General features: G+C 62.6%; 53 protein-coding genes (1 of these 53 running past the window's edge). 30 read left to right on the forward strand and 23 right to left on the reverse strand.

Annotated features, from left to right (window positions below; translation table 11 throughout):
* Both VNS12_RS02920 and gap read left to right on the forward strand, forming a co-directional pair.
* Positions 1–768: transketolase-like TK C-terminal-containing protein (locus VNS12_RS02920; protein ID WP_325486344.1), on the forward strand; the 768-nt coding region annotated here is incomplete at its 5' end.
* A gap of 76 nt (positions 769–844) precedes the next feature.
* Positions 845–1,852 (forward strand): type I glyceraldehyde-3-phosphate dehydrogenase, encoded by a 1,008-nt coding sequence (gap, locus tag VNS12_RS02925; RefSeq protein WP_325486345.1) that lies wholly within the window; start codon positions 845–847, stop codon positions 1,850–1,852.
* 49 nt (positions 1,853–1,901) lie between these two features.
* On the opposite strand, the gene VNS12_RS02930 is transcribed toward gap, so the two are convergent.
* Entirely contained in the window at positions 1,902–2,387 is a 486-nt protein-coding gene (locus tag VNS12_RS02930) for a hypothetical protein (RefSeq protein WP_325486346.1), read from the reverse strand.
* Between the two features lie 110 nt (positions 2,388–2,497).
* Here VNS12_RS02930 and VNS12_RS02935 point away from each other — a divergent pair, with 110 nt between their 5' ends.
* The 8 genes from VNS12_RS02935 to VNS12_RS02970 all read left to right on the forward strand — a co-directional run bounded on the left by VNS12_RS02935 (position 2,498) and on the right by VNS12_RS02970 (position 10,439).
* Complete coding sequence (locus VNS12_RS02935; protein WP_325486347.1) at positions 2,498–3,703, forward strand: phosphoglycerate kinase; 1,206 nt, start codon at positions 2,498–2,500, stop codon at positions 3,701–3,703.
* 130 nt (positions 3,704–3,833) lie between these two features.
* The gene (locus VNS12_RS02940; protein ID WP_325486348.1) at positions 3,834–4,856 is read left to right on the forward strand and encodes a class I fructose-bisphosphate aldolase; all 1,023 of its coding nucleotides are present in this window, start codon (positions 3,834–3,836) and stop codon (positions 4,854–4,856) included.
* A gap of 118 nt (positions 4,857–4,974) precedes the next feature.
* On the forward strand, positions 4,975–5,559 hold the full coding sequence (locus VNS12_RS02945) for a thiamine phosphate synthase (RefSeq protein ID WP_325486349.1): 585 nt from the start codon (positions 4,975–4,977) through the stop codon (positions 5,557–5,559).
* Positions 5,556–6,596, forward strand: coding sequence for a tetratricopeptide repeat protein (locus tag VNS12_RS02950; RefSeq protein WP_325486350.1), 1,041 nt, complete (start codon positions 5,556–5,558; stop codon positions 6,594–6,596). The genes VNS12_RS02945 and VNS12_RS02950 overlap by 4 nt, the downstream gene beginning before the upstream one ends.
* Positions 6,597–6,852: 256 nt before the next feature.
* Complete coding sequence (efp, locus tag VNS12_RS02955; RefSeq protein WP_325486351.1) at positions 6,853–7,416, forward strand: elongation factor P; 564 nt, start codon at positions 6,853–6,855, stop codon at positions 7,414–7,416.
* Between the two features lie 71 nt (positions 7,417–7,487).
* The gene (locus VNS12_RS02960) at positions 7,488–8,279 is read left to right on the forward strand and encodes an inositol monophosphatase family protein (RefSeq protein ID WP_325486352.1); all 792 of its coding nucleotides are present in this window, start codon (positions 7,488–7,490) and stop codon (positions 8,277–8,279) included.
* 117 nt (positions 8,280–8,396) lie between these two features.
* Positions 8,397–9,398, forward strand: a complete 1,002-nt coding sequence (locus tag VNS12_RS02965; protein ID WP_325486353.1) for a flagellar motor protein MotA — start codon at positions 8,397–8,399, stop codon at positions 9,396–9,398.
* Positions 9,399–9,413: 15 nt separating this feature from the next.
* Positions 9,414–10,439, forward strand: coding sequence for a peptidoglycan -binding protein (locus tag VNS12_RS02970; protein ID WP_325486354.1), 1,026 nt, complete (start codon positions 9,414–9,416; stop codon positions 10,437–10,439).
* Between the two features lie 82 nt (positions 10,440–10,521).
* Here VNS12_RS02970 and VNS12_RS02975 read toward each other — a convergent pair whose 3' ends face one another.
* Positions 10,522–12,357, reverse strand: coding sequence for an ABC transporter transmembrane domain-containing protein (locus VNS12_RS02975; protein WP_325486355.1), 1,836 nt, complete (start codon positions 12,355–12,357; stop codon positions 10,522–10,524).
* 187 nt (positions 12,358–12,544) lie between these two features.
* Between VNS12_RS02975 and rpmE the strand changes: the two genes are divergently transcribed.
* Positions 12,545–12,769 (forward strand): 50S ribosomal protein L31, encoded by a 225-nt coding sequence (gene rpmE / locus VNS12_RS02980; protein ID WP_325486356.1) that lies wholly within the window; start codon positions 12,545–12,547, stop codon positions 12,767–12,769.
* 81 nt (positions 12,770–12,850) lie between these two features.
* Here rpmE and rcdA read toward each other — a convergent pair whose 3' ends face one another.
* Together rcdA and VNS12_RS02990 are read right to left on the reverse strand one after the other, a co-directional pair.
* Entirely contained in the window at positions 12,851–13,366 is a 516-nt protein-coding gene (gene rcdA / locus VNS12_RS02985) for a protease adaptor protein RcdA (protein WP_325486357.1), read from the reverse strand.
* 322 nt (positions 13,367–13,688) lie between these two features.
* Complete coding sequence (locus VNS12_RS02990) at positions 13,689–13,871, reverse strand: DUF1192 domain-containing protein (RefSeq protein ID WP_325486358.1); 183 nt, start codon at positions 13,869–13,871, stop codon at positions 13,689–13,691.
* A 60-nt stretch (positions 13,872–13,931) separates the two neighbouring features.
* Between VNS12_RS02990 and VNS12_RS02995 the strand changes: the two genes are divergently transcribed.
* The 4 genes from VNS12_RS02995 (at position 13,932) to VNS12_RS03010 (ending at position 17,733) form a co-directional block, all read left to right on the forward strand.
* Complete coding sequence (locus VNS12_RS02995; RefSeq protein WP_325486359.1) at positions 13,932–14,930, forward strand: NAD(P)H-quinone oxidoreductase; 999 nt, start codon at positions 13,932–13,934, stop codon at positions 14,928–14,930.
* Between the two features lie 158 nt (positions 14,931–15,088).
* Positions 15,089–15,973 carry an alpha/beta hydrolase gene (locus VNS12_RS03000; RefSeq protein WP_325486360.1) on the forward strand — a complete coding sequence of 295 codons (885 nt, stop codon included), beginning with the start codon at positions 15,089–15,091 and terminating at the stop codon, positions 15,971–15,973.
* A 121-nt stretch (positions 15,974–16,094) separates the two neighbouring features.
* A complete protein-coding gene (locus VNS12_RS03005) occupies positions 16,095–16,826 on the forward strand; it encodes a DUF1013 domain-containing protein (RefSeq protein ID WP_325486361.1) in 732 nt (243 codons plus the stop codon).
* 142 nt (positions 16,827–16,968) lie between these two features.
* On the forward strand, positions 16,969–17,733 hold the full coding sequence (locus VNS12_RS03010; RefSeq protein WP_325486362.1) for a sulfite exporter TauE/SafE family protein: 765 nt from the start codon (positions 16,969–16,971) through the stop codon (positions 17,731–17,733).
* Positions 17,734–17,798: 65 nt separating this feature from the next.
* Here VNS12_RS03010 and VNS12_RS03015 read toward each other — a convergent pair whose 3' ends face one another.
* On the reverse strand, positions 17,799–17,975 hold the full coding sequence (locus tag VNS12_RS03015) for a YdcH family protein (protein ID WP_325486363.1): 177 nt from the start codon (positions 17,973–17,975) through the stop codon (positions 17,799–17,801).
* Positions 17,976–18,116: 141 nt separating this feature from the next.
* Here VNS12_RS03015 and VNS12_RS03020 point away from each other — a divergent pair, with 141 nt between their 5' ends.
* The 5 genes from VNS12_RS03020 to rpsU all read left to right on the forward strand — a co-directional run bounded on the left by VNS12_RS03020 (position 18,117) and on the right by rpsU (position 21,354).
* Positions 18,117–18,332, forward strand: coding sequence for a YdcH family protein (locus VNS12_RS03020; protein ID WP_325486364.1), 216 nt, complete (start codon positions 18,117–18,119; stop codon positions 18,330–18,332).
* A gap of 66 nt (positions 18,333–18,398) precedes the next feature.
* Positions 18,399–19,211 (forward strand): siderophore-interacting protein, encoded by an 813-nt coding sequence (locus VNS12_RS03025; protein ID WP_325486365.1) that lies wholly within the window; start codon positions 18,399–18,401, stop codon positions 19,209–19,211.
* Positions 19,212–19,390: 179 nt separating this feature from the next.
* Positions 19,391–19,885: a 5-(carboxyamino)imidazole ribonucleotide mutase gene (purE, locus tag VNS12_RS03030; protein WP_325486366.1), complete on the forward strand. Its 495-nt coding sequence runs from the start codon at positions 19,391–19,393 to the stop codon at positions 19,883–19,885.
* Entirely contained in the window at positions 19,878–20,975 is a 1,098-nt protein-coding gene (locus VNS12_RS03035; protein ID WP_325486367.1) for a 5-(carboxyamino)imidazole ribonucleotide synthase, read from the forward strand. Before purE ends, VNS12_RS03035 begins: the two co-directional genes overlap by 8 nt.
* 157 nt (positions 20,976–21,132) lie before the next feature.
* A complete protein-coding gene (gene rpsU, locus VNS12_RS03040; protein ID WP_325486403.1) occupies positions 21,133–21,354 on the forward strand; it encodes a 30S ribosomal protein S21 in 222 nt (73 codons plus the stop codon).
* A gap of 95 nt (positions 21,355–21,449) precedes the next feature.
* On the opposite strand, the gene VNS12_RS03045 is transcribed toward rpsU, so the two are convergent.
* From VNS12_RS03045 to VNS12_RS03080, 8 genes are all read right to left on the reverse strand, one after another.
* Positions 21,450–21,788 carry a YciI family protein gene (locus VNS12_RS03045; RefSeq protein WP_325486368.1) on the reverse strand — a complete coding sequence of 113 codons (339 nt, stop codon included), beginning with the start codon at positions 21,786–21,788 and terminating at the stop codon, positions 21,450–21,452.
* Position 21,789: 1 nt separating this feature from the next.
* A complete protein-coding gene (locus VNS12_RS03050; RefSeq protein WP_325486369.1) occupies positions 21,790–22,593 on the reverse strand; it encodes an alpha/beta hydrolase in 804 nt (267 codons plus the stop codon).
* A gap of 41 nt (positions 22,594–22,634) precedes the next feature.
* The gene (locus VNS12_RS03055) at positions 22,635–23,285 is read right to left on the reverse strand and encodes a DsbA family oxidoreductase (RefSeq protein WP_325486370.1); all 651 of its coding nucleotides are present in this window, start codon (positions 23,283–23,285) and stop codon (positions 22,635–22,637) included.
* A gap of 128 nt (positions 23,286–23,413) precedes the next feature.
* The gene (locus VNS12_RS03060) at positions 23,414–24,817 is read right to left on the reverse strand and encodes an NAD(P)(+) transhydrogenase (Re/Si-specific) subunit beta (protein ID WP_325486404.1); all 1,404 of its coding nucleotides are present in this window, start codon (positions 24,815–24,817) and stop codon (positions 23,414–23,416) included.
* A 10-nt stretch (positions 24,818–24,827) separates the two neighbouring features.
* Complete coding sequence (locus VNS12_RS03065; RefSeq protein ID WP_325486371.1) at positions 24,828–25,124, reverse strand: proton-translocating transhydrogenase family protein; 297 nt, start codon at positions 25,122–25,124, stop codon at positions 24,828–24,830.
* Positions 25,124–26,485, reverse strand: coding sequence for a Re/Si-specific NAD(P)(+) transhydrogenase subunit alpha (locus VNS12_RS03070; protein ID WP_325486372.1), 1,362 nt, complete (start codon positions 26,483–26,485; stop codon positions 25,124–25,126). Before VNS12_RS03070 ends, VNS12_RS03065 begins: the two co-directional genes overlap by 1 nt.
* A 58-nt stretch (positions 26,486–26,543) precedes the next feature.
* Positions 26,544–26,717 (reverse strand): aa3-type cytochrome c oxidase subunit IV, encoded by a 174-nt coding sequence (locus VNS12_RS03075; protein ID WP_325486373.1) that lies wholly within the window; start codon positions 26,715–26,717, stop codon positions 26,544–26,546.
* 43 nt (positions 26,718–26,760) lie between these two features.
* Positions 26,761–28,566 (reverse strand): M3 family oligoendopeptidase, encoded by a 1,806-nt coding sequence (locus tag VNS12_RS03080; protein ID WP_325486374.1) that lies wholly within the window; start codon positions 28,564–28,566, stop codon positions 26,761–26,763.
* Between the two features lie 365 nt (positions 28,567–28,931).
* On the opposite strand from VNS12_RS03080, the gene VNS12_RS03085 reads away from it, so the two are divergent.
* The 4 genes from VNS12_RS03085 (at position 28,932) to dxs (ending at position 36,282) form a co-directional block, all read left to right on the forward strand.
* Positions 28,932–30,419, forward strand: a complete 1,488-nt coding sequence (locus tag VNS12_RS03085) for a sigma-54-dependent transcriptional regulator (protein WP_325486375.1) — start codon at positions 28,932–28,934, stop codon at positions 30,417–30,419.
* Positions 30,420–30,571: 152 nt separating this feature from the next.
* Positions 30,572–32,233, forward strand: coding sequence for a L,D-transpeptidase family protein (locus VNS12_RS03090; protein ID WP_325486376.1), 1,662 nt, complete (start codon positions 30,572–30,574; stop codon positions 32,231–32,233).
* 386 nt (positions 32,234–32,619) lie between these two features.
* On the forward strand, positions 32,620–34,242 hold the full coding sequence (locus VNS12_RS03095) for a peptidoglycan L,D-endopeptidase MepK (protein ID WP_325486405.1): 1,623 nt from the start codon (positions 32,620–32,622) through the stop codon (positions 34,240–34,242).
* A gap of 96 nt (positions 34,243–34,338) precedes the next feature.
* Positions 34,339–36,282 (forward strand): 1-deoxy-D-xylulose-5-phosphate synthase, encoded by a 1,944-nt coding sequence (gene dxs / locus VNS12_RS03100; RefSeq protein ID WP_325486377.1) that lies wholly within the window; start codon positions 34,339–34,341, stop codon positions 36,280–36,282.
* Between the two features lie 22 nt (positions 36,283–36,304).
* Here the strand turns inward: dxs and VNS12_RS03105 are convergent, their stop codons facing one another.
* Positions 36,305–36,583 (reverse strand): DUF2312 domain-containing protein, encoded by a 279-nt coding sequence (locus VNS12_RS03105; RefSeq protein WP_325486378.1) that lies wholly within the window; start codon positions 36,581–36,583, stop codon positions 36,305–36,307.
* Between the two features lie 366 nt (positions 36,584–36,949).
* On the opposite strand from VNS12_RS03105, the gene VNS12_RS03110 reads away from it, so the two are divergent.
* Positions 36,950–37,387, forward strand: a complete 438-nt coding sequence (locus tag VNS12_RS03110; protein WP_325486379.1) for a DUF1036 domain-containing protein — start codon at positions 36,950–36,952, stop codon at positions 37,385–37,387.
* Positions 37,384–38,820 carry a pyruvate kinase gene (gene pyk, locus VNS12_RS03115; protein WP_325486380.1) on the forward strand — a complete coding sequence of 479 codons (1,437 nt, stop codon included), beginning with the start codon at positions 37,384–37,386 and terminating at the stop codon, positions 38,818–38,820. Before VNS12_RS03110 ends, pyk begins: the two co-directional genes overlap by 4 nt.
* Positions 38,821–39,195: 375 nt before the next feature.
* Here the strand turns inward: pyk and ykgO are convergent, their stop codons facing one another.
* From ykgO to VNS12_RS03160, 9 genes are all read right to left on the reverse strand, one after another.
* Positions 39,196–39,321 (reverse strand): type B 50S ribosomal protein L36, encoded by a 126-nt coding sequence (gene ykgO, locus VNS12_RS03120; protein ID WP_325486381.1) that lies wholly within the window; start codon positions 39,319–39,321, stop codon positions 39,196–39,198.
* Between the two features lie 131 nt (positions 39,322–39,452).
* Positions 39,453–40,481, reverse strand: a complete 1,029-nt coding sequence (locus tag VNS12_RS03125; protein WP_325486382.1) for an ABC transporter ATP-binding protein — start codon at positions 40,479–40,481, stop codon at positions 39,453–39,455.
* Entirely contained in the window at positions 40,481–41,473 is a 993-nt protein-coding gene (locus VNS12_RS03130) for an ABC transporter ATP-binding protein (protein ID WP_325486383.1), read from the reverse strand. Before VNS12_RS03130 ends, VNS12_RS03125 begins: the two co-directional genes overlap by 1 nt.
* A gap of 1 nt (position 41,474) precedes the next feature.
* Positions 41,475–42,392 (reverse strand): ABC transporter permease, encoded by a 918-nt coding sequence (locus tag VNS12_RS03135; protein ID WP_325486384.1) that lies wholly within the window; start codon positions 42,390–42,392, stop codon positions 41,475–41,477.
* Positions 42,392–43,315: an ABC transporter permease gene (locus tag VNS12_RS03140; protein ID WP_325486385.1), complete on the reverse strand. Its 924-nt coding sequence runs from the start codon at positions 43,313–43,315 to the stop codon at positions 42,392–42,394. Before VNS12_RS03140 ends, VNS12_RS03135 begins: the two co-directional genes overlap by 1 nt.
* A gap of 124 nt (positions 43,316–43,439) precedes the next feature.
* Positions 43,440–45,053, reverse strand: coding sequence for a peptide ABC transporter substrate-binding protein (locus tag VNS12_RS03145; RefSeq protein ID WP_325486386.1), 1,614 nt, complete (start codon positions 45,051–45,053; stop codon positions 43,440–43,442).
* A 153-nt stretch (positions 45,054–45,206) separates the two neighbouring features.
* Positions 45,207–46,493 carry an acetyl-CoA C-acetyltransferase gene (locus VNS12_RS03150; protein WP_325486387.1) on the reverse strand — a complete coding sequence of 429 codons (1,287 nt, stop codon included), beginning with the start codon at positions 46,491–46,493 and terminating at the stop codon, positions 45,207–45,209.
* Position 46,494: 1 nt separating this feature from the next.
* Positions 46,495–48,462: a 3-hydroxyacyl-CoA dehydrogenase NAD-binding domain-containing protein gene (locus tag VNS12_RS03155; RefSeq protein WP_325486388.1), complete on the reverse strand. Its 1,968-nt coding sequence runs from the start codon at positions 48,460–48,462 to the stop codon at positions 46,495–46,497.
* A 51-nt stretch (positions 48,463–48,513) separates the two neighbouring features.
* Complete coding sequence (locus VNS12_RS03160; protein WP_325486389.1) at positions 48,514–50,994, reverse strand: acyl-CoA dehydrogenase; 2,481 nt, start codon at positions 50,992–50,994, stop codon at positions 48,514–48,516.
* 319 nt (positions 50,995–51,313) lie between these two features.
* Between VNS12_RS03160 and VNS12_RS03165 the strand changes: the two genes are divergently transcribed.
* The 4 genes from VNS12_RS03165 to VNS12_RS03180 all read left to right on the forward strand — a co-directional run.
* Positions 51,314–53,035: a long-chain-fatty-acid--CoA ligase gene (locus VNS12_RS03165; RefSeq protein ID WP_325486390.1), complete on the forward strand. Its 1,722-nt coding sequence runs from the start codon at positions 51,314–51,316 to the stop codon at positions 53,033–53,035.
* Entirely contained in the window at positions 53,032–53,448 is a 417-nt protein-coding gene (locus VNS12_RS03170; RefSeq protein WP_325486391.1) for a MerR family transcriptional regulator, read from the forward strand. Before VNS12_RS03165 ends, VNS12_RS03170 begins: the two co-directional genes overlap by 4 nt.
* A 104-nt stretch (positions 53,449–53,552) precedes the next feature.
* Complete coding sequence (locus tag VNS12_RS03175) at positions 53,553–53,939, forward strand: hypothetical protein (RefSeq protein WP_325486392.1); 387 nt, start codon at positions 53,553–53,555, stop codon at positions 53,937–53,939.
* Positions 53,940–54,210: 271 nt separating this feature from the next.
* A protein-coding gene (locus tag VNS12_RS03180) for a monovalent cation/H+ antiporter subunit A (protein WP_325486393.1) crosses the window boundary here: on the forward strand, positions 54,211–56,837 show its 5' portion. 340 nt of this gene lie beyond the right edge of the window; only the first 2,627 of its 2,967 coding nucleotides appear in the window; its start codon is at positions 54,211–54,213; its stop codon lies beyond the right edge, outside the window.

The raw sequence follows: 56,837 nt of genomic DNA on the forward strand, positions 1-56,837 counted from the left end.
TACGGCATCCGCGAACACGGCATGGCTGCAGCCATGAACGGCATCGCGCTGCACGGGGGCCTGATCCCTTATGGCGGCACGTTCATGACGTTCACCGATTATTGCCGCCCTTCGATCCGGCTGTCCGCCCTGATGGGCATCCGCGTCGGCTATGTGATGACCCACGATTCCATCGGCCTGGGCGAAGACGGTCCGACTCACCAGCCGGTCGAACATCTTGCCGCCCTGCGCGCCATTCCCAATCTGCTCGTCCTGCGTCCCGCCGATGCGATGGAAGCCGCCGAATGCTGGGAAATCACGCTGGAGCGCGAGAAGACCCCTTCGATCCTCGCACTTTCGCGTCAGGGCTTGCCCGCCTTGCGGGATGCGTATTCGGAAGACAATCTGTGCCTGCGCGGGGCCTATACCCTGTGGGGTGACGAAGACGCCGATGTGGTGATTTTCGGCACCGGTTCGGAAGTGCAACTGGCGCTCGAAGCGGCCAGGGAACTGTCCGCCGAAGGCATTTCCGCGCGCTGTGTGTCGGTGCCGTCCATGGAACTGTTCCACGCCCAGCCTGACGACTACAAGCGTTCGGTCTTCGGTAGCGCACGGGCGCGCGTCGCCGTCGAAGCCGGCATCGAAATGGGCTGGTCGAAGTTCCTCGGCGACAAGGGCCGGTTCATCGGCATGACCGGGTTCGGCGCCTCCGGCCCGATCGACGAGCTCTACAAGCACTTCGGTATTACGACCAAAGCCGTTGTTGAAGCGGCCAAGGCCCAGCTTTAAGTCACTTTTACCGGCAAGGAGCGCCCAGAGGCGCTCCACCCTGCCATCCGGCATGTCATATTCAAGGAGCAGCTCCATGACCGTCCGCGTCGCCATCAACGGATTTGGCCGCATCGGCCGCAACATCCTGCGCGCCATCGTCGAATCCGGTCGCACCGATATTGAAATCGTCGCCATCAATGATCTGGGTCCGGTCGAGACCAATGCCCACCTCATCCGCTACGATTCCGTACACGGCAAATTCCCCGGCACGGTGACGGTCGCGGGCGACACCATTGATGTGGGCCGCGGCCCCATCAAGGTCACGGCGGTTCGCAACCCCGCTGAGCTTCCTCACAAGGAACTCGGCGTCGATATCGTCATGGAATGCACCGGCATCTTTGCGTCCAAGGAAAAGGCCTCGGCCCACCTCGAAGCCGGCGCGAAAAAAGTGATCGTCTCGGCTCCCGCCGAAGGCGCCGACCTCACCGTGGTCTATGGCGTCAACCATCACCTGCTGTCGCGCGATCACGTGGTGATCTCCAACGCTTCGTGCACCACCAACTGCCTGGCACCGGTCGCCCACGTGCTCGATAAGGCCGTCGGCATCGAGCGTGGTTTCATGACCACGATTCACTCCTACACCGGCGACCAGCCCACCCTCGACACCATGCACAAGGACCTCTACCGCGCCCGTGCAGCGGCGCTGTCGATGATCCCGACCACCACCGGCGCCGCCAAGGCCGTTGGCCTCGTCCTGCCCGAGTTGAACGGCAAGCTCGACGGCACTTCCATCCGCGTTCCCACCCCGAACGTCTCGGTTGTGGACTTCAAGTTCATCGCCAAGAAGTCGACCTCGATCGAAGAGATCAACGCCGCGATTCAGGAAGCAGCCGAAGGTCAGCTCAAGGGCATCCTCGGCTACACCACCGAAAAGCTGGTCTCCATCGACTTCAACCATGATCCCCGGTCCTCGATCTTCCACATGGACCAGACCAAGGTCATGGACGGCACCTTCGTGCGCATCCTCACCTGGTACGATAACGAGTGGGGCTTCTCGAACCGCATGAGCGACACCGCCGTCGCCTTTGCCAAGACGCTCTAAGCGTCTCTGCTGGACCGGAGTTTCGGGAGCAATCCCGGACCTCCGGCAGTCACTGGTCGTTGCCAGCCACGCACGCCGCCACATATGTCAGCGCCTCGAACGATCCCCCGAGGGATATTTCGGCAATATCCAGCTCAGGCGCCGAAACGATGAGCATGTGCCCGCGCCGCAGCGCATCGATCAGGGCCAGCGTCCGCCCGTCGCCGGGTCCAGAGCGGTAAAAGAACACAGCGCCGTCTTCCGCCGTAACCGGCAATGCCATCTGCTGGCCGTCAATCAAAAATTCGAGCTGCGGTGGCGCATCCGCAAACGGTTCGATCCCTGCGGCGGGCGTCAATTGCAGCAGAAGGGCGCCCGCATCGTCGAGATGGTCCCCCGCACATTCCAGACTGATATGGCCATCTGTCTCGCTGCCGCCACCAGCTGCGAACGTCCCCATATTGTAATATCCGCCCCAGATCGGGGCCTGCTGGGCAGACGCTGGAACCATGGCTGCCATGGCGCAGAGCACGAAGGGCAAAAAGATGGGCTTCATGATACGATCCCCGTTGCATTCGTGTTGTCGAGCGGTCAATTGAGCCGCTCGGGACTTCCGCCCCGGGCCGCACTCTGCTACCCAATAACGTTAGGAAAAAGGTGCCTCGCATGAGCGTTGCGTTCAAAACCCTCGATGACCTGTCTCTGGACGGCAAGCGCGTCCTGGTGCGCGTCGATCTCAACGTGCCGACCAAGGACGGCAAGGTGACCGACGCAACCCGCATCGAACGCGTGGCCCTCACCATCGCCGAAATCGCCAACAAGGGCGGCCTGCCGATCCTGCTCGCCCATTTCGGACGTCCCAAGGGTAAGGTCGATCCCGCCATGAGCCTCGAAGTGGTGGTTGGCGATCTGCGGCGCATCGTCGGCAAGCCGGTCCATTTCGCCCGCACCGACTGGACCGATGTGAGCGAAGCCCGAAAGGTGATCGAAAGCGCCGAACCCGGCTCGGTGGTGCTGCTCGAAAACACCCGCTTTCATCCCGGCGAGGAAGCCAACGATCCGGAGCTGGTGGCGCGCATGGCGTCGCTGGGCGACCTGTACGTCAACGACGCGTTTTCAGCCGCGCACCGCGCTCACGCCTCCACCGAAGGGCTGGCGCACGCGCTGCCCTCTGCGGCAGGCCGGGCCATGGAAGCCGAGCTCAAGGCCCTCGAACAGGGACTGGGCAATCCGCAAAAGCCGGTGATCGCTGTCGTGGGCGGGGCCAAGGTCTCCACCAAGATCGATCTGCTGGAAAATCTCGTGACTCGCGTCGAAGGCCTCGTGATCGGTGGCGGCATGGCCAACACCTTCATCTACGCCCTTGGCTATGATGTCGGAAAATCCCTGTGCGAGCGCGACCTCAAGGACACGGCCCTGCGCATCATGGACAAGGCCGAAGAGGCGCGCTGCGCCATCATTCTGCCCATTGACGGCGTGGTGGCCTGGCACTTTGAGGCCAATACGCCCTCCCGCGTCTATGGCCTCGACGCCATCGACAAGGACGGCATGGTTCTCGATGCCGGACCCCAATCGGTTGAAAAGATCAAGACCGCCATCAATGAGGCAAAGACCGTGGTCTGGAACGGCCCCCTCGGCGCTTTCGAGATTGCCCCGTTCGATACGGCAACGGTGGACGTGGCCCGGCACGTCGCCGAACGCACCCGCAAGGGCCTGCTCACATCGGTGGCCGGCGGCGGCGATACGGTCGCGGCCCTCGCCCATGCCGGGGTGAAGGACGACTTCACCTACGTTTCCACCGCCGGCGGCGCTTTCCTTGAATGGATGGAAGGCAAGCCTCTCCCCGGCGTCGACGCGCTGCGGCAAGGCTGACGAACCGCCTGGTGAGAGAGTGGATATTACCTCTCTCATCAATTGGTCCCATACCCGAACGTCTAATCGATTTTGACGGGCATGTTGGGTATTTTCCGCGCACGATTCATAAAAATGGGGTTTGTTTTCGATGTCTCGGTTGAGCGACATTGCCCACCAGCTCGTTGCGCCCGGCAAGGGAATCCTTGCCGCCGACGAATCCACCGGCACCATCAAGAAGCGGCTCGACACCATCGGGGTCGAGTCCACCGAAACGACCCGGCGCGATTATCGCGAAATGCTGTTCGGTGCGACCGAAGCGATGACAAGCTACATTTCCGGCGTCATCCTGTTCGATGAAACCCTGCGCCAGTCGGCTTCGGACGGAACCTCCTTCGTCGACATGCTGCGCGCCATGAACTGCCTGCCGGGCATCAAGGTCGATATCGGTGCCAAGCCGATGCCGGGCTATGCCGATGAAACCGTCACCGAAGGCCTCGACGGCCTGCGCGAACGGCTCAACGAATACGCACGGATCGGCGCAGCCTTCGCCAAGTGGCGGGCCGTCATCGCCATCGGCGAGAACAAGCCCACCCGCGCCTCGATCCATGCCAATGCCCACGCGCTGGCCCGCTATGCTGCCCTGTGTCAGGAAGCGGGCATCGTGCCGATCGTCGAGCCGGAAGTCCTGGCCGATGGCAAGCCCGGCGATCACACCATTGAGGTGTGCGAACGGGTAACCACCGACACCTTGGGCGAAGTCTTCGAACAACTGCGCCTCGCGGGCGTCGAACTCGATGGCATGATCCTCAAGCCCAACATGGTCATCCCCGGCGTCAACGGCCCCAAGGTCTCGGTCGAGGACGTTGCCGAGCGCACGGTGCGCACCCTCAAGGCGACCGTCCCCCCCATCGTTCCCGGCATCGCCTTCCTTTCGGGCGGCCAGACCAGCGAACAGGCCAGCGCCAACCTTTCGGCAATGCAGCATGTGAGCAAGCTTCCCTGGGCCCTGACCTTCTCGTATGGCCGCGCGCTCCAGGCCGATGCTCTCGCCGCCTGGGCCGGCAAGCCGGAAAACGTCGAAGCCGCCCGCGCGGCCTTCACCCACCGCGCCCGCATGAATTCGCTGGCTTCGCGTGGGGAGTGGGCGCCGGAACTCGACCGCGCCGCATAATAGGAGCGGCGCAACCCGCGGTTGCACCTTCCAAATACGCAAGGGACGCTGTAAGCCACAGCGTCCCTTTTTCGTCATGGTTTGACGGCATGGGGAACACAAAGAATATTGGGGCACCATGGCCAGCGAAATTTTCCTCATCACCGATCCGAACGCAGAGACCGAAACCACGGCGACGCACCTCAAGGCGACGCTCGAACGGGTCGGCGCCGCCGTCGTGCTTGTCTCCGCCGGCGAGGCGGATGATTATGCCTATGTGGACAAGCTCAAGGCGCTGGTGCCGATCGCCCACGCCCATGATTGCGCCGTTCTGGTTGATGGGCGGCCCAGTCTCGTCAAATCGACCCGCGCCGACGGCGTTCATATGTCGGGCGGCATCAAGGCGCTGCGCGAGGCGATCGACACCCTCAAGCCTGACCACATCGTCGGGTCCGGCGATATCGGCTCGCGCCACGAAGCCATGCTGCGCGGCGAACTTGATATCGACTATCTGCTGTTCGGCGATCGCGCCGAACCCGGTACCGAGGAGCGCGCTGACGAGCGCGACATGGCCCAATGGTGGGCAGAAACCTTCGAAGTGCCCTCGGTCTATCGCGCGACAACCGGCGAGGCCGAAGTGTTCGATACCCTCGGCTCGGAATTCATTGCGTACGACGAGGCCGACTGGGACAAAATCGATGTAACAGCCGGAGCCACCGCATGAGGCTGGCCGCCACCATGTTGGCTGCCCTACTGGCCATCGCCCCGCTCTGCGCCACCGCGCAATCCGGACAGATGGACGAGGCCGTCGACATTTCCCGCCTGCTGCTTGATCCGCCGGAAGGTGTCGACCTCGCCTTTGGCGCCTTCCAGCGTGGCTATTATCTCACTGCCCTGCGCCTGGCCGAGCGCCGCGCGGCACAAGACGATGCGGTCGCACAGACCCTGATCGCTGAAATCCACGCCAATGGGCTGGGCGTCCCTCAGGATATCCCCAAGGCGATTGGCTGGTATGCCCAGGCCGATCAGAATGGCGACATCCAGGCGACCTTCCAGCTCGCCATGATCTACCAGAACGGCACCGGCGTGCCCCGCAATCGCCAGCGCGCCGCGACGCTGTTTGAAAAGGCCGCCGCCGAAGGCCATCCTGCCGCGATGTACAATCTGGGGCTTCTCCATGTCGAGGGGCTGCACGCCGAGCCCAATCTGGTGCGGGCCGCCGAACTGATCGGCAAGGCCGCTGAAACGGGTCTGCCAGAGGCCCAGTATGATTTCGCCATCATGCTGCTCGAAGGCGCGGGAGTGCCCCCCAATACCGAGCGGGCGCTCGATCTGCTCGAAGCCTCTGCCGAAGCTGGCCTGCCCGCCGCGCAGGTCGAATACGCGACCCTGCTTTATCTCGGCACGCGTACCGGCACCCGCGAAGCGGAAAGCGCCGCGCTCTGGTATGGCCGGGCGGCTGAAGCGGGCAATGCCGTAGGACAGGTCCGCTACGCCATGATGCTTGCCACCGGAGAAGGCGTGGCACAGGATTTCGAAACAGCCGCGATGTATCGCTCCCTCGCCCGGCGTCAGGGGCTCACCGACGACGCCCTCGACCAGATGCTCCGCGCCGCCGAACGTGAAACAGTTGCTCAGGGCGAGGAGCGAGCACGGTTCTGGCCTGCTTCGCCGCCCACAAATGGTTCGTCCGATATTCAGTCCGATACGCCCGAGCCCACCCCCCTGCCACAGACATTGACTGTACCACCCGACCCCTAGCGGCGCTGTTGCGGTATGGTTCAGGTTTCACCCTCTTTACGGCAGGGTTGAAAACCGCCGCATTCTAGGGCAAAAGCCAGCTTGAACACCATGGCTGGTCCAATCCTGACCGAACGGGCCATGTGTATTGTAACATCGTGTCAGATCGCGCTGTCGCAGTGGAAAAGCATTTTGGGCTTTTCGCTTCACGGCGCTCCGTTCCAACCGCGTGTCGCCAACGGTCCCAAGCGAACGCCGCAGCGAAAAGTCATTCACTATGAAGATCAACGGCAACGAAATCCGTCCCGGCAATGTGATCATGCATCAGGACAAGCTCTGGGTGGCGGTTAAGGTCGATCACGTCAAACCGGGTAAGGGCGGCGCATACGCCCAGGTCGAACTCAAGGCAATCATTGAAGGCACCAAGCTCAACGAACGATTCCGCTCCGCAGAGACCGTCGAGCGTGTCAGCCTTGAACAACGTGACTTCCAATATCTCTACGCGCAGGGCGATGCGCTGGTGTTCATGAATACCGACACCTATGAGCAGATCGAACTCGACACCGATTTTGTCGGCGAACGCGCCGCATTCCTGCAGGACGGCATGATGGTGACTGTCGAAATGCACGAAGACAAGCCGCTCGGCATTCAACTCCCCGCGCAGGTCATTCTCGAAGTCACCGACACTGAGCCCGTGGTCAAGGGACAGACCGCCGCCAACTCTTTCAAGCCGGCAGTTCTGGAAAACGGCGTCCGCACGATGGTGCCCCCCTTTGTCGGTATCGGCCAGAAGATCGTCGTCGACACCGAAGAAGTCACCTACGTTCGCCGCGCCGACTGACCCAGCCTTTTCGGGAGCCATCTGGCTCCCGCCAGCCCTTTTATTGATCCAACGCCCGACAGGAACCCGCCATGGCCCGCTCCGCGCTGATGAACATCATGGTCAATGCCGCATTCAAGGCCGGCAGGGGCCTGATCCGCGATTTCGGTGAAGTTGAAAATCTCCAGGTCTCCCGCAAGGGACCTGCTGATTTCGTCTCGGTTGCCGACAAGCGCGCCGAAAAGGTCATCATGGAGGAGCTTCTCAAGGCCCGCCCGACCTATTCCTTCCTCATGGAGGAAGGCGGCGAGATCAAGGGCACCGACGGGATGCACCGCTGGATCATCGACCCCATCGACGGCACCACCAATTTCCTGCACGGCATTCCGTTGTTTGCCGTCGCCATCGCCCTTGAGCGCAGCGGCGAGATCGTTTCCTCTCTGGTGTTTAACCCGGTGATGGACGAGCTGTTCGTTGCTGAAAAGGGCAACGGTGCCTGGCTCAACAACCGCCGTTTGCGCATGGCGGGCCGTCGGCACCTCTCGGAAGCCGTAGTTTCAACCGGCATCAAGCTGACCGGCAAACCGACCGATGCCGTCTCCTTGCGGCAGGTGGCTCACATCACCCCCGCCGTCGCCGGAGTACGCCGCACCGGCTCGATCTCCATTGACCTCGCCTGGCTGGCGGCTGGCCGGTTCGACGGTGTCTGGGAAGATCGCCTCGCCCCGTGGGACATTGCCCCGGGTCTACTTTTGATCAAGGAAGCTGGCGGGTTCATTACCGACTACACTGGCGGCAATGACGCCGTTGCCAAGGGCCAGGTCGTTGCTGGCAACGAACCCATCCACGCGGCTCTGCTCAAATCCGTTCAGGCGGTCGTTTGAGGGCCCGGAACCCGCAAAATCCCCGCGCAAGTCATTGTCAGGCCAGAATGGCCTGACTAAGCTGGCGCCCGACAGCAGACGCCGTTCCGGGGCGCTGCACCGGAGCCAGACAGGTCAATGACTCAGCCCTACGATCCTTACCACCTCGCCAATCCTCTGGTCTATCTGATCAAGATGGTGATCTTTCTCGTCCTTGTGGCGATGGTGGCGATCATCCTGCTCTCGCAATTGTTGACCGCATTCTGGTCGTCGCCCTTCATCAACGGCCTTATCCTGTTTGCGTTCACGGTTGGTATCGTGCTCAGCTTCCGGCAGGTCATTCGGCTTTTCCCTGAAGTGCGCTGGGTCAATTCCCTGCAAGAGGGCAATGCCGGGCAATTGCGCCGCGCTCCGATCCTGCTGGCCCCCGTCGCCGCTATCATGCGCGATCGTCTTGGCGAGACCGTCATCACTCCGGCCTCGATGCGCTCCATCCTCGATTCGGTGGGCATACGCCTCGATGAAGCCAAGGAGACCTCACGCTACCTCACCGGCCTGCTGGTGTTCCTGGGCCTTCTGGGCACCTTTTACGGTCTGTTGCAGACCGTGGGCTCGGTCGCCGGGGTTATTCAGAGCCTTGATGCCGCTTCGGGCGATAGCGCCAGCCTGTTCGGCAATCTCCGCGATGGCCTCGAAGCGCCGCTGGGCGGCATGTCCACGGCCTTTTCATCCTCCCTGTTCGGCCTGGCCGGTTCGCTCATCCTCGGCTTTCTCGATCTCCAGACGTCGCAGGCGCAGAACGCATTCTATACCGATCTGGAAGACTGGATGAGTTCGATGACCGAACTCGACCACCCCATGACAGCAATGCAGGCCAGCAATTTCGACGTGTCCAGCAACGAAATGCAGCAAATGTTCGAACGGCTCGGCGCAACCATGCAGACGCAGAACTCGTCGCAAAACGCCATTCGCGCCATGGCCGAACTGGCCAAGGGCATCGACGGTCTGGTCAAGCATATTCGTGCCGAGCAGGAAGACTTGCGGGCCCACATCACCGATCAGTCCGAGGTCAACCAGCGGTTGACCCGCCTGATCGATGCGCTGTTGCAGGATTCGGACCGTCCCCGCGACGGCCATTGATCAGGAGCATCGGATATGGCTCTCGTTCGCGGACGGACTTCGGAACGCCCCAACTTCTGGCCCGGCTATGTCGACGCGTTGTCGAGCCTGCTGCTCGTCATCATCTTCCTGCTGTCCATGTTCATGGTGGCGCAGTTTTTCCTCAATCAGGAAATTCTTGGCCGCGATAGCGCCCTGCAACGGCTCAACGCCCAGATCGCCGAACTCACCGACCTGCTCCAGCTCGAACGCGCCAATTCCGAAGATCTGGAACTATCCATAGCGTCGCTTTCAGCCACCCTCTCCGGCGTGGAGTCCGAACGCGACTCATTGCAGAGCCAGATGGCCGGGCTCGGGGCTGGCATCGCCGAATATGACAGCACGCTCGCAGGGCTTGAATCCGAGCTTTCCGCCGAGCGCGAGCTGTCCTCTGAAGCTCAGGCACAGGTGGCCCTGCTCAACCAGCAGCTTGCCGCCCTGCGCCAGCAGATCGGTGCGCTTGAAGCGGCGCTGGAAGCGTCGGAACTGCGCGACACCGAGAGCCGCACCCAAATCGCCGATCTGGGCCGCCGCCTCAACGTCGCCCTTGCCCAGCGTGTGCAGGATCTCTCACGCTACCGCTCCGATTTCTTCGGGCGCCTGCGCCAAATTCTCGAAGGCCGTTCGGATGTGCAAGTGGTCGGAGACCGTTTCGTCTTCCAGTCAGAGGTCCTGTTCGACGCGGGACAGGCCGTCATTTCTGCCGAAGGCCAGAACCAGATCAATGGTCTGGCCTCGGCTATCCTTGAGCTTGAGCAGGAAATCCCCTCCGATATCCCATGGGTGCTGCGCATCGATGGGCATACCGACCGACGCCCGATCTCGACACCGCAGTTCCCCTCAAACTGGGAGCTCTCCGCCGCCCGCGCCATTTCCGTCGCCAAGCTCCTGGTGCAACAGGGCGTTTCCCCCAACCGACTGGTCGCCGCCGGGTTCGGCGAATTCGCCCCCCTCGACCCTGGCGAATCCGACGAAGCCTACCGCCGCAATCGCCGCATCGAATTCAAGCTGACCGAGGGATAGGTCGTTAGACCTCACCAAAAGAGCCCCCTTCTCCCTTGAGGCAGAAGGGGGGAATGAGGGGTGCGCTGAGGTGGAGCGCTCCCTACCCCGGCAGCGCCTCGTCATTGATCCGGAACTGCAATTTGGCCAGCTCCGCATAGCGGCCGCCCTTGGTGACCAGTTCATCATGGGTGCCCTGATCGATCAGGCGTCCCTTGTCGAGCACCAGAATCCGGTCGGCGTTGCGGATGGTGGCAAGCCGGTGCGCGATGACCAGCGTGGTCCGGCCCTGCATCAGCCTTTCAAGCGCCCGCTGCACAAGGTGCTCGCTCTGCGCATCGAGCGCGCTGGTGGCCTCGTCAAGCAGCAGAATGGGGGCGTCCTTCAACAGGGCCCGCGCGATGGCAACACGCTGCTTCTGCCCGCCCGACAGCATGACCCCGCGCTCGCCAACAAGCGTATCAAACCCCTCAGGCAACTCTTCGACAAACCCGGTCACCAGCGCCGCATCGGCGGCGGCCCGAACTTCGTCCATGCCCGCATCGGGTTTGGCAAAGCGGATATTATCGGCGATCGAGCCAGCAAAGATCACCGGTTCCTGGTCCACTGATGCGAACCGTCGGCGCAATGGCGCCGGATCGGCGTCGCGCACATCGATCCCATCGACCCGCACCACGCCCGAATTTACATCGTAAAACCGCTGCAACAGCGAAAAGACCGTCGATTTCCCGGCCCCCGACGCCCCCACCAGCGCCACGGTTTCTCCCGGCTCGACGGCAAACGAGAGCCCGGCGAGGATCGGCGCGTCATCGCGAGTGATATAGCTGAAATCAACGTCTTCGAACGCCACCCGTCCGATGGGCGGCTCAGGCAAGGCCACGGGGTCGGCCCGCACCGGCAGCCCCGAACGCGTATCGAGCAATTCGATCAGCCGCTCGGTCGCCCCGGAAACCTGCTGCAAGGTGCCGAACAGATCGCTCATATTGGTCAGCGCGCTGGTGGCAATCACCGCATAGATGGCGAACTGGGCCACCTCGCCAACGCTGATCAACCCGCTGAACACCGCCTGGCTGCCCATCCACACCAGCGCCACCATGGCGCAAATGGCGACGAACATCACGATGCCGATCAGCAGCGAGCGGGTCAGCAACCGGTTGAGTTCTGCCTCATAGGTCGTCTCGGCATAACCGCGGAAGACATTTTGCTGATGCTCTTCCTGCACGAAGGATTTGACCGTTTTGACCGACGACAACGTCTCGGTAACCATCGCGGAAAGATCGGCCAGCGAATCCTGGGTCACCCGCGACACCTTGCGCATCCGCCGTCCCATGATAACCAGCGGAATGACGATCATCGGGATGACCACGACAACCCCCAGCGCCAGCTGGAAGTTGGTGAGGAACATCATCAGCACCGCGCCCAGCAACAAGATGAGCGAGCGCAGGGCCAGCGAGGCGGACGACCCCACCGCGCTGCGGATCACCGCCACGTCGGCATTGAGGCGAGACGTCAACTCTCCCACCCGGTTGACGTCATAAAACGTCGCATCGAGCGTCATCAGATTGTCGAACACTTCCTGGCGCAGGTCGGTGATCACCCGTTCCCCGATAACCGAAATCAGATAGAATCGGGCCCCCGCCGAAACCGCCATCACCCCGCCAATGACCACGATCAGCCAGGCATAGGAGGTGACGATCTCGAAATTTTCCGTAACGAACCCTTCGTCGATGAAGTTCCCTGCAAAATAGGGGATCGACAGCGACGCAATCGCCGCGATCAGCAGGAAGGCCAGGGTCAGCGCAAGACGGAGCGGATAACGCAACAGGAACGGCAATAGCCGGCGCAGCGGTGCCAGCGAAGACGGTTTCGCACCGGCCTTGAGGCGCGGCAGCTCTGAGTCGGCTTGCGCCATCGATTTTTGCGGATTGATTTCAGACATGATTGGGCCTGCCGTGTTTGGCGCCTAGATAGTCCCTCAAGGCTCGTGGGGCAAGTTGCCTGCATTGACAACGTGTGTCTTTGCCGCCCCTTGCGCTCGCGCCCGTGTTTCTGTAAAAGGCAGCCAACCAATTTGCGAGAGAACTCGTTCGGGCGCTGCTGCGCCCGTTTGATTTAGGGCCCGATCCATGAAAAAAGACATCCATCCCGATTACCACTTCATCACCGTGACGATGACCGACGGGACCGAATACAAGACCCGTTCGACCTACGGCAAGGAAGGCGACGTCCTCCAGCTCGATATCGACCCCACCACGCACCCGGCATGGACCGGTGGTCAGGGCAAGCTGGTCGACCGCGGTGGACGCGTGTCGCGCTTCAAGGAAAAGTTCAAGGGCATCCTCGGCTCGTAAGAGACCGCTGCTCGGAAATATCAAAGCCCGGCCAATGTGCCGGGCTTTTTGTTGCGATGACGACTTGGAGGTGGCCCCCGGTCAGCTGCCGAACGCCGCCCGCAACCGATCCATCTGCGAGGTCAGTGCGTTTTCCCCCATCGGCTCGGCAGGAAGGTCCTCGCCGCGCTCGACGCGGTCAAACTTGACGACGCGTTCGAACAGCCGATCACCCTTGTCGATATAGGCCTTCATCTGCGCGGGGATATCGTCCCATCCCGGCCCGCCCCGGTCGGACGGCAGGGCCGAAAACTTCACCTTGGCCTTTTCGCTCAATGCCTGTTCGGACGAAATCTCGCCCTCATTGACCGCCCGCTGCAACAACAGCCAGGACGCCAGCTGCATCAGCCGTGTGGTGAGGCGCATGCTTTCGGTGGCATAAACGAAAGAGGCTTCCCGATTGAGCGCCTTGCTCTCGCTGCGCCCGTCGCCGTCGAGATAGGCCGCGACCTCTTCGATCAGCCCCATGCCTTCGCGATACAGCATGTCGAACCCGCCCGAAGCCAGAAGCCTTGGGGTCAATGCAACGGCATCGCTGGGGGATCTGGCGTCGGTCACGGCCACTCCTTGAGTCAGACTTGATCTTGATGGGCCGATCTTACGCGCATTTCCCAAGGCCGTCATCACGGCGCAAAAGGGATTTGAAACTAGGCTTAACGCGCCGCCGCACGGCACACCTGCCCCCCCAAAAAGAAAAAAGAGCCGTCGGTGAACGGCTCTCGAAAGTTAACAGGGAGGCGTCAAACAGAGGGAAGGAACCGCTCTGAACAACTCCAGCGCAAACTGGATAACCAAAACCTAACCCGGAACCGTAAAGTTTTCCTTAACAGGACTCGCTTTTTTAACCTTACCGGTTTCTCGCCGCCCGATCTCGGCGTTTTCAGAATTTAAACACGGCGTCGGCCGCCGAACGGCTGGCGCTTTTGGCCGCGATCGCGCGCTCCAGCCGCCCGATTTCCGCCTTGAGCGCTTCGATGCGGTGTTCCAGCTCATCGATCGACAGCGCGTCGAGCCCCATCCCGATCTCATGGGTCCGCGCCACCTTGGCCACATCGTCGTCCATCACTTCACCTCGCCAAATTTTGCGCTTGGCTCATTGTGTCCCGCCATTATGATGACGTCCATGACAATTCCCGATTACATGCTGGCCATTGAAATCACTGCTCCCGGCGGCCCGGATGTATTGCAGGCCACAACCGTGCCCACGCCGCACCCCAATCCCGGCGAGGTGCTGATTGCCGTCAAGGCCGCCGGCGTCAACGGGCCCGATGTGGCCCAACGCAAGGGCAACTATGCGCCCCCGCCCGGCGCTTCGCCCCTGCCCGGTCTTGAGGTGTCAGGAACCGTCGTCGCGCTGGGCGAAGATGAAACGCGGCTGGCCATTGGCGATGAGGTGGTGGCCCTGTGCAATGGCGGCGGCTACGCGCACTATGTGGCCGTGCCGGTCGGTCAGGTGCTCCCCAAGCCCGCGGGATGGTCACACATCCAGGCCGCAACGCTTCCGGAAACCTTTTTCACCATCCAGCAAACCTTGGTGGAACGAGCGCGCCTTGCAGCCGGCCAGACGGTTCTGGTCCACGGCGGGTCCGGAGGCATTGGGGCAACCGCGATCCAGATGTGCCGGCTGTATGGCGCCATGGCGATCGCCACCGTCTCAAGCCCCGAAAAAGCCGCTTACGCCCGCCAATTGGGGGCTGCCCACACCATCCTCTATCCGTCGGAAGACTTCGTCGAACGCACCCGCGCCCTCACCGATGGTCGTGGCGCTGACATCATTGTCGATCTCATCGGCGGCAGCTACGCCAACCGCAATTTCGAGGCCGCCGCCTATGGCGGCCACATCCTCCAGCTCGCTATCCAGGGCGGGGCGAAGGCCGAGGTCAATCTGGGCCTGCTGCTGATGAAGGCGCTGACCCTTTCAGGCTCCACCCTGCGCCCGCAACCGCCCGCCACCAAGGCGCGCCTGGCGCAAGGGCTCAAATCGACCGTATGGCCGGGCATCGAAACCGGCACCATCCAGCCGCCACGCATTCGCACCTTCGCGCTGGAAAACGCCGCCGACGCGCATCGCGCCATGGCGCTGCCCGATCATTACGGCAAGATCGTCCTGACCGTTTCCTGATCTGCCTGCCCACGCGCCGCCGTTGATGCAGATCGACAACACTGCGCGCTCACGATTGTGTCAGGGCGTCCGATGCCCCTTGCCAGCCATGACCTCTATGGCGATTCTGTTTTCGCTGGGGGCGCGAACCAGTGTTCGGCATGTTGATTGAACCTTTGATGACTCAGACTACCCTCCGCCTCATCGGCGGCATCGCCCTCGCGTCGTTGCTCGTTTATGCGTTCGTTGTCCTTGTGGCCTATACGTTCCAGCGCGAAATGGTGTTCCCCCGCCGCTTCGTGAATGCCGCGCCGTTCGCTGCCATGGTCGGCCCGGATTTCGAGCGCCTGACTCTGGAAACCTCGGATGGCGAGCGCCTCAAGGCCTATTTCAAGCCCCCGACCGGCCACGCTCCGGTCATTGTCGCCTTTCACGGCAATGGCAGCGTGCCCGAACCCATCGCCGTGCGCTTTGGCACCAACCCGTGGGCCGACGCCGGATTTGGCGTCCTGACCTTCGCCTATCGCGGCTATCCCGGCTCAACCGGCGAGCCCAGCGAATCCGGGCTGTTGCTCGATGCCGAGGCGGCCATCGCCTATGCGCGCGAGCGCGCGCCCTCCAGCCCAATGGTGTTTTACGGCCATTCCCTGGGCACCGGCGTGGCGGTCGCCATGTCGGAACGCCACCCCAGCCAGGCCCTGGTGCTCGAAGCGCCGTTTTCCTCGCTGCCCGATGTGGTCGCCGCCACCATGCCGTTCCTGCCCGGCCAGTTGATGCGCGACACGTTCTTTTCCGCCCGCCGTATCGCGGGAACACAGGCCGAAACCGTGGTGATCGTGCACGGGGAGCGCGATACGGTCGTTCCCGCCTTCCTGGGCCGCCGGCTGTACTCCGCCGCGCCCCACGGAATTTTCATGGCCGTGGAAGACGCCGATCACCTCAGCCTGCGCGGCATGCGCGACACCGAAATCTTCACCCTGGTGCTCGATGGCTATCCCCCGGAACCCACGCCCCAAAGCGAGCCCGTCGGAACTCCCGACCCGCTTGAAACCGGGATGATATGATTAACAATTGCAAGGCCACGCCCAAGCGCCTATATTGCCGTTCAAATTCCCCCTCATTTACCAATTGGCGAGGCGGGCGATCCGGAGGAATACCGGGTCGCAGCACAGGAGAACTTTATCAATGGCCACACAATTGCTCATGCCCAAGGCGACCGCTGTCTGGCTGGTTGAAAACACCGGGCTGTCCTTCAAGCAGATCGCCGACTTCTGCACCCTGCACCCGCTTGAGGTTCAAGGCATTGCCGATGGCGACGTGGCGACAGGCATTCGCGGGGTCAACCCGGTCCAGAATGGCCAGTTGACCCGCGAGGAAATCGCACGGGGCGAAGCGGATCAGAATTACCGGCTCAAGGTGTCCGAACCCAAGGTCAAGGTTGCAGCCCCCAAGCGTCGTGGCCCGCGCTACACGCCCACGTCCCGCCGCCACGAGCGCCCCAATGCCATCAAATGGCTGGTGCGCAATCATCCTGAACTCAAGGATGCCCAGATCATGCGTCTGGTGGGCACAACCAAGGCGACCATCGAAGCCGTACGCGACGGCACCCACTGGAACACGGCCAATTTGACCGCCATGGATCCCGTGACGCTGGGCCTGTGCACCCAGGTCGAACTCGACATGGAAGTGCGCAAGGCTGCCCGCGCCGCCGGCATCACCGAGGAAGCGCCGGAAGGCACCCGCCTTCTCACCGCCGAAGAAGCCCTGAGCCGGACGCAATACGAGACCGAGTCCGAAGACGGCGCAGAAAAAACCCCATCGGACGACGCCTACGACGCCGAACGCGAGGCCGAATCGGTGTTTGCCAAGCTCAAATCCCTCAAGGGCAGCGACGCGGACCTCGACGAGCGCGAATAGCGCCCCACCCCTGACGTTCATTCAGGCGTCGGCCCGCTGCCAGTTGGCGCGGGCCGTTTTTATGCCGTCCGGCGGCAGCTTGACTTCGGCCCCGTTTGGCGGCGCTATGCCTGACTGATCTTTATTGACCTGCCGGTTCTGTATGCTCGACATCACCTTTTTTCTTGTCGCCGCGCTTGCGGTGTTTCTTGTCGGGCTCTCGAAATCTGGATTGGTGGCCAGCCTGGGGGTCATGGGTGTTCCGCTCCTCACGCTGGTGATGCCCGCGCGCGATGCGGCAGGCATGATGCTGCCGCTGCTGATCGTGATGGATGTGATTGCGCTGATCTCTTACCGGCGTCAGGTCAACTGGAAAATTGTCTGGATTTTGCTGCCCGGTGCGCTGATCGGCACGGTCATCGCGTGGTCGCTGTCCGCCGTCGTCAGCGAGGCCATGGTCCGGCTCGCCATCGGTATCATCACGCTGCTGTTCGTGCTCGACGCCTGGCTTCCGCTGCGCAGCAAGCTCAGTGGATTGCCGCCCTCACGCCGGTGGGGGAGTTTCTGGGGCACCATTGCCGGGTTCACCAGTTTCATCAGTCACACCGGTGGCCCGCCGATCCAGATTTACACCCTGCCCATGCGCATGTCGCCGGCCCTGTTCGCGGGGACCAACGCGGTGTTTTTCTCTGTGGTCAACGCCATCAAGATCCCGCCCTATTTCGTCCTCGGCCAACTGTCACTGGCCAATATGCAGGCCGCGCTTTACCTCGTTCCTGTCGCGATAGGGGGCATGCTGCTGGGCGTCTTCCTTGTCCGGCGCATCGATACGTCCCTGTTCTACCGGGTCGCCTATGTGCTCATCTTCGCCCTATCGCTCAAGCTGATCTATGACGGGGTGATAGGCATCACCGGCACAGTGACCTGAGGAAATAAAAAAGGCCGCAGCTTGCGCCGAGGCCTCACAGATTGATCACGCTTGAAGCGGGACCCTTAATGGGGAGCGTCACGCGAAGCGCGCGCCATCTGATCCTTGAGTTCGAGCTTCTTGCGCTTGAGAGCGGCGATCAGCAGCGCATCACGCGAGGGGTGACGCATTTCCTCGGAGATCTTTCGATCGATATCCTGATGCCGCCGCTCCAGGGAAGTGATGTAAGTCTGTGAAGTCATAGTCACTCCTTTCATCATTGGACGACAATATCGTCACATTCTTTGCCGTCTTTGTCCAATGGCAAATCTGTGGCAAAAGTCGTCCATCAGCGTATGGAATGCGCCGCAATTTACGCTTCGTGCCGTGCAGGGGATCACTTCATGTTGCCATTGGATAAGGAAATCGAAGCAAGGCTGGGGCTTGAACTGGCCACCAAGCGCCAGGAACATTCCGATCTCGATGCCGCCATTCATACGCTTTCTGCGTCGGGCCTGGCCGACGCCACCCTGATTCAGCGGCTCAAGAAGCGCAAACTGGCCCTCAAGGACCGCATCACCCAACTCGAACGCATGATCCTCCCGGACATCATCGCATGACAGGTAAGTTGACTTTATCCGTCACCATTCGTACGTCCTGATGTAGCAAATTTAGGAAGAGTGCAAATGACCGACCAATCCCGTTTCGTCGAACGTGTCCGCCATGAGCTCAAGTTCCGCGTGGCGACCGTGCTCGAAACCGAGCACATCACCCCCAGGATGGTGCGCGTCACTCTCGGCTGCGACGATTTTGCGAGCTTTGTCTCCCTTGGCTATGACGATCATTGCAAGGTGTTCTTTGCAGAACCGGGTGCAACCGGGTTTCCCGTCCCCACGGCCGGCGAGAATGGCCTGGCTTTCCCGTCCGGGCAGCGGCCGGAAGCGCGCGACTACACCCCGCGCTATTACGACAATACCGCAAAGACGCTGACCCTTGATTTCGTCCTGCATGGCGATGGTCCGGCGTCGAGCTGGGCTGAAAAGGCTGCACCGGGCCATCAGATCGGCATTGGCGGGCCCCGCGGCTCGTTCGTCCTGCGCGGAGCGTTCGACTGGTATGTGCTGATCGGCGACGAAACCGCCCTGCCCGCCATTGCCCGCAGGCTGGAGGAGCTGCCCCGCGACGCTGCGGTTTTCGCCCTGATCGAGATCGCCGATACCGCCGAAGTCCAAAAAATCGATGCCCCAGAAGGCGCTCAGATCAAATGGGTCAGCCGCGAAGGCGCCGAACCGGGCACCCCCGATCTGCTGCTGGCCGCCGCCAGAACCCTCGTTCTGCCCGAGGGCGATGGCTATGTGTTCATCGCTGGCGAAAGCGCGATGAGCAAGGCGGTGCGCAAGCATTTCGTCGAGGATCGCCAGCACGAGCCCGACTGGATCAAGGCGGCAGGCTATTGGCAGGCCGGCACCCAGGACTTCGACGACGGCCACGCCCACTGATCGTTCCCACCGGCTTCGTCTTTTGTCGGCTTGAATCGCGGCCCGCCTTCGGATACAGCCACGCTTTGGCCACTACAGTGCTGCTTTGAAAAGGGCCCTCTGCCCAATGAGGAGCGCGCGAAAACGAAAGGCCGGCCCGGTTCGGACTGTGTCCGGACGACGCCCGGCGGGACAGGCTCATGGTTACACCCCCTCCGATTGCCATTGTCATGGGCAGCCAGTCGGACTGGCCGACGATGCGTTTTGCCGCCGAAACGCTCGAAGCGCTGCGGGTCGATTATGAGGCCCGTATCGTTTCCGCCCACCGCACCCCATTGCGCATGGTCGATTTCGCCACCACGGCGCGCGACGAAGGCTTTCAGGTCATCATCGCAGGTGCCGGGGGCGCGGCCCATCTGCCGGGCATGATCGCCTCGATGACCACTTTGCCGGTGCTTGGGGTCCCTGTGGAATCGAAGGCCCTGAACGGTCTCGACAGCCTCTATTCCATCGTTCAGATGCCCGGCGGCGTCCCCGTCGCCACCCTTGCGATCGGCAAGCCCGGCGCAATCAACGCCGCTTTACTTGCCGCGTCGATCCTGTCGCTGTCAGACGACGATCTAGCCGACCGGCTGGCTGAATGGCGGGAGCGGCAAACCAGCGCCGTGGCGGAGTTCCCCAAAGACGATGACTGACCTGCGCCCGCTTTCCCCCGGATCCCGCATCGGCATTCTGGGCGGCGGCCAGCTTGGCCGCATGCTGTCCCTCGCCGCCAGCCGTTTGGGCATGCGCACCCACATCTATTGCCCCGATCCCGACAGCCCCGCCTTCGAGGTGACCCCGCACAAAACGGTGGCATCCTATGACGATGCCCAGGCCCTGCGCGCCTTTGCCGAAGCGGTCGATGTGGTGACCTATGAGTTCGAGAACGTTCCCCTGGCCGCCGCGCGCCTCATCGCGGAAATCGTGCCCCTGCGCCCCGGCCCCCGCGCCCTTGAAGTCAGCCAGGACCGCCTCGTCGAAAAGGCGTTCCTGAGCGAAAGCGGCATTGCCATTGCGCCCTACAGTCCCGTTACCAGCCTGGCTGAACTCGAAGCCGCCATCGCCCGGATCGGCGCGCCCAGCGTGCTCAAGACCACCCGGCTTGGCTATGACGGCAAAGGACAGCGGATGCTCCGCAGCCCCGAGGACGCTGCCCACGCCTTTGCCGAGCTTGAGGCCGGCGCGCCGCTGGTGCTCGAAGCCTTTATTCCTTTCGAAAAAGAAATCTCGGTGATCGTCGTGCGCGCCGCCAATGGCGACATCGTCTCGTACGATCCGTCCGAGAACGTTCATCGCGACCACATCCTCAAGACCTCGACCCTGCCCGCCTCCATCTCGCCTGCTGCGGGCAGCACGGCAAAAGCCATTGCCGAACGCATTGCCCAGGCGCTCGATTATGTGGGCACCATGGGGGTCGAATTTTTCGTCGTGGCCGATGGCGACGAGCCGCATCTCCTCGTCAACGAGATCGCCCCAAGGGTCCACAATTCCGGGCACTGGACCCAGGCGGTATGTGTCACCGATCAGTTCGAAAACCACATCCGTGCCGTTGTGGGCTGGCCCTTGGGCGACACGACGCGGCTTGCCGATGTCACCATGGAAAACCTGATCGGCGACGAGATCTTCGCCACGGCTGACCGGTCCGCCACTCCGGGGGTCCAGCCCCACATCTATGGTAAAAGCGAAGCACGGGCTGGCCGCAAAATGGGCCACCTCAATATCGTGCACCCGATCAAGCGATAGAATTACGGCGTCCGCAAGCCTTTGGTGGACAGCGCGCCCCTCTTCTGATAACAACCGCGACCACGGCGGCTGGCATGTGTCGGCCGACGTCAGAGTTTTATTTGCTCTTGGCGTTTGATTTCAGCCGATACTCCAACTGAAAGGGCGGGTGTTCCGCGTGCAAGTAGTCGTTCGCGATAACAATGTCGATCAGGCGCTCCGGGCGCTGAAGAAGAAGTTGCAGCGCGAAGGTGTGTTTCGCGAAATGAAGCTGCGCAATTATTACGAGAAGCCTTCTGAAAAGAAGGCGCGCCAGAAGGCCGAGGCAATTCGCCGGGCCCGCAAGCTGGCTCGTAAGCGCGCGCAGCGCGAGGCGGGTGTTACGACCGGCCGTCGCTGATCAGCGGCATTGTGAACATATTTGCAAAAAACGCCGTCCCTTGGGGCGGCGTTTTCATTTCCGGAGCCAGTCCTGTTTCCTCGCGCTTCCGGGTTCTAAGCCCCCGGCACATCCAGAATCGGCATGACCTCCACCGCCTCACCGGGAAACTGCGTGAAATGCGCATGGCCCCGGAACATCTCGGCGGCAGCTTCGTGCGAAGGCGCCTCGACGATCACATAGGCAGCAGCGGTATTGACGCTGTCGGCGATCCCGTCAGGCGACACCTTCTTTGTCTTGCCCAGGGGACCTCCCGCATCGATGATCGCCCCCGCATGCGCTTCCATCCACGCGCCCCACGCCTTCATGCCCGCCGCCTCATCTATGCGTCCTTCGGCCTGCGCCTTTTCGGTCGCCGTTGCGGTGCCCGTGTAGAGGGCCAGAAATTTTGCCATATCACTCTCCTTTAACACCCTCAAAGAACGCCTGCGCGCGCTCCCAGATCCCCCGCGCCCACAGATCCGAGTGGTCGGCCCCCTCCTCGATCCAGAGCTGATAGGGATTCGGCACCTCGGCATAAAGCTTTTCGCCATTGCCCACGCTCACCGTAGCGTCCGCCGTTCCATGGGCGACGAACACCGGCTCCTCGACATCCCCGATCCAGTCATTGGACCGGAACTGATCGAGCATCAGCCAGCCGACCGGCACATAGGGATAGCGCTCTGCAGCAACATTGACGGCGGAATAAAACGGCGTTTCCAGCAGCAGGGCCTCGGCATTGCGGCGGCTCGCCACATACACCGCGGGCGACGCGCCCAGCGAGCGCCCCCAGACAACGATTTCCGTTTCCCGCTCGCTCAGCCAATCGAACGCCGCAAGGGCGTCGGCCAGCAAATTGGCTTCGGTGATCTCGCCCGGCGACAGGGGAAACCCGCGATAGTCGACGGACAAGAATCCATATCCGGCTTCGCTGAACGCAATGAAGCGTTCATATTCCGCCGAGAAGCTCCCGCTATTGCCTTTGAGATAGAGGATGGCGGGCTGGCCCGGCTGCGCGGCCCCGTACCACCCGGTTATCGTTTCCCCATTGCTGGTGGGGATGGTCACGACTTCAGCATCGAGCCCCACAGATGCGGGCTCATAAACGTCCCCCTCGGGGAAAAAGAAAAAATCCCGCTGGTTGGCGTAGAGGTAGCCGAGCAGCCCGCCATAGACGACCACCACCGCCACCACCACGCCAACGATGATTTTCCTGAGCATGTCCAGCCTCCGACTCACAGGCGTTCATGCTCACGGCAGGATCAGCCCTGGGTCAAGGCTTCCTCACCCAGCGCCACGCGAAATGCCCGCGCAAACACTTCCGGCGGTTGTCCGCCCGAAATCGCGAACTGGTTGTTGAAGATAAAGAACGGCACTCCGTTGATGCCCTGCTGGCTGGCCGAAACCGCCAGTGCCTTCGTGGTATCGAGCTCGCCCTGGTTATTCACCAGTGCCAGCGCCTCTGCGCGATCGAAGCCATGATCGACAGCAATATCGGCAAGGATCGCGTCATCGGTGATGTTCTTGCCTTCAAGAAAATACGCAGCGGCAAAGGCTTTGGCGAGGCCATATTGCTGCCCGGGCGCAGCCGCACGGATCAGCGTATGCGGCTTGACGGTCGGGTAGCTCATCGGCTGCACTTTCATGTCCAGCGCCACCCCGGCGTCGCGCGCCGCAGCTTCCACCCGCGCCTGCATCGCCTCGATATCCCCGCCATATTTCTCCTTGAGCCGTTCGCGCGTGTTCTGGCCGCTTTCCGGCGTCGTTGGATCGAGCAGGAACGGATGATGGAAGATTTCCACCTGGACGTCCTTATCGAGCCCGGCCAGCGCCTGATCGAGGCGCGCCGTGCCGATCAGGCACCAGGGACAGACGATATCGGTGAACAGATCGATACGGATGGATCGGGTCATGAAAATTCCTTTGCAATTGCGCCCAACATGGACACCCCACCCACCCCCGACAAGTACGCACACCAGTGTTACCGCCAACAAAAAAGGCCCGGGATCGCTCCCGGGCCTTTGTGCAATCGAAAACTCGATCAGTGATGCATCGATTTCACGATCGATTCGGTGACCTTCTTGGCGTCGCCGAACAGCATCATCGTGTTGTCGCGGAAGAACAGTTCGTTCTGCACACCGGCATAACCGGCAGCCATGCCGCGCTTGATGAACAGCACCGTACCGGCCTTTTCAACGTCCAGGATCGGCATGCCGTAGATCGGCGAAGTCTTGTCCGTCTTGGCGGCGGGGTTGGTCACGTCGTTGGCGCCGATGACGAAGGCAACGTCGGCCTGTGCGAACTCGGAGTTGATGTCTTCAAGTTCGAACACTTCGTCATAGGGCACGTTGGCTTCGGCCAGCAGCACGTTCATGTGGCCGGGCATACGCCCCGCAACCGGGTGAATGGCGTATTTGACTTCGACGCCAGCAGCCTTGAGCTCATCGGCCATTTCCCGCAGCGCGTGCTGGGCCTGAGCCACCGCCATGCCGTAACCGGGCACGATGATGACCTTGGAGGCATTCTGCATGATGAAAGCCGCATCTTCCGCCGAGCCCTGCTTGACGGGACGCTCTTCGGTATCGCCTGCGGCAGCAGCCGCGTCATCATTGCCGAACCCGCCAAGGATGACCGAGATGAACGAGCGGTTCATCGCCTTGCACATGATGTAGCTCAGGATCGCGCCCGAAGAGCCGACCAGCGCACCGGTGATGATCAGCGCGGTGTTGCCCAGCGTGAACCCGATACCGGCAGCTGCCCACCCCGAATAGGAGTTGAGCATCGAGACCACCACCGGCATGTCGGCTCCGCCGATCGGGATGATCATCAGCCCGCCCAGAATGAGCGCGAGAATGGTGATCGCCCAGAACGCCATCGGGTCCTGGCTGACGGTAAAGTACCAGACCAGCGCCACGATCGCCACGGCAATCGCGATATGGATCAGGTGACGGGCCGGCAGCATGATCGGACGCCCGCTCATGCGGCCGTCGAGCTTGGCAAAGGCGATGACCGAACCGGTGAAGGTGAAGGCACCGATGGCCGCACCGATGCTCATTTCAATCAAGGCCTGAATGCTGACCTGACCGGGCACACCGATGTTGAAGGCAACCGGGGCATAGAGTGCAGCCGCCGCCACGAACACGGCGGCCAGACCGACCAGCGAGTGGAAGGCGGCAACCAGCTGCGGCATGGCCGTCATCGGCACCCGGCGGGCGATGACCGCCCCCGCGATGCCACCGATCGCCAGGCCGGCAATGATCAGCACCCATGCGAACGGATCGGTGACGTTGGCGACGGCCAGCGTGGTCAGCACGGCAATGAGCATGCCGACCATGCCCATTGTGTTGCCACGGCGCGCTGTGGTGGGCGACGACAGCCCACGCAGTGCGAGGATGAACAGCGACCCGGCGACGAGATAGGCGAGGGCCGCGATATTTGCAGAGATCATAGCTGGATCAGCCCTTCTTCTTGTACATCGCCAGCATGCGCTGGGTGACGAGGAACCCGCCGAAAATGTTCACCGAGGCGAGGATCAGCGCGATAAAGCCGAACCAGCGGGCCGGGCCGGGTTCACCGATGGTGGAAACACCGACGGCGAGCAGCGCACCCACCACGATCACCGAGGAGATCGCGTTGGTGACAGCCATGAGCGGGGTGTGAAGGGCGGGCGTCACCGACCAGACCACGTAGTATCCTACGAAGATGGCGAGGACGAACACCGAAAGGAAAAAGAAAAAGGGATCGATACCCATCAGGCGTCTCCGTCCGTCTTGGGGGCTGCGGGCTTCTTGGCGGCAGGCTTTTTAGCCGGAGCCTTCTTGGCAGGGGCTTTGGCGGCAGCCGGCTTGGCCGCTGCTTTCTTGGCCGGTGCCTTGGCTGCGGGTTTGGCGTCCGCAACCGTCTCGGCGGCCTCGGCGTCGGCAGGCTCTGCCGCAGGCTTTTTCGCTGCAGCTGGCTTTTTCGCCGGGGCCTTCTCGGCGGCTTCCGCCGCAGCGCCTGCGAAATTGGGATGCACCACCGCGCCGTCGCGGGTCAGCAACGTCGCCTGCACCAACTCGTCTTCCCAATCGACTTTGAGTGCCTTGGCGTCCTTGTCGATCATGGTTTCGAGGAAGGCCAGCAGGTTCTTGGCATAGAGCTGCGAAGCCGTCGCCGCGATCTTTCCAGCCAGATTGAGCGTCCCGATGATGGTGACGTCCTTGTGGACCACCACTTCACCCGGCTTGGTCAATTCCACGTTCCCGCCGCGCTCGGCGGCCAGATCGACGATCACCGATCCCGGTGCCATGGATTCGACCATCGCCTTGGTGACCAGCTTGGGAGCCGGGCGTCCGGGGATCAGCGCCGTGGTGATGACGATGTCCTGCTTGGCGATGTGACCGGCGACCAGTTCGGCCTGCGCGGCCTGCTCGTCCTTGGTCAGCTCACGCGCGTATCCGCCCGTGCCCGATGCGTCCTTGAGCGCATCGGTCATGATGAACTTGGCACCCAGTGATTCCACCTGCTCGCCAGCAGCGGCGCGCACGTCGGTGGCCGATACGGCTGCACCCAGGCGGCGCGCGGTTGCAATCGCCTGCAGGCCCGCCACACCGGCACCCATCACGAACGTCTTGGCGGCACGCACCGTGCCCGCTGCCGTCATCATCATGGGCAGCGCGCGGTCATAGGCCATCGAGGCCTCGATCACCGCCTGATAGCCCGCAAGGTTGGCCTGGCTCGACAGCACGTCCATGACCTGCGCACGGGTGATGCGCGGCATCAGCTCCATGCCGAACACCGACAGACCGGCCTTGGCCAGCGCACCCAGCGCAGCCTCGTTGCCGTAAGGATCGGCGATGGCGAGCACCAATGCACCCTTGGCCGCGCCCGCAAGCGCCGCTGCCACCGGGCGGCGGACGGCGAGCACCACATCGGCGCCCTTGACCGCTGCGGCAGCGCTGGCTTCGACGCTGGCTCCAGCGTCCTTATAGAACTGGTCGGGGATGCGCGAGGCTTCTCCGGCGCCTTTTTCGACACTGACCGATGCGCCAAGCCCGATCAGCTTGGAAACCGTTTCCGGCGTGCAAGAAACCCGGCTCTCGCCCGATCCCTCACGCAATACGGCAATCTTCATGAATTCTTACCTCTGATGGTCCGGACATCCGCCCGGCCACTCTCCGCCATCGGCCGGTTTAGTGGACTAGGAACAAATACAGCAGCACCAATATCACCACCAGCGTGATCACGGACCACTTGGTGATGAACACAAAACCGGCATAGGTCTTGCTGTGCTCTTCGAATTCCTTCGATTTCTGACCGTCAGTTATCGGTTTGTCGGAATAGGTAGCGACCTGATTATGGGCCATCTTGGCTTTCCCCTATGTTGTCTCGTTAACCCCGTTTGCCCTTTTAGGGCTGAGTCTTTTCGAGTTCGTCAATCAGTCTTTCGATCATGGAAAGGCCCAGCGACCAGAACTGGGGGTCGCGGGCATCAAGTCCAAATGGCGCCAGCAGCTCCGAATGGTGTTTCGAGCCTCCGGCGCTGAGCATGTCGAAATACCGCTCGGCGAACCCTTCGGTGGATGTTTCATACTGCGCATAGAGCGAGTTCACAAGGCAATCGCCGAATGCATACGCATAGACGTAGAAGGGTGAGCGGATGAAATGCCCGATATAGCTCCATAGAACCTCATAGCCGTCATTGAGCTCAATCCCCGGCCCCAGGCTCTCGCGCGATACTTCCATCCAGAAGCCGTCGATTTCCTCGGGCCGCAATTCGCCTTTGCGCCGCGCCTGATGCACGTTTCGCTCGAAACTGTAAAACGAAATCTGCCGCACCACGGTGTTGAGCATGTCCTCGATCTTCGAGGCAATCAGCGCAAACCGCTGCTGCGGATCGGTCGTGGCATCGAGAATGGCGCGGAAGGTGAGCATCTCGCCAAAAACGCTCGCCGTTTCGGCCAGCGTCAGCGGCGTCGGCGCCATCAGTTCGCCCTGCCCCGCCGCCAGCCTTTGATGCACCCCGTGTCCCAGCTCATGGGCCAGCGTCATCACGTCGCGGGTCCGGCCCATATAGTTGAGCATCAGATACGGGTGCGCCGTCGTGACCGTGGGGTGGGCAAACGCGCCGGGTGCCTTGTTGGGCTTGACCGCCGCATCGATCCAGCCGCTGTCAAAAAACGGCAGCGCCACCTCGCGCAGCCGGGGCGAAAAGCGCCCATAGGCATCCAGCACCGTCTCCTTTGCCGTATCCCAGTCGAAAATCCGGTCGTCCGAGGTGGGCAGCGGCGCGTTGCGGTCCCAGGCATCGAGCCTGGCCTTGCCGAACCATTTGGCCTTCATCTGGTAGTAGCGGTGCGACAGTCGCGGATAGGCATCGCGCACCGAACTTTCCAGCGCATCCACGACCTCGCGCTCGACCGAATTGGCAAGGTGCCGGCTGTCGGCGACATCCTCATACCCGCGCCACCGGTCGGATATCTCGTGATCCTTGGCCAGAACGTTGGTGATGTGGGTGAACAGCCGCTTGTTCTCGCCCAGCGTCGCGCTCAGCGCCTTGAACGCCGATTCGCGTTTAGCCTCGACCTTGTCGCTGAGCAGGTTGAGCGTCTGTTCGAGCCCCAGCGTCTCCCCGTCCACAGTGAAGGGAAGCGCCGCCATGGTCTCGTCATAGAGCCGCGTCCACCCGGCCCGCGCCGTGATGTATTTGTCGTGGAACAGCTCTTCGACCCGGTCTTCAAGCTGATAGGGCCGCGCCTTGCGTAATTCGTCAAACCACGGACGATACCGCGCCAGCTCGGCATCGCGCTCAAACGCACTGTCCAGAACGTCGTCGGGGATGCGGTTGATTTCGAGCGGGAAGAACAGCGTCCGCGCTGAAAACCCGGTCAGCGTATCCTGAATATCGCCAAGAAATTTCACCCGGTCTCCATCGCCCGTATTCTGGGCGTAGTTGAGATAGGCAAACGACCCCAGACGGCCCATCACCTCAGCCAGCTTTTCATACCGCCGCACCGCCTCGATCAGCGTGCCGCCTTCAGCATGTTCTTGCAGTTTACCCTTATAGTCGGCCTCGATCGAGCGGGTCTGGCTGTCGACCAGCGCGAGATCGGCCTTGAGCGGCTCTGAATCGACACCCGGATAAAGATCGGAAAGGTCCCATTGGGGAAGCACGCCCAACGGGTTGTCATGTGCAGTGGTCTGGGGCGAGGACATCAGGAAAACTCCGCCATTCTGATTTTTGCGGACTGTACAGAGGCCGTTTTCCATCGACAAGGCGGCATCCGGTCCCTGCTCTCGCCAGGCAACGGGGCTCACGCCCTCTCTTCCTTAAAACCCTGTTAAGCGATCATGCCTAATTTGACCCAAATCGGCACACTCCCACGATTCGGCACACAGCCGGGGAGCTGTCGGTGCCAAACCGCTTCCAGGAAAATTGGGCCGGTTTTCCGGCTCGGAAGCGTGAAGAAACAAGAAGCGCTTCCAGGAAAAGTGGGGCCGGTTTTTCGGTTCGGAAGCGCGGAGAAACAAAGCGTTAGAGCGCCTGTGGTGTTCTGGTGAGGTTCGGAGTTGCTTCCCGCATGCAAAAGGTTCTGATTGTCGACGACGATCCCATCCACTGTCGTCTGACTTCGGAAGTCGTCGCACGGGCGGGCTTTGCCCCGCTGGTCGTGCATTCAGGCGCCGAAGCGCTCGATCTTCTGCGGAGCAATCCCCGGATCGGCGCGATGATTCTCGATCTGGTCATGCCCGAAATGGATGGCATGGCGGTCCTCGAAGCGCTGCGCAGGGAGACCGTCGCGATTCCCGTAATCGTCCAGACGGCCCAGACCTCCCTCGACACCGTGATTTCGGCGATGCGGCTGGGGGCCATCGATTTTTTCGTAAAACCCGTCGCCCCCGAGCGTATCACCGTCTCGCTGCACAATGCCCTCAAGCTGCAAACGCTCGAATCGAGCCTCAAGGCCGAGCGCGCCCGCATCAGCGGCCAGTTCTCCTTTTCCCATATCGTCACCAAAAGCCCATCCATGGCCCGCACCCTGGAGCTGGGGCGCAAGGCGACCGCCAGCACCATCCCGGTGCTGATCGAAGGCGAATCGGGGGTCGGCAAGGAACTGCTCGCCCGCGCCATCCAGGGCTCCGGCGACCGCGCAGGAAAACCGTTCATCACCATCAATTGCGGCGCCATCCCCGCCAATCTTGTCGAATCCACCCTGTTCGGCCACGTCAAGGGCGCTTTCACCGGCGCGATCGCCGATGCTCCCGGCAAGTTCCGCGAGGCCCATAACGGCACCTTGTTTCTCGACGAAGTCGGCGAACTGCCTCTCGACATCCAGGTCAAGCTGTTGCGCGCGCTCCAGGATGGCGAGATCGAACCGGTGGGGGCCGCCCGCCCGGTCAAGGTCAATGTGCGGGTGATTTCCGCCACCAACCGCCGCCTTCTCAATCTCGCCCGCGAAGGCGCGTTCCGCGAAGACCTCTATTACCGCCTCAACGTCTTCCCCATCTACTTGCCGCCCCTGCGCGAGCGGAAAGACGACATCCCTGCGCTGGTCGCCCATTTCATCGCCCGCTTCGCCGCTGAAGAAGGTCGGCGCGTCTCCGCCATCGCCCCTGAAGCGTTGCAGATGCTTCTGGGGTTCGACTGGCCCGGCAATATCCGCCAACTCGAAAACGCCGTGTTCCGGGCCGTTGTGCTGGCCGAAGGCCCGACCCTCACGGTCGAGGATTTTCCCCAGATCATGGCGGCAGAACGCGGGCTGGAGGCAGCACGCAACAGCGGCCCGGCGTTGCTGGCCCCGGTCGAACCGGTCCACATCGACGACGCTCCTGCCCTGCCGCGCCTTCCCGATCCGGCTCCGGTCCAGCTCCCGGATCGCTTCCTCGATACCGATGGCAATGTCCTGCCGCTGGCCGAGATCGAGCGTGAGCTGATCGCCTTTGCCATCGACCTCAACGCCGGTCGCATGGCCCAGGTCGCCCGCCAGTTGGGCATCGGCCGGTCCACCCTCTATCGCAAGCTCAAGGAATACGGCTTCGAGGGCGCAGGCGGCGAGAATGTTGCGTGATTGCCTCAATCGCCGCCCATTGATGCTCACGAACGCGGCACCTTCCTTGCGGCCCGCTCCAGACACGCTAAAAATTTATTCATCATGCGCATGGTAGAGATTCGTCAACAAGACGACAGGATGCGCCAGTGGCTTGGGACGGTAGGGTGAGAATGTTGAGACCGGGGTTGAAGGGCCTGTTGACGGGCGCACTGGCGAGCATTTCCGTGTTTGCCTTCACTGTTGCCAGCCCCGCCTATCAGACGGTCACCGTCAACGGCATCGAGGCGACGCGCATCCTGATCGCGCCACCGCAGACCGATCTGGGCCACACAATTCGCGACGGCTTGCGCGCCGCGATGGCCGGGGCCTCCACCGGTTCTCGCGCCGATACCGACGTCAGCCGGCTGTATTATTTCTATGGCGCGCGCCATTTCGAACCGCTCTGGCTCGATGAATCCGGCACCGATATCGTCTTTTCCGACGCTGCCGAAAACCTCATCGCCCTGTTTGAAAACGCCCATCTGCAAGGCCTCGACCCCGCCGACTACGCCATCACCACCGACATGATCGCCGCTGCCGCTGGCGACCCCGAAGCGCTTGCCGCGCTCGAAGCACAGTTTTCCACTGCTGTCCTGCGCTATGCAAGCGACGCGCGAGGCGGCAGGCTCAATCCGCGTCAGGTTTCCGATTTTATCGATGTGGACACCCGGCCCGTCGATGAAGCGGCTCTGTTCGCCGCCATCGCCGAGGCCCGCGATCCGGCTGCCGTGCTGATGGGTTATCACCCCACCCACCCGCAATTTATTGCGTTGCGCGATCTGCTGGCCAAGCACTATTCCGGCGCGATTGAGGACATTCCTCCGATCCCCGATGGCACTTTGCTTCGCCCGGGCATGACCGACCCTCGCGTTGCCGCCTTGCGCGACCGCCTCGCCGTGTCGCTGCCAGCCGAGGCCAACCCCGCCATTTACGATGCGGAGCTTGCCTCCGCCGTGGCAGAGTTCCAGACGACCATGGGCCTTGCCCCCGACAGTGTCGTCGGCCCCGCCACCGTCGCTGCCCTCAATGGCGCCAATGGCGCGACCGAGGCACTGATCATCGCCAATATGGAGCGCTGGCGGTGGATGCCGGACGATCTGGGCGACTTCAACGTTCTGGTCAACATCCCCGAATACCGCCTCGACGTGATGCGCGACGGGCGCTCGGTGTGGAACACGCGGATCATCGTCGGCACCGCCGTCAACCAGACCCCGATCTTTTCGGACATGATCCGCCACGTGGTCACCAACCCCTATTGGAACGTCCCCTCCTCGATCCTGCGCAATGAAGTGTTCCCGCGCGTGGCGGCCAATCCCAATTACATCGCCAGCCAGAACATGGAGCTTCTGTACGGCGGCAAGGCCATCGATCCGTGGATGGTCGACTGGTCTCAAGCCACCCCCTCGATGTTCCGCGTGCGCCAGAAGCCCGGCAATTCCAACGCCATGGGCCAGGTCAAATTCCTGTTCCCCAACAGCCATGACGTCTATCTGCACGACACCAATGCCCGCTATCTGTTCGAGCGCTCCATGCGGGCGCTCAGCCATGGCTGTGTTCGGGTGCAGGATCCGTTCGGCTTCGCGCAGGCCCTGCTCGAATTCGAACCCGGCTTCACCGTGGCCTCGCTGGAAAACACCCTTGGCAGCAGCGAGCGCTGGTTCAACATGGACCGGCAGGTGCCCGTTCACCTCACCTATTTCACGCTGCGGATCGAAAATGACGGCACCATCCGCTCGTTCGCCGATCTCTACGGCCACGACGCCCGCATCATCGACATGCTGGGGCTGAAATAGAAGATGTGTTCCCGCTCATCAGGGTGCTCAGCACTCTTCCCTTCTCCCCTTGAGGGAGAAGGTGGCCGCGAAGCGGTCGGATGAGGGGTGCGCAACGTGCCCATCCGCAAAGACGCAAACGTCCCATTAATCCCCCGGTAACGATTTCGTCATGCTCGCGCCGCCTTTGTCCCCCACCCTCACAGCGTCAACAGGGCACAGGGTGGCGTACACGACGCGTTAGCGTTAACGTTTCATGATAATTTTGCTGCCAATATTGCCGTCGAGTATCGGTCTGGAGTGATAATCCGTTTCGCGTATCCTGAAACGGTCCGGGCTATGTGAGGTATAGCGTTTCCCGTGCCAGCCGCCGGAAACGCCACAAAAAGAGCGGACAGCCGGGCGTGATGCGTAGGGGATCCAAATCCATCAGCTTGTTCGTGCGCGCACTCGTCGCCGCAACGATCGGGCTCGCGGCAATGCTGCCGATGACCATGAGCGCGCAGGCCGCCAATGAGCGCGAGCTCTATCTCTACTACACCCACACCAAGGAAACGGTGCGGATCGTTTACAAGCGCAACGGAAAGTTCATCCAGTCTGCGCTGAACGAACTCAACGTGTTCCTGCGCGATTGGCGGCGCAACGAGCCCGCCAAAATGGACCCGGCCCTGTTCGACCTGCTCTGGGAAGTCTATCAGGAAGCCGGTTCGAGCCAGCCGGTCCATATCGTCTCGGCCTATCGCGCGCCCCAGACCAATGCGATGCTGTCCACCACCACGTCCGGCGTGGCTGAAAATTCGCTTCACATGCAGGGCAAGGCCCTCGACTTTTTCATTCCCGGTGTGCCCGTCGCCAAATTGCGCGAAATCGGCTTTCGCAAGCAGATCGGCGGCGTGGGGTACTATCCGACCTCGGGCAGCCCGTTCGTTCACCTCGATACCGGCTCGGTCCGCGCTTGGCCGCGCATGACCGAAGCCCAGCTGCGCAACGTCTTCCCCGATGGGCGCACCCTGCACGTGCCGTCCAACGGACGGGTGCTCTCCCAGCAGGGCTATCAATACGCCCAGGCCGAATGGCAGCGCTGCCATCGTGTCCCGTGCAACGCTGGCGCTGCCATGACCGGCGGAGCCGTTCAGGTCGCCGATGGCGAACGTCCTCGCACCCTTTGGGATATGATCACCGGCGGCAACAATGCCCAGCAGGCCGCCCCCGCCCCGCAACAGATCGCAGCCGCTCCGGCCCCTGCAGCCACACCCGCTGCAACTCCGGCTCCGGTGGCCGTCGCAGCAGCCCCCGCTCAACAGGCCTTGGTCGAGCCGCCCGCCCCTCCGGGTCGCCCGTCCGCGCTCGTCGGCGCGCCTGCGGTGCCCGAAAACATGCCTTTCCAGATCATCGATGCCGCGGAAATGACCCGTCAGGTCGCAATGGCCGATCCCGGCATTGCCCCCGATGCGCCCTTGCCCCCGGCCATGTCGCGCACGCTGGCCGAGTTGCGCGCGGCGACGCCCTCCGCCTATGCCCCCTCTGGCGGCGCAACCTTGGATGTAACCAGCGTCGCCGAAGCCCCCGTCCCCCAGCCGCGCCCGCAATTTTCCACCGCTCCGGCACCGGCCGCCGCTGCCGTGAGCACGCCCGCCGACCTGCCGCTGCGTCCCGCACTTGACGGCGCGATCCAGACCGCCGCCCTCGATACCGCGTCCGATCTCGACGCCTTTGCCGCCCTGTTCGAAAGCCCTGCGCTGTCCGCTGAACCGGACCAGGAAACCGCCAACGCCATGGCCAGCCTCACGGTCGCACCGGGCACGCTCTATGCGCCCGATCTCGATTCCGTTGCGGAAAGCCTCCTCGCCTCCGCCGCCCTCTCCAGCGATCATTTCGCGTTCGACGGCGGCAGCGGAACCGCTGGCGATGGCGAAGACAGCACCCTCACCGCGTCGCGTTTCACGCGCACCGCGTCGGTGGGCCCGTCGCCCACAAGCTTCGGCCCGGCCCAAACCATCTGGGTCCACTACGATGGCCGTGCCAACTGACACAGTCTGGTCCTCTTTGGTTGCCAAAAGGGCGTGACCTGACTACATCAGGCACAGGCCGCCGGGCCGTCACACTGCGTTCACAAGGCAACCGAAGTGTCTGAAAAATCTGCCACGCCCCTCCTCGACACCATCGGCTCTCCAGCCGATCTCAAGAGGCTGAAGCGCGAGGACCTGAACCAACTCGCCACTGAATTGCGCGCCGAGGTGATCGATGCGGTTTCGGTCACCGGCGGGCATCTGGGCGCCGGTCTGGGCGTGGTCGAATTGACGGTCGCCCTGCACCACATTTTCGATACGCCCCACGATCGGATCATCTGGGATGTCGGCCATCAGGCCTATCCCCACAAAGTGCTCACCGGACGCCGCGACCGCATCCGCACCTTGCGCCAGAAGGGGGGCCTGTCGGGCTTCACCAAGCGCGATGAAAGCCCCTACGACCCGTTCGGCGCGGGCCATTCCTCGACCTCGATTTCCGCCGGTCTCGGCATGGCGGTCGGTTCCGCCCTGCGGGGTGAAAAGCGCAATGTCATCGCGGTAATCGGCGACGGCGCGATCTCGGCGGGCATGGCCTATGAGGCCATGAACAATGCCGGGGCCATGGATGCGCGGCTGATCGTCATCCTCAATGACAACGACATGTCCATCGCTCCCCCCACCGGGGCGATGAGCGCCTATCTGGCGCGACTGGTTTCTGGCCCGGCCTATCGCGGCCTGCGCGAGGCCGCCAAGCAATTTGTCGAAACCGTGATGCCGCCCTTCATCAAGGACAAGGCCCGCAAGACCGAGGAATACGCCCGGGGCTTCTGGACCGGCGGCACCATGTTCGAAGAGCTGGGCTTTTACTATGTCGGCCCCATCGACGGACACAATCTCGACCACCTCCTGCCGGTGCTGCGCAATGTGCGCGACGCCGAAAACGGCCCGATCCTGATCCATGTCGTTACCCAGAAGGGCAAGGGCTACGCCCCCGCCGAAGCTGCGTCCGACAAATATCACGGCGTCTCAAAGTTCAACGTCATCACCGGCGCGCAGGCCAAGACGCCGTCCAATGCGCCCTCATACACCTCCGTATTCGCCGACAGTCTCGTCGCCGAGGCCGAGCGCGATGACGCCATCGTGGCGATCACCGCTGCTATGCCCTCGGGCACCGGGCTCGACACCTTCGCCAAGCGTTTCCCCGACCGCACCTTCGATGTCGGCATCGCCGAACAGCACGCGGTAACCTTTGCCGCCGGGCTGGCCACCGAAGGGCTCAAGCCATTCTGCGCCATCTATTCCACCTTCCTGCAGCGCGCCTACGATCAGGTGGTCCACGACGTGGCGATCCAGCATCTGCCCGTCCGCTTCCCGATCGACCGTGCAGGCTATGTCGGGGCCGATGGTTCCACCCATGCGGGCTCGTTCGACGTCGCCTATCTCGCCACCCTGCCCGGCATGGTGGTGATGGCCGCCGGCGATGAAGCCGAATTGCGCCATATGGTGGCCACCGCCGCCGCCTATGATGAAGGCCCGATTGCCTTCCGCTACCCGCGTGGCGAAGGCATGGGCGTCGAGATGCCCGATCGCGGCATACCACTCGACATCGGCAAGGGCCGGGTGCTGCGCGAAGGCACCACAGTTGCGCTGCTCTCGTTCGGTACGCGTCTGGCGGAGTGCCTTTCTGCCGCCGAAACCCTCGGCGCGAGCGGGTTTTCCACCACCGTCGCCGATGCCCGCTTCGCCAAGCCGCTTGATGAAGAGCTGCTGGCCCGGCTGGCGCGCGAACACGCGGTGCTGATCACGGTTGAAGAAGGGGCCATCGGCGGCTTCGGGTCCCATGTGGCGACCCGGCTCAGCCAACTTGGCCTGCTCGACCACGGGCTCAAATTCCGTCCCCTGGTCATGCCCGACCGCTATTTCGAACAGTCCGGCCAGGACGACATGTACGCTCAGGCGGGTCTCGATCGCAACGGGATCGTCGCGACGGCCCTCACCGCTCTGGGCGATGAGACCCACGCGGCCCAGGTGCTCCGGGCCGCCGGCCTCGACGGGCTCTGATCTTCAGAGCCCGTCTGCTATACTAATTAGCGTCGTCGTATTCAGCCTGCGAGCCGGGATCGGCCATACCCAGCGCGTGCATGTACAGATCGAGGATCGCTTCCTGCTCGGCCCGCTCATTGCGATCCTGCTTACGGATCCGCACGATCTCGCGCATGGCCTTGGTATCGAACCCGGATCCCTTGGCTTCGGCATAGACTTCCTTGATATCGTCGGAAATGGCCTTCTTTTCTTCTTCCAGCCGCTCGATCCGTTCGATGAAGGCGCGCAACTGATCGCGCGCTATGCCGTTGTCAGCCATGACTTAACTCTTTCCATTCCGAAGTGTTTTAAAAAGCGCCCGGAAGCTGAGGACCACCCTTGGTTGCTCCGCGGCGAGCGCAAGACAGGATCGGGCCAGCGCCACCGCCCGACTCGGCAGGTGACGGTCCGGCCCACCGGCCCTTTCAATCCCATTGGGGCGGCAACTTCAAGGCTCGCCGGAAAAATCCCACAACCGGTTCCCACGCACGGCATAATGGCCGGGCCGATCCTCTGCTTGGTCATTCCGGCGTCGCAGTTGGCCCTATAATAGCATGAAGCCCGCAGCCCATTGACATCTAACGGCCCCTTGCCCAGAAACGTCATCGCAATCGTATCATCCTCGCCACCCAGGCCCGTGTCGTCCATGCTCCGCTCCCTCGCGATCGCCGCCCTTGTGATGCTGCCCGCCACGCTGGCTTTGCCACAGCCCGCGCTTGCCGATTTGCGCGTCTGCAACCAGACCCAGGGCACGATTTCCATCGCTTTCGGATATCGCGCGGAATCGGGCTGGCAATCGGAGGGCTGGTGGGTCGCCGGACCGCAGGCCTGCACCACGGTTTTCCAGGGCGAATTGACCGCCCGCTATTATTATTTACACGCTGTCGATGACGTCGTGGGCGGCGCATGGGACGGGTCCGTCTTCATGTGCACCCAGGACGCCAGCTTCACCATATTCGGGGTCGAGGATTGCCTGGCGCGCGGTTATGAACGCACCGGCTTTTTTGAGATCGACACCCAGGATCGTCCCGATTGGACGATGCAATTGACCGAAAACAATTCAACCAGTCTGGATCCGCAATGAAAAGATCGCGCCGCGTCAAGATCGTCGCAACACTTGGCCCCGCTTCGGACGACCCCAAGGTTATCGAGGAACTCGTACGCGCCGGAGCCGACGTTTTCCGCATCAACATGAGCCATGCCAGCCATGACGTGATGCGCAACACCGTCGCCCGGATTCGCGATGTCGAGCGTGTCGTGCGTTACCCCATCGGCATTCTTGTCGACCTTCAGGGTCCCAAGCTGCGCATCGGCGCCTTTGCCGATGGTTCGGTGATGCTCGCCAAGGGCGAAACGTTTACCCTCGACGCCTCCGAAACCCCCGGCGACAAGGCCCGGGTGTTCCTGCCGCATCCGGAAATCTTTTCGTCCGTCAAGGCCGGAGACCGGCTGTTGCTCGATGACGGCAAGATCGAACTGCGCGTTTCCGCCACCTCTCCCGAGGCGATCAACACCACCGTCGTCTATGGCGGCAAGCTCTCGGACCGCAAGGGCGTGTCGCTGCCCGACACCATGCTCTCGGTGGGTGTGCTCACCGACAAGGACCGCGACGATCTTCAGGCCGCACTCAAGGAAGAGATCGACTGGATCGCCCTGTCGTTCGTCCAGCGCCCCGAAGACATGATCGAAGTGCGCAAGATCGTTCAGGGCCGCGCCGGCGTGCTCGCCAAGATCGAAAAGCCCCAGGCCATCGACCGGCTCGAAGAGATCATCCGGCTGTCCGACGCTATCATGATCGCCCGTGGCGACCTTGGCGTGGAAATGCCCCTCGAATCGGTCCCCGGACTGCAAAAGCGCATCACCCGCACCTGCCGTCGTCTGGGCAAGCCCGTGGTGGTTGCCACCCAGATGCTCGAATCCATGATCACCGCCCCGGTGCCGACCCGCGCCGAAGTGTCCGACGTTTCGATCGCTGTTTTCGAAGGCGCCGATGCGGTCATGCTTTCGGCCGAAAGCGCCTCGGGCTCCTATCCGGTGCAGGCCGTCACCACCATGAACCGCATTGCCGAAGCGGTTGAGCAGGACGTGCTGTATCCCGGCATCATCCGCGCTCAGGCGACCGAGCCCGAAGCCACCGCCGCCGACGCCATTTCCGCTGCCACCCGTCAGGTCGCCGAGACCCTCGATCTGGCTGCGATCGTCACCTACACCTCGTCGGGTTCCACCGGCATTCGCGCCAGCCGCGAGCGTCCCAACAAGCCCATCATCGCCCTCTCGCCGAAGGTCTCGACAGTGCGGCGGCTTTCGATCGTCTGGGGCCTGCATTGCGTGCAGACCGAGGACGCCATTTCGCTCGACGACATGGTCGATCGGGCCTGTTCGATTGCCTATATCGAAGGCCTCGCCCGCCCCGGCGACCGCGTCGCCATCACCGCTGGCGTGCCGCTGGGCACCCCCGGCGCGACCAACATGCTGCGCATCGCCTTTGTCGGACAGGACGGCGCCGGCGGTTCCTGACCCCAGCACCCACAAAGCGAGTCCCCTTCTCCCCTCCTGAGTGAGACTTCGAACCGAACCAATCGTGCCCTTGGCACGATTGGCGGCGAAAAGGCCATGCGAGCTATGCTCGCATGGCAGGGCACGAGGGGTGCACCAAGGCTCTGCCAACACCCACGCCCCTTAAAGCCCCCGCGCGCCCACCCCTTTCCCGCGCTCGCCCCCTCGCCTGCCCACCCCCACCGCTGTCATCCCGGACTTGATCCGGGATCCAGTACACACCAGCGCTCCCGCTCTTTCCTCAGCGCCCGCAAAACGCCGCCGCCCCCATCCCCGCCGCGCGCAACAAAAAAGGCCCGCCGAAGCGAGCCTTTTTTCAGTCCGATCAAACTGCAATCAACCCTGGCGGGCCTTCATGCGCTTGTTGGATTTGTTGATGATATAGACGCGGCCACGACGGCGAACCAGCTTGTTGTCCCGGTGACGGGTCATGAGCGCCTTGAGCGAGTTGCGGATTTTCATTTTTATCCTCGGGCAATAAAAGATCGGCGGGGCTCAAGGCACCGCGAAACAATTGCCCGGAACATAAGGGCAAAGGCCCTGCCTGTCAACGCGACTCCCCGCGCCCGCCAACAGATTTTCAACCCCCGGTTTCAGTTGCGCGCGCGCGTTCTTGCCGCGTCCGGATCGGCGACAATGTCCTCCCACCGGATACACGCCACCTCCGAGCCGGTATCGGCCATCTCCAGCGGCGGCACGACCTGGGCGCACCGGTCGATGGCATAGGGACAGCGCGTGCGGAAAAAGCATCCCGATGGCGGATTGATCGGCGACGGGATTTCGCCCTCCAGCCCTTCGATGGAATGCTCCCGCGCCCGGATGGGGTCGGCAATCGGCACCGCGGTCAGCAGCGCCCGCGTATAGGGATGGCGCGGCGCGTTATAGAGCGTCTCGCTGTCGGCGAGTTCCGCGATCCGGCCCAGATACAAGACGAGGATGCGGTCGGAAACGTGGCGCACCACCGACAGGTCGTGGCTGATGAAAATCAGCGTCAGCCCGAACTCCTCCTTGAGGTCGGCAAGCAGGTTCAGAATCTGGGCCTGGATCGAGACGTCGAGCGCCGAGACCGGTTCGTCGCACAAGATCAGCTTGGGCTCTGTGGCCAGCGCCCGCGCAATCCCGATTCTCTGCGCCTGCCCGCCCGAAAACTCGTGCGGATAGCGGTTGACCATTTCCGGCAACAGCCCCACCGCGTCCATCACCTCGCGCACACGCTCGCGGCGCTGGGCGCGGCTCATGTCGGGCCGCAGCGTCCGCAACGGGTCGCTGATGATCTCGCCCACCGTCATCCGGGGGTTGAGCGAGGCCAGCGGGTCCTGAAAGATGATCTGGAGGTCCTGCCGCGTGCGGCGCATCTCCTCTTTCTTGAGCTCGGTCAGGTCCCGCCCCATCCAGACGACCTTGCCCTCGTCGGGCGGGATCAATTGCAGAATGCAGCGCCCCAGCGTGGACTTCCCGCATCCCGATTCCCCGACGATCCCCAGCGTTTCGCCCCGGTTGACCGTAAAGCTCACATCGTTGACGGCGGTGAGAATGGCCGGCTTGCGGAACAGCCCCGCATCGATGGCGAACCGCTTCGTCAGGTTCTCGACATTGAGCAACACGCCCGCTGGATCACTCATCAGGCAACCTTTTCATTGGCATTCTTGACGGCGTCGTCATGGTGGCAGGCCGAAATCCGGCCATCGGTGCGCGGCTCCAGCGCCGGTCTCTTCTGCAGGCAGATTTCGGTTTTGAATTCGCATCTGGGATGGAAGGAGCATCCGGACGGCAGATTGGTCAAATTGGGCGGCATGCCCTTGATTGGATCGAGACGCCGTCGCTTGTTATCGCCCCGCGGCGTCGAATGCAGCAGTCCCAGCGTATAGGGATGGCGCGGGCTGTAGAACAACTCGTCCACCGTGCCCTTTTCCACCGCCCGCCCCGCATACATCACCATCATGGTGTCGGCGAGCCCCGCCACCACCCCCAGATCATGGGTGATCATCACCAGCGCGGTGTTGAACTTGTCGGTCAGTTCTTCGAACAGGCTCAGCATCTGCGCCTGCACCGTCACGTCGAGCGCCGTGGTTGGTTCATCGGCAAACAGCACCTTGGGTTCGCATAGCAGCGCCATGGCGATCATCACCCGCTGGCGTTGTCCCCCCGATAATTCATGCGGATAGGCCCGGATGACGCGTTTGGCGTCGGGCAGATGCACGCTGCGCAGCATCGCTTCCGAGCGCTCCAGCGCTTCCTTGCGGCTCGCATTCTGGTGCCGCACCAGCACTTCGATCATCTGGTCGGCAATCCGCATATAGGGATTGAGCGAGGTCATCGGATCCTGGAAGATCATCGCGATGTCCTTGCCTCTGATGGCATCGAGATCGCTCGATCGCATGCCCACCAGTTCCTTGCCGTCGATCCTGGCGCTGCCCGTCGCTCGCCCGTTGCGGGCCAGCAGGCCCATGATCGACAGAAACGCCTGGCTCTTGCCCGATCCGCTTTCCCCCACGACCGCCAGCGTCTCCCCGGCCTTGAGCGAGAAGTTCATCTCCCGCACCGCCTGCACTTCGCGATCGTGCAATTGGAACGTGACCGACAAATCCCTGACTTCGAGTACGGTTTCCCCCATGTCAGCGGTCCTTTGGATCAAGCGCATCACGCAGCCCGTCCCCGATATAGGACAGGCACAACAACAGCAGCACGAGCATGATGGCTGGCGCCACCAGCAGCCACGGCATCACCTCGATCACCTGCGCCCCTTCCGAGATCAGGGTGCCCAGCGAGGTCTGCGGCTCCTGGATGCCGAGGCCCAGATACGACAGGAAACTTTCGGTGATGATGATTTCGGGAATGGTCAGCGTCGCATAGATCACCACCGGCCCGGCGAGGTTGGGCACGATATGGCGCATGATGATGGTGAAGGGCTTGGCCCCGCTGGCCCGCGCCGCCTCGATAAACTCTCGTTCCTTGAGACTCAGCGTCTGCCCGCGCACGATCCGCGCCATGGTCAGCCATTCAATCGCCCCGATACCGACAAACAGCAGCACCGGCGAGCGCCCGAAGATCACCACGAGGATGATGACGAACAGGATGTAGGGCAGCGCATACATGATGTCGACAAACCGCATCATCACCGCGTCGACCCGGCCGCCGAAATATCCGGCCACCGCGCCATAGACGATGCCGATGACCACCGACACCAGCGTCGCCACCGCCGCCACGATCAGGCTCATCTGGGTGCCCTGCAACAGCCGGGCCAGCAGATCGCGCCCGTTCTGGTCGGTTCCCAGATAGTGCAGCTTTTCGAAATCGGGCGGCTTGCGGATCGCGGTCCAGTCGACGGTGGAGTAATGCCACGGCACGAAATACGGCCCGATAAACGCGATCAGCACGATCAGCGCCACGACGATCAGCGAGATCAGCGCGGCCTTGTTGGTGAACAGCCGCCGCAACGCGTCTTCGGTCAGCGAGCGCCCCTTGGGGCCTTCACCGGCGAGGTCTTCCGCATAACGCGACAGGGTCTCGTCTTTATGGGTAATTCCGGCCATCAGCGATACCTCACCTTGGGATCGAGCCAGGCATAGGCGAGATCGACCAGCAGATTGAGCAGCAGGATAATCGCCATGTAGAGGATCACCGTCCCCAGAACGAGCCCGTAGTCACGGCTCAGCGCGGCGTTGATGAAATACCGGCCAATCCCGGGCAGGCCGAAAATCTGCTCGACGATCAGCGATCCGGTGAGCAGATACGAAAGGCCCGGCCCCAGATAGGACACCACCGGAATAAGCGCCGGCTTGATGGCGTGGCGCGCCAGCACCAGCCGCTGCCCCAGCCCTTTCGCCCGCGCCGTCCGCACATAATTGCTGCCCAGAACCTCGATCATCGACCCGCGCATCAGCCGCGATATCCGCGCCGCATGCGGCCAGGCCAGTACCGTGATCGGCATGACCAGATGGGCCATCGAGCCCGCCCGCCATCCCCCGGCGGGCAGCCATTTGAGGTACACCCCGAACAGCAGCTGCAAGATGCTGCCCATGAGGAAGTTGGGCACGATCAGCCCGATCATCACCACCAGCACCAGCACGTAGTCCGGCCAGCGGTTTTGCTGCACGGCGGCAATGATCCCCGCCAGCATGCCGATCAGCGTCGCGATGATGAACGCCGACATGCCCAGCATGATGGTGAACGGCAATCCAAGCGTGAGCAGTTGCGAGACGGTGAAGTCCTGCACCACCATGGACGGGCCCAGATCAAAGCGCAGCAAGCGCCCGATATAGAGGAAATACTGCACGATCAGCGGCTGATCGAGATCGTAGGCCGCCCGCAGATTGCGCAGGATGGCTGGCGGCAGCGCGCGTTCCTGGTCGAACGGTCCCCCGGGCGCCAGACGCAGGATGAAAAAGCACGCCGTAATGGCGATGAAAGCCACCGGTACAATAGAGATGATCCGGCGCAGGACATATGTGAGCATCAGAAATTCCCGTCATGCCGACAAGCAGACTGCGTCTCTTGCGAGCCGCCGGCGGCGTGAGGTTATCGGCGGCAAATCACGTGGGAATCCGTGCCACCGGGATCACCGGTGGCACGGTTGGGTCCTATTCGTCCTTGGACATGTACCGCACGAGGTGGCGGTCCACGGCGTTGTCCTCGAACCCGGACACGCTGGGCGACACCACCCATTTGGAAACATAGAAGTAGATCGGCAGCACGCCGAACTCGTCCATGGCGATCGCCTCGGCCTCGTGCATCAGCCCGGCCCGAACCTCAAGGTCGAGTTCGGTCGCAGCCTGGGCCAGCAGGGCATCGTAATCGGCGTTGGAATAGCGGCCGTAGTTGTTGCCCCAGTTGATGCCGTCGCCCTGCGGAACGCCGGACTTGAGCAGGTCGAGCATGTTGGACGCGTCGTCATAGTCCATCAGCCAGCCAGCGCGGCCGATCTGGAAGTCACCCGCCTGCAAGGCGTCATAGTGGGGACCGACTTCGGCGTTGAACAGCTCCATGCTCACCCCGATCTGCTCCCACATCGCCCCGATGGCCACGGCGATCCGGCGGTGGTTCTCGTTGGTGTTGTAGCGCAGTTGCAGGTGCAGCGGATTGTCGGAGCCATAGCCCGCTTCTTCCATCAGGCCTTTTGCCCGCTCGATACGCGATCCGTAATCCTCGCTGGCCCAATCGGGCAGATAGTCTTCGCCCTCATAGTTGGACGTGCCCGGCGGCACCCAGCCATAGGCGGGCAATTCGCCGGTGCCCAGAACGTCGGGCCCGATCACTTCGCGGTTGAGCGAGATCGACAGCGCTTCGCGCACCCGCACGTCGGCCAGGGCCGGATCGGTCTGGTTCATGACGTAGTAGTAAACGCCAAGGAACGGAGCGACATGCGCCTCGCCCGGATACTGGTCCTGCAACAGCTGATACTGGTCCGCCGGGAAGCTCGACAGAATGTCGAATTCGCCCGCGCGATAGCGGTTGAGCGCTGCGTTATCGTCTTCGGTGATGTGGTAGATCACTTCGTCGATCTGCACATTGGCCGCATCGTAATAATTGTCGTTCTTGACCGAGCGCACAAACGAGCCCGGCACCCATTCGACCGGCACATACGCGGCGTTGCCGACGATATTGGCCATCGTCGTCCACTGATCACCGGCTTCGTCGACCACATGGGCCGGAACGGGATAGGCGGTGTAGTGGGCCAGCGCGCCAAGGAAATATGGCGTCGGCGCGTTGAGCGTGATCTCGACGGTCTTGTCATCGAGCGCCTTGACGCCCAATTCATCGAAATCGGCGATTTCACCCGAGTTGATCGCCTCGGCGTTCTTGATGAAATGCATCAGATACGCGTAGTCGGCGGCCTTGGCCGGGTCTTGCAGGCGCTGGGCGCCCAGCACGAAGTCGCGCGCCGTCACCGGCGTTCCGTCCGACCACATGGCGTCGTCGCGCAGCGTAAAGGTATAGACGAGGCCATCCTCGGATACGTCATAGGATGCGGCCTGTCCCAGCACGGGCTCGCCCATGGGGTCGATGGTCATCAGACCTTCGATATAGTCACTGACCGGCCGGTCTTCCCAGTTGCCCGACACCTGATGCGGATCGAGCGTGCGCGGGTCGCCGCCATTGTGCAGATTGAGGGTCACGGCCAGGGCGGAACCGGACATTGCCATGGCCATGAGGCCCGACAGTAGGCCGCCCCTGAGGACCTTTCCGAAATGCATGATGATTATCTCCTTCCTTTTACCTTGATGTATTTCCCGCCGTTCGGTTGTTCTCTTTTCAAACGGAACAACTCAAATGCTAGATTAAACAGGGAAGTCTTCCCGTTGATCTGGACAGCGAGCCTATCCTTGGCCCAGCGGATTTGACAAGCATTAATTGGCCCGCTCCACGAGGGCGGCAACGCCCATTCCACCGGCAGTACAGACCGAGATCAATGCTCTGTCTTTTTCTTGCGTATTCAACATCTTGGCCGTCATTCCCAATATCCGCGCGCCGGTTGCTGCGAACGGATGGCCATAGGCGAGCGATGACCCGAATATGTTGAGCTTGTCCACCGGCACCGGCCCCAACGGCTCCTCCCGCCCCAGAACGTCTCGATTGTAATCTTCATCCTCAAACGCAGCGAGGGTGCACAGCACCTGCGCGGCAAACGCCTCGTGCAGCTCGAACAGGTCGATATCGTCAAAACCAAGCCCGCTCCGCCGCATCAGGTCCGACACCGCCTGGGTCGGGGCCATCAACAGCCCGTCCCCATGCGCAAAGTCATTGGCCGACACCGCCCCCATGGTCAGCCAGGCCAGCACCGGCAGGTCCCGCTCCCGCGCCCAGTCCTCGCTGGCCAGCAGCACCGAGGCGGCTCCATCGGTCAGCGGTGTGGAATTGGCGGCGGTCAGCGTCCCCTTGCCCGAGCGCTTGTCGAACGCCGGCTTCATCGTCGCCATCTTTTCAAGGCTGGTATCGGGGCGGATATTGTTGTCCTTGTAGATGCCCGCACAGGGCACCGTCAGGTCGTCATGAAAGCCCGCCTCCCAGGCCGCGGCTGCGTTCTGGTGGCTGCGCAGCGCCAAAAGGTCCTGCGCCTCGCGCGAAATGCCCCAGTGCCGGGCCATCAATTCGCAATGCTCGCCCATCGACAGCCCCGTGCGCGGCTCCTGGGTCGAGGGGGCCACCGGGGCAATCTCCCCAAGGCTGAATCCCTTGAAGGCCGCCAGCCGTTCTCCGACAGTGCGCGCCCGCGACAGGGCGATCATCCGCTTTTGCATCTTCGGGCCAAGCACCACCGGGCTGTCGCTCACCGTGTCCGAGCCCCCGGCGATGCCACTGTCGATTTCACCCGTGGCGATCTTGGCGCCCAGCATCAGCGCCGCCTGCAGCGAGGTGCCACACGCAATCTGCAAACTGGTCCCCGGCGTCTTGGGCGATAGCTCCGCGTCGAGCAGCGCCTCGCGGGCCAGATTGAAATCGCGGCTATGGGAGATCACCGATCCGGCCACCACTTCCCCCACCCGCTCGCCTTTGAGCCCATATCGCTCGGCCAGCCCGCCCAGCGCTGTTGCCAGCATCGAGAGGTTGGTTTCATTCTCGTAGCCGCTATAGGCCCGGCAAAACGGAATCCGGCTGGAGCCGACAATAGCGACCCTGCGCAGCGTCCTGTCCATCTCACGCCCTCCCGTCGTGACGCGCCTGAATCGGCCCGCCCATGAACGGGGCAAACCCCGTGCCCAGGATCATGCCGATATCGGCCATGTCCGCACTGTCCACCACGCCATCGGCGACGATCACCTCGGCGCTGTCGACCAGCGGCTGGACCAGATCGCGCCCCAACCCCGCGAGATTGGCGTGCGGTGCCGGTTTTTCCTTGATCGGCTTGCCGTTCTCCCATTTGTAAAAGCCCTGCCCGGTCTTGCGTCCCAGCTTTCCGGCGGCGATCAGCTTGGCAAACCGGCTGTCATCGGCGATTTTCTGCCCCAACTCCCGCGCCACGAACGCGCCGACATCGAGCCCGACCGTATCCATCAGTTCGATCGGCCCCATCGGCATCCCGAACGCCACAGCCGCCGCATCGAGCTGTTCAGCGTTTTCGCCTTTTTCCACCCGGTCCACCGCTTCGAGCAGGTAGGGCATCAGCGCCCGGTTGACGAGGAACCCCGGTGCCGATTTCACCACCACCGGGCTCTTGCCGATGGCCAGCGCAAATGAAGCCCCCCGGCGCACCGTATCGTCTTGGTTGAACGTCGAGCGCACCACCTCCACCAGCGGCAACTGCGCCACCGGGTTGAAGAAATGCAGCCCGATCAGCCGCGCCGGTTCCTCCAGCGCCTCGGCAATGCGTTCGAGTTCGATCGACGAGGTGTTGGTCGCCATGATCGCCTGCGGCGGCAGCCGCTTTTCTGCTTCGGCCAGAATCTGCTGCTTGATATCGAGCTTTTCGACAACTGCTTCGATCAGCACGTCGCACCGCGCGATACCCTTGCCCTCCACATCCGGTTCGAGCCGCGCCATGGCGGCATTCACCGCCTGCCGGGTTTTCAGGCGCTTTTGGAACAGCTTTTTCGCCCGCTCCAGCGCCGGCGTGATCCTGTCGATATCCATGTCCTGCAAGGTAACCGCCATGCCGCGCAACGCGCACCACGCGGCGATATCCCCGCCCATCACCCCCGCGCCCACCACATGCACGCGCGAAAATTTCGGCTTGTCCTTCCCCTTGAGCCCGAGCTTTTTCAAACTCTCGGAGAGAAAGAACACCCGCCGCAGATTGCGCGCGGTTGGCGTGCTCATCAGCGGCACGAACCGCTCGGCCTCATGCGCCATCATCTGCCTGGGGTTGTCGCCATATTTTTCGAACAAATCGATCAGCGCATAGGGAGCGGGATAATGGTCCTTGCGCACCTTCTTGGCCGTCTCCTCGCGCATCCTGGCTGCCACGCGCGCCCGCAGCGGCCCGATCGCCATCACCCGCTTGGCGAACGGCGCCGGTGTCGATTTGCGCTTGGTCAGCACCGCCTTGCGGCCCGCCCAGCGCAGCATGTCGCGATGGCGCACCAATTGGTCGACAAGGTTGAGCTTGCGCGCCTGCCGTGCGCGGACGATCCGCCCGGTCAGCATCAATTGCATGGCATCGACCGGCCCTGCCTGCCGGATCGACCGTCCGGTGCCCGCAAAGCCGGGAAAAATCCCCAGATTGACCTCGGGAAAGCCCAGCCGCGTGGTCTCGTCATCGACGGCGATACGGTAGTGACACGCCAGCGCCAGTTCCAGACCGCCGCCAACGCAAAACCCCGAAATCCCGCACACGAACGGAACCTTCAAATCCTCGATCCGCTGCAACAGCGCATGGGTCCGCCGCAACGCTTCCGGCAGCACCGCCGGATCGCTCATCTGGTCGAATTCCTTGATATCCGCCCCGGCGATGAACCCGGTCTTGCCCGACAGCAGCACCACCCCGAGCAAGTCCCCCGCCCGGCTCTGCTCCTCGACATAGGCAACCAGCGTTTCCAGCTCCGCGATCACCTCGCGGCTGAGCACATTGACCGGCGCATCGGCCACATCGAGCGTCAGCCAGCCGATCTGTTCGACATCGATGGAAAACCGCCAGTGCCGGGTCTGCGGAATATCAGCCTTGGACAACCGCCGCCTCCATTGGTTGCGCGTAGCGTTGCGCGCCGCGTTCCTGCCCGATCATTCCGCCGCCTCGGTGTAATCGTCCGCCTTGCGCGGCACCCGCGCCAGCGCGTCGGGCGCGAAATCATCCACGGCGATCACCCGATCGGTGGCCTCGTCTGCGGCCCGCAGGATCGCGGCTTCATCCGATGTCAGGATATTTTTTGCCAGCGCATCGTCAATGGCATCCCGATCCAGCCGCCGCTCGATTTCACCCTTCTTGATGGCTCTCAAAAACTTCTTTTCGATCTCGGCCGCCGCTTCCACCCGGATCAGCGCATCTTCGAGCATTCCCGTACGATCGCCGGGATCGAAGGTCACATAAACCCCGCGCGTCAGCCGGTCGCGAAACACCGATTGCCCGAGCACCACCCGCGCCAGCCGAAAGTTCTCCCGGTCGCTCGATGCCCGCACTCGCCGCCCGAGCGGAAACAGCAACACCCCCAGCACAAACCGCAGCGCCGGGTTGGGGAAATTGTCCACCACCTCGCCCAGCCCCTTGCGGATCGCTGCGATCCGGTCGCAGGCTATGGCGTGGATCACCGCCACGTCCTCGGGCATACGCCCGTCATCTTCAAACCGCTTGAGCGCCGCCGACAGCAGATAGAGATCAGAAAACACATCCGCCATCCGCCCCGACAGCATCTGCTTGCGCTTGAGGTCGCCGCCCAGCAGCGCCACCGTCCAGTCCCCCACCAGCGCAAAACTCTGGCTGTAGCGATGCAATTCGCGATACCAGCCCTTGAGTTCATGCTCCACCGGCGTCGAGGCAAACCGCCCGGCGGTGATGTTGTGGAACCAGCTCGCCGTGATATTGCGCAGCATGAAGCCGATATGCCCCGCAAAGGCGATATCGAACGCCTCCAGCCCCTCGCGCCGGTCGTGATTTTGCGCCGCGCGCACTTCGCTCAGCAGATAGGGGTGGGCCCGCAGCGCGCCCTGCGCGAATGTGATCAGCGTCCGGGTCAGGATATTGGCCCCCTCCACCGTGATGGCGACGGGAACATTGGAATAGCCCGAAAACAGATAGTTCGAGGGCCCGTCCTGCACGGCCCGCCCGCCATGGATATCCATGGCGTCATCGATACGGTGACGCATCTCGTCAGTGGTCCGGTATTTCAGCGCCGCCGAAATCACCGCGGGCTTTTCACCATCATCGACGATGGCTGCGGTCATCGCCCGCGCCGCCTCAAACAGATAGGCCGACTTGACCAGCCGGGCCATCGCTTCGCCGACCCCTTCCATCATGCCGATGGCGATGCCGAACTGCCGCCGGATGCGCGCATAGGCGGACGTGGTGCGCAGTGCGCCCTTGATCGATACCGTACCGATGGCCGGCAGCGAAATGGCCCGCCCCGTCGCCAGGCACTCCATCAGCATCCGCCAGCCCTGTCCGGCATAGTCAGGCCCGCCAATCAGAAAGGACATGGGGATGAACACATCCGTGCCCGAGGTCGGGCCGTTCATGAACGCCGCCCGCGCCGGGAAATGCCGCCTGCCGATCACCACGCCTTGCAGATCGGCGGGCACCAGCGCCAGCGTGATCCCAACATCCTCACCTTTGCCCAGATGGTTGTCGGGGTCGTACAGATTAAAGGCAACGCCCAAAAGCGTCGCGACCGGAGCGAGGGTGATATAGCGCTTGTCCCAGGACAGCCGCACCCCAAGCACCTGCTTGCCCTCGAATTCGCCATGGGTCACGACGCCCACATCGCGCATGCCCGCCGCGTCCGATCCGGCATGGGCTCCGGTCAGCGCAAAGCAGGGGATTTCCTCGCCCCTGGCGAGCCGTTGCAGATATTTGCCCTGCTGTTCGGGCGTTCCGTACTTCTCCAGCAACTCCCCCGGCCCCAGCGAGTTGGGCACCATCACGGTGATGCCCGCCGCCACCGAGCGCGAGGCGATCTTGGACACCACCTGGCTTTGTGCCTGCGCAGAAAAGCCTAGCCCGCCATGCTCCTTGCCGATCAGCATGCCGAAAAACCGCTGCTCCTTGAGAAAGCTCCACACCTCTGGCGGCAGGTCCATGCGGTTATGGCGCGTATCCCAATCGTCGATCATCGCACAGACCCGTTCGCACGGCCCGTCGAGAAACGCCTGCTCTTCTTCGGTGAGGTCGGGCTTGCGGATGGCAAACAGCCGGTCCCAGTCCGGGCGGCCCGAAAACAGCTCCGCGTCCCAGCCCACCGTCCCGGCGTCGAGCGCCTCCTGCTCGGTGCGTGAAATGCGCGGCAGGATCGCTTTGACCAGCCCATAGGCCGGGCCGGTGATCACCAGCCGGCGCACCGGGGCCAGCGCCAAAAGACCCAATATGATCGCGGGAAGCAGCGCCACGCTCCAGCCGACAACACTGGTAGAAAACGCAACCCCGTATTCCGGGCGCAACATGGCCAGAACGCCGATCACCGCGGCGGCCAGCGCCCACTGCCACAGGGGGGATTGGCGAATGGCGAGGACGAAGAACGCCACCACACCCAGAACGATCAACACCGGAATCATTGATCAGCCTCCCTGCTGCGGCTCCGTTCCACCCACCCCAACGCAACATCAGAATACAACCATGGACGTAAACGTCAACCTAATGCCTCTTGCGGAAGTCTGCGCATTTCCGGTGCGCAAGCGCCCGCACCGGCACCCTTTCCCCGGACAACGTTTGCAAAATGCCGTTGGTTTCATCAGGCGCATCGACACAATTGGCTTTGCGTTTTCTGCTTCTCCCCTTGCGACAGACGTTTGACGCTAACGTCAGGCCGTGACATATTTTCACGATTGACCCGGCGCCGCCCTGGAGGAGGGCCCGCCCCCCTGGAGGAGAGCAATGAGCGAGTCAGCCTATCTCACCCATCCGTGGATCGAATCCTACCCCGCCGGCATCGAGTGGGACGCGGTGATCGACACCACGCCGGTGCATGAACAATTGCTGGCCTCCTGCGCGCGGATGGGCGATGCCACAGCGCTCGACTTCCTCGGCGCCACCACCTCGTTCCGGCAACTGGGCGAACAGGTCAATGCGCTGGCCGGCGCGCTGCAAACCGAACTCGGCGTCAAGAAGGGCGATCGGGTCGCGCTGCTGATGCCCAACACGCCGTTTTACGTCATCGCCTATTTCGCCGTGCTGCGGGTCGGGGCCATAGTGGTCAATTGCAACCCGCTCTATTCGGCGGGCGAATTGAGTCACATCGTGTCCAATTCCGGCGCACGCATTCTCATCACCCTCGATCTCAACGCGACCTTCCCCAACGCCGCCCGGCTGGTGGAACAGGGCCATATCGAACACCTGGTCGTCGCCCATTTTCCCAACGCCCTGTCAGGCCTCAAGAAGTTCCTCTTTCCCTTCGTCCGGGGCCGCGATCTCGCCCGGCCCGCCCAATCATCGGTGGCCCGGTCTGTGGTCTTTTTCGAAGATCTGGTCGCCCTGGGCAGAAAACCCGGACCCGTCGCCATCGATCCACTGACCGACGTGGCGGTTCAGCAATACACCGGCGGCACCACCGGTGTGCCCAAGGGGGCGATGCTCAGCCACGCCAATATCGCCGCCAATATGAGCCAGATCGACAAATGGGGGGATGGTCTGTTCTATCCGCCCTCCAAGATCGTCGCCATTCTGCCCTTCTTCCACATCTTCGCGATGACCGTGTGCATGAATGTGCCGCTGTGCTCGGGCGCGCAGGTGGTGATGCTGCCGCGGTTCGAGCTCAAGCCCTTTCTGGCGCTGCTGAAGCGCACGCGGCCCAACGTCCTGCCCGCCGTCCCCACCCTGCTGCACACGCTCGGCTCCCGGCTCGAAGCCACCGCCGAACTGCTCTCCTCCATCGAAGTGGCGATTTCCGGCGGGGCGGGCTTGCCCAACGAAACCCGCGAGCTGTTCGGCGCCAAATCCGAGGCGGTGCTGGCCGAAGGCTACGGCCTCACCGAAGCCTCCCCGGTCGTCACCTGCGCCGCCCTGCGCCTGCCGTCCAGACCCGGCTCCATCGGCCTTCCCCTGCCCGGCACCGACATCCGCTTCGTCAGCCTCGATGACCCCGACACGGAGGTTGCCCAGGGCGAGCGGGGCGAGCTTGTCGTCAAGGGCCCCCAGGTGATGCTCGGTTATTTCAACGACGAGCAGGCCACCCGCGAGGCGTTCACCAGCTCCGGATATCTGCGCACCGCCGACGTCGGCTATATCGATCCCGACGGCTATGTCTTCCTCGTCGACCGGATCAAGGATCTGATCATCTGTTCCGGTTTCAACGTCTATCCACGGGTCATCGAAGATGCGATTTATCGCCACCCGGCGGTCGACGAAACCAATGTGATCGGTGTAAAGGATCCCGTTCGCGGCGAAGCCCCCGTCGCCTATGTCAAGCTCAAGTCCGGCGAATCCCTCAAAGCCGCCGACCTGAAAACCTTCCTCAGGGACCACCTGTCCAAGCTCGAAATGCCCCGCGAGATCATTTTCAGGGACGAACTCCCCAAGACCATGATCGGCAAGCTCTCCAAGAAGGATTTGCGCGAGGACTACGAAAAAACCGCCAAATCCGAAAGGACCGTGCCTTGAACAAGCACAATGCCGGCAAGCAGGATCTGTTCGCGATCGCAGATCTTGCCCGCGAGTTCGGCATTTCCACCCGCGCCATACGCTTTTACGAATCCAAGGGCCTGCTGTCGCCCGACCGCGTCGGCGCCACGCGGGTCTTCCGCCGCCGCGACCGCGCCCGGCTGATCCTGATATTGCGCGGCAAGCGCCTCGGCTTCTCCCTGCGCGATATTTCCGAATATCTCAGCCTCTACGATGTCGATGAAACCCGCACCGCCCAGGTCCGACTGTTGATCGACAAGGTCGATGAACGGCTCGAACTGCTGCACGGCCAGCTCAAGGACCTTGAAACCACCATCACCGAATTGACCCAGATTCGTGATCTGGCCGATGAGCGCCTGCAAAAGGCCCCCACCGGCGACGGAGCCGCCTGACGCTTTGCCCCATGCCGGGTTGCCGCACTGCGCATATGCGCCATTGACCAGGATTTGCGCGGCCCGTATGTAGCAAAGTGCAATAGCCAACCCCGGAAGCCCAATTGACACGTTTCGGCACCAGAACATTGCTTCGGCTCGGTCGCCGGACACTGTCATGGAATGCGCGCCTTCTGGCGACGCTGCTGCTGTTTGTCGGGCCGGCTCATGCCGCCGCGCAGCAGATTTCCGCCGAACACCTGCCCACGGCCTCTGGTGAATTGATCGATGGCGCGCGCGCCGACAAGCCCGTGCTACGCGCCGATCCGGGCTTCGCCTTTTGCCTGATATGCGCCGATACCGCCGATGACGGCATCGTCCTTCTGCCAGTCGGAACCGGTCCTCTTGCGTCACGCATCCTCGTGTTGGCGTCAGGCTCTTTTACCCCTGCGCGCGCCGCGCCTTCGGCTCCCTACGGCTTTGCCTGGGGCCGGGCTCCGCCACTGGCGTGAACCCGTCGGCCCGCTGGCGCGTTCAAGCCATTTGCAGCGCGAAATGGGCCGAAATACCCGATTGAAGTAAATTCCGTAATTAATTCATATTAGTCATGCCGGGATCGGCCAGATCGATATAGGCTGGAGTGTGGCCGGAAACGGGTCCCGCTCTTTGCGCCCGGTCTGCTCCGATCGCAGCGAAGCGCTCCGGCGCATCCGATACAATCAACCGCCGCTGCCTTGCCGGGCACGGCATGACGTCTCCGGGTGAGGCAAACCAAAGGTGCCAATGCATATACCGGTTTTAGTTTCGTTGCTTGTCGGCATCCCTTTCGCCGCCGCGCTCATCCTCGCCCTGGGCCGTTTTGATCGCGACCTGTCGGGATGGGTCGCCCTTGGCGTTGCCGTTCTCGCCTTCGGCGTCACCATCTTTCTCTATCCCTACGTCACCAATGGGGAGGTGCTCAGCTATCGCCTGAGCTGGGTGCCCGGGCTCGGGCTCGATCTCATCTTCCGCATGGACGGGTTCACCTGGCTGTTCTCGGTGCTGATCACCGGCATCGGCGCGCTGATCATGCTCTATTCGCGCTATTACATGTCGCCCGAAGACCCGGTCCGGCGGTTTTTCGCCTTCCTGTTGTCGTTCATGGGCTCCATGCTCGGCGTTGTCCTGTCGGGCAACGTCATCCAGCTGGTCATCTTCTGGGAAATCACCAGCCTCTTTTCCTTCCTGCTGATCGGCTACTGGTATCACAACGCCGCCGCCCGCGATGGCGCGCGCATGGCGCTCACCATCACCGCGACCGGCGGGTTGTGCCTGATGGCCGGCATGCTGCTGCTCGGCCATATTTCCGGCAGCTATGAGCTCGACGTCATCCTGTCCTCGCGTGAGGCGATCCAGGCCAATGGCCTTTACGATGTCGCTCTGGTGCTGATCCTGCTCGGGGCCCTCACCAAAAGCGCCCAGTTTCCCTTCCACTTCTGGCTGCCCAATGCCATGGCCGCCCCCACCCCGGTTTCCGCCTATCTGCACTCGGCAACCATGGTCAAACTGGGCGTGTTCCTGCTTGCCCTGCTCTGGCCGGTCATGGCCGGCACCGACATCTGGTTCTGGGTTGTGGGCTCGGCTGGCCTGATCACGCTGGTTCTGGGCGCCTATTCGGCGATCTTCCAGCAGGACCTCAAGGGTCTGCTTGCCTATTCCACCATCAGCCATCTGGGCCTGATCACCCTGTTGCTGGGACTGTCGAGCCCGCTGGCGGCGGTGGCGGCAATCTTCCACATCGTCAACCACGCCACCTTCAAGGCCTCCCTGTTCATGGCCGCCGGGATCATCGACCACGAAACCGGCACCCGCGACCTGCGCAAGCTCTCGGGGCTGTTCCGGTTCATGCCGATCACCGCCACCGCCGCCATGGTGGCCAGCGCCGCCATGGCGGGCGTTCCCCTCCTCAACGGTTTCCTCTCCAAGGAAATGTTCTTTGCCGAAACCGTCGAGACCCATACCGGCACCCTGCTCGATCTGTCCCTGCCCTATGTCGCGACCATATGGGGGGTGTTCAGCGTGGTGTATTCGATCCGCTTCATCGCCGAAGCCTTTTTCGGCCCCGACCCGGTCGATCTGCCCAAGCAGCCCCACGAGCCCCCGGTCTGGATGCGCATTCCCATCGAATTGCTGGTGCTGATCTGCCTGATCGTCGGCGTCATTCCCGGCATCACCATCGGCCCGTTCCTGCACACCGCCGTCGTGGCCGTCATGGGCGGCGAGACCCCGCAATACAGCCTCTCGGTCTGGCACGGCTTTTCCATGCCGCTGCTCATGAGCATTATCGCCATGGCGGGCGGTGTTGTGGTCTATTTCGCCATCCGCAAGATCGCCTATCAGCTCGACGGCCCCCCGCTGGTGCGTCACCTCAAGGGCCAGCGCATGTTCGAGCGCTTCATGGTGACCATTTCCTGGAAAATGGCCCGCAGCCTCGAATCCATTCTCGGCACCCGCCGGTTGCAGGCCCAGATCGGCATCATGATCCTCACGGTGCTGGCCGCCGGCGTCGCAGTCACGTCGCGCTTCGATATCCCCGGCGTCGTCTTCCCCGCGGTCCAGTTCGACCCGGTGTTCGCCCTCATCTGGATGGCGGGCATCGCCTGCGCGGTGGGGGCCGCCCAACAGGCCAAATACCACCGCTTCGTCGCCCTCGTTTTGATGAGCGGCGCGGGTCTGGTCACCGTCCTCACCTTTGTGTGGTTCTCGGCTCCCGATCTGGCCATCACCCAATTGCTGGTCGAGGTCGTCACCACCGTGCTGATCCTGCTCGGCCTGCGCTGGATGCCACAACGCAAACAGGAGCTGCATGACCAGCGGCACATGCCGCTCTCGGTGGTCATCCGCCGGGGCCGCGACCTGACGATCGCCGCTGCGGTCGGGCTGGCCACCGCGGCCATCGCCTATTTCGTGATGACGCGGGAACTCTCCGACACCGTCGCGACCTATTTCCTCGAACTGGCCTATTCCGAAGGCGGCGGGCGCAACGTCGTCAACGTCATCCTCGTCGATTTCCGTGGCTTCGACACGTTTGGCGAAATCGTCGTCCTCGGCATCGTCGCGCTTTCGGTATTTGCGCTGCTGCGCCGCTTCCGTCCCGCTCCCGAGAGCATGGAGCGCCCCGAACAGCAGCGCCGCCTGATCGAATTCTTCGGTCGCGGCAAGGACATCGAGGCCGAAGGCGGCGAACGCTACACGCCCATCGCCGCCGTCATCATGAACTGGATGTTCCCGGTCATCATCGTCCTGGCCGCCTATCTGTTTTTCCGCGGTCACGACCTTCCCGGCGGCGGGTTTGCGGCGGGCATCGCCATGTCGGTGGCTTTCCTTTTGCAATATATGGCTGGCGGCACCCGCTGGGTGGAGGAACGCCT

It is taken from the genome of Pelagibacterium sp. (assembly GCF_035555455.1).
In the GTDB taxonomy this organism is placed as follows: domain Bacteria; phylum Pseudomonadota; class Alphaproteobacteria; order Rhizobiales; family Devosiaceae; genus Pelagibacterium.

What these genes read in the sequence shown, in the direction of transcription:
- gap (WP_325486345.1), top strand. Translation starts at nt 845, where the DNA reads ATGACCGTCCGCGTCGCCATCAACGGATTTGGCCGCATCGGCCGCAAC.
- VNS12_RS02930 (WP_325486346.1), bottom strand. Translation starts at nt 2,387, where the DNA reads ATGAAGCCCATCTTTTTGCCCTTCGTGCTCTGCGCCATGGCAGCCATG.
- VNS12_RS02935 (WP_325486347.1), top strand. Translation starts at nt 2,498, where the DNA reads ATGAGCGTTGCGTTCAAAACCCTCGATGACCTGTCTCTGGACGGCAAG.
- VNS12_RS02940 (WP_325486348.1), top strand. Translation starts at nt 3,834, where the DNA reads ATGTCTCGGTTGAGCGACATTGCCCACCAGCTCGTTGCGCCCGGCAAG.
- VNS12_RS02945 (WP_325486349.1), top strand. Translation starts at nt 4,975, where the DNA reads ATGGCCAGCGAAATTTTCCTCATCACCGATCCGAACGCAGAGACCGAA.
- VNS12_RS02950 (WP_325486350.1), top strand. Translation starts at nt 5,556, where the DNA reads ATGAGGCTGGCCGCCACCATGTTGGCTGCCCTACTGGCCATCGCCCCG.
- efp (WP_325486351.1), top strand. Translation starts at nt 6,853, where the DNA reads ATGAAGATCAACGGCAACGAAATCCGTCCCGGCAATGTGATCATGCAT.
- VNS12_RS02960 (WP_325486352.1), top strand. Translation starts at nt 7,488, where the DNA reads ATGGCCCGCTCCGCGCTGATGAACATCATGGTCAATGCCGCATTCAAG.
- VNS12_RS02965 (WP_325486353.1), top strand. Translation starts at nt 8,397, where the DNA reads ATGACTCAGCCCTACGATCCTTACCACCTCGCCAATCCTCTGGTCTAT.
- VNS12_RS02970 (WP_325486354.1), top strand. Translation starts at nt 9,414, where the DNA reads ATGGCTCTCGTTCGCGGACGGACTTCGGAACGCCCCAACTTCTGGCCC.
- VNS12_RS02975 (WP_325486355.1), bottom strand. Translation starts at nt 12,357, where the DNA reads ATGTCTGAAATCAATCCGCAAAAATCGATGGCGCAAGCCGACTCAGAG.
- rpmE (WP_325486356.1), top strand. Translation starts at nt 12,545, where the DNA reads ATGAAAAAAGACATCCATCCCGATTACCACTTCATCACCGTGACGATG.
- VNS12_RS02990 (WP_325486358.1), bottom strand. Translation starts at nt 13,871, where the DNA reads ATGGACGACGATGTGGCCAAGGTGGCGCGGACCCATGAGATCGGGATG.
- VNS12_RS02995 (WP_325486359.1), top strand. Translation starts at nt 13,932, where the DNA reads ATGACAATTCCCGATTACATGCTGGCCATTGAAATCACTGCTCCCGGC.
- VNS12_RS03000 (WP_325486360.1), top strand. Translation starts at nt 15,089, where the DNA reads ATGACTCAGACTACCCTCCGCCTCATCGGCGGCATCGCCCTCGCGTCG.
- VNS12_RS03005 (WP_325486361.1), top strand. Translation starts at nt 16,095, where the DNA reads ATGGCCACACAATTGCTCATGCCCAAGGCGACCGCTGTCTGGCTGGTT.
- VNS12_RS03010 (WP_325486362.1), top strand. Translation starts at nt 16,969, where the DNA reads ATGCTCGACATCACCTTTTTTCTTGTCGCCGCGCTTGCGGTGTTTCTT.
- VNS12_RS03015 (WP_325486363.1), bottom strand. Translation starts at nt 17,975, where the DNA reads ATGACTTCACAGACTTACATCACTTCCCTGGAGCGGCGGCATCAGGAT.
- VNS12_RS03020 (WP_325486364.1), top strand. Translation starts at nt 18,117, where the DNA reads ATGTTGCCATTGGATAAGGAAATCGAAGCAAGGCTGGGGCTTGAACTG.
- VNS12_RS03025 (WP_325486365.1), top strand. Translation starts at nt 18,399, where the DNA reads ATGACCGACCAATCCCGTTTCGTCGAACGTGTCCGCCATGAGCTCAAG.
- purE (WP_325486366.1), top strand. Translation starts at nt 19,391, where the DNA reads ATGGTTACACCCCCTCCGATTGCCATTGTCATGGGCAGCCAGTCGGAC.
- VNS12_RS03035 (WP_325486367.1), top strand. Translation starts at nt 19,878, where the DNA reads ATGACTGACCTGCGCCCGCTTTCCCCCGGATCCCGCATCGGCATTCTG.
- VNS12_RS03045 (WP_325486368.1), bottom strand. Translation starts at nt 21,788, where the DNA reads ATGGCAAAATTTCTGGCCCTCTACACGGGCACCGCAACGGCGACCGAA.
- VNS12_RS03050 (WP_325486369.1), bottom strand. Translation starts at nt 22,593, where the DNA reads ATGCTCAGGAAAATCATCGTTGGCGTGGTGGTGGCGGTGGTGGTCGTC.
- VNS12_RS03055 (WP_325486370.1), bottom strand. Translation starts at nt 23,285, where the DNA reads ATGACCCGATCCATCCGTATCGATCTGTTCACCGATATCGTCTGTCCC.
- VNS12_RS03065 (WP_325486371.1), bottom strand. Translation starts at nt 25,124, where the DNA reads ATGGGTATCGATCCCTTTTTCTTTTTCCTTTCGGTGTTCGTCCTCGCC.
- VNS12_RS03070 (WP_325486372.1), bottom strand. Translation starts at nt 26,485, where the DNA reads ATGAAGATTGCCGTATTGCGTGAGGGATCGGGCGAGAGCCGGGTTTCT.
- VNS12_RS03075 (WP_325486373.1), bottom strand. Translation starts at nt 26,717, where the DNA reads ATGGCCCATAATCAGGTCGCTACCTATTCCGACAAACCGATAACTGAC.
- VNS12_RS03080 (WP_325486374.1), bottom strand. Translation starts at nt 28,566, where the DNA reads ATGTCCTCGCCCCAGACCACTGCACATGACAACCCGTTGGGCGTGCTT.
- VNS12_RS03085 (WP_325486375.1), top strand. Translation starts at nt 28,932, where the DNA reads ATGCAAAAGGTTCTGATTGTCGACGACGATCCCATCCACTGTCGTCTG.
- VNS12_RS03090 (WP_325486376.1), top strand. Translation starts at nt 30,572, where the DNA reads ATGTTGAGACCGGGGTTGAAGGGCCTGTTGACGGGCGCACTGGCGAGC.
- VNS12_RS03095 (WP_325486405.1), top strand. Translation starts at nt 32,620, where the DNA reads ATGCGTAGGGGATCCAAATCCATCAGCTTGTTCGTGCGCGCACTCGTC.
- VNS12_RS03105 (WP_325486378.1), bottom strand. Translation starts at nt 36,583, where the DNA reads ATGGCTGACAACGGCATAGCGCGCGATCAGTTGCGCGCCTTCATCGAA.
- VNS12_RS03110 (WP_325486379.1), top strand. Translation starts at nt 36,950, where the DNA reads ATGCTCCGCTCCCTCGCGATCGCCGCCCTTGTGATGCTGCCCGCCACG.
- pyk (WP_325486380.1), top strand. Translation starts at nt 37,384, where the DNA reads ATGAAAAGATCGCGCCGCGTCAAGATCGTCGCAACACTTGGCCCCGCT.
- ykgO (WP_325486381.1), bottom strand. Translation starts at nt 39,321, where the DNA reads ATGAAAATCCGCAACTCGCTCAAGGCGCTCATGACCCGTCACCGGGAC.
- VNS12_RS03125 (WP_325486382.1), bottom strand. Translation starts at nt 40,481, where the DNA reads ATGAGTGATCCAGCGGGCGTGTTGCTCAATGTCGAGAACCTGACGAAG.
- VNS12_RS03130 (WP_325486383.1), bottom strand. Translation starts at nt 41,473, where the DNA reads ATGGGGGAAACCGTACTCGAAGTCAGGGATTTGTCGGTCACGTTCCAA.
- VNS12_RS03135 (WP_325486384.1), bottom strand. Translation starts at nt 42,392, where the DNA reads ATGGCCGGAATTACCCATAAAGACGAGACCCTGTCGCGTTATGCGGAA.
- VNS12_RS03140 (WP_325486385.1), bottom strand. Translation starts at nt 43,315, where the DNA reads ATGCTCACATATGTCCTGCGCCGGATCATCTCTATTGTACCGGTGGCT.
- VNS12_RS03145 (WP_325486386.1), bottom strand. Translation starts at nt 45,053, where the DNA reads ATGCATTTCGGAAAGGTCCTCAGGGGCGGCCTACTGTCGGGCCTCATG.
- VNS12_RS03150 (WP_325486387.1), bottom strand. Translation starts at nt 46,493, where the DNA reads ATGGACAGGACGCTGCGCAGGGTCGCTATTGTCGGCTCCAGCCGGATT.
- VNS12_RS03160 (WP_325486389.1), bottom strand. Translation starts at nt 50,994, where the DNA reads ATGATTCCGGTGTTGATCGTTCTGGGTGTGGTGGCGTTCTTCGTCCTC.
- VNS12_RS03165 (WP_325486390.1), top strand. Translation starts at nt 51,314, where the DNA reads ATGAGCGAGTCAGCCTATCTCACCCATCCGTGGATCGAATCCTACCCC.